The sequence below is a fragment of the Ornithinimicrobium cryptoxanthini genome (assembly GCF_023923205.1).
Taxonomy (GTDB): Bacteria; Actinomycetota; Actinomycetes; order Actinomycetales; family Dermatophilaceae; genus Ornithinicoccus; species Ornithinicoccus cryptoxanthini.
The window spans coordinates 229,202-285,319 of sequence record NZ_CP099490.1; the positions used below are offsets into that span (position 1 = coordinate 229,202).

At 67.3% G+C, this 56,118-nt stretch carries 58 protein-coding genes and 4 tRNA genes (2 of these 62 only partly in view); 38 read left to right on the top strand and 24 right to left on the bottom strand.

Annotated elements, in window-relative coordinates:
* Window positions 1-1,144, bottom strand: the 5' portion of a protein-coding gene (locus NF557_RS01045) for an NRAMP family divalent metal transporter (RefSeq protein ID WP_370584128.1). Its footprint begins 92 nt before the window's first position; only the first 1,144 of its 1,236 coding nucleotides appear in the window; the start codon lies at window positions 1,142-1,144; the stop codon falls past the left edge of the window.
* A 118-nt stretch (window positions 1,145-1,262) separates the two neighbouring features.
* Here NF557_RS01045 and NF557_RS01050 point away from each other — a divergent pair, with 118 nt between their 5' ends.
* Both NF557_RS01050 and NF557_RS01055 read left to right on the top strand, forming a co-directional pair.
* The gene (locus tag NF557_RS01050; RefSeq protein ID WP_252621255.1) at window positions 1,263-1,916 is read left to right on the top strand and encodes a GntR family transcriptional regulator; all 654 of its coding nucleotides are present in this window, start codon (window positions 1,263-1,265) and stop codon (window positions 1,914-1,916) included.
* 104 nt (window positions 1,917-2,020) lie between these two features.
* Complete coding sequence (locus NF557_RS01055) at window positions 2,021-2,800, top strand: putative hydro-lyase (RefSeq protein ID WP_252621256.1); 780 nt, start codon at window positions 2,021-2,023, stop codon at window positions 2,798-2,800.
* A 70-nt stretch (window positions 2,801-2,870) separates the two neighbouring features.
* Here NF557_RS01055 and NF557_RS01060 read toward each other — a convergent pair whose 3' ends face one another.
* Window positions 2,871-3,092 (bottom strand): hypothetical protein, encoded by a 222-nt coding sequence (locus NF557_RS01060; RefSeq protein ID WP_252621257.1) that lies wholly within the window; start codon window positions 3,090-3,092, stop codon window positions 2,871-2,873.
* On the opposite strand from NF557_RS01060, the gene NF557_RS01065 reads away from it, so the two are divergent.
* From NF557_RS01065 to NF557_RS01085, 5 genes are all read left to right on the top strand, one after another.
* On the top strand, window positions 3,071-3,307 hold the full coding sequence (locus tag NF557_RS01065) for a LuxR C-terminal-related transcriptional regulator (RefSeq protein ID WP_252621258.1): 237 nt from the start codon (window positions 3,071-3,073) through the stop codon (window positions 3,305-3,307). The genes NF557_RS01060 and NF557_RS01065 overlap by 22 nt on opposite strands.
* 111 nt (window positions 3,308-3,418) lie before the next feature.
* Entirely contained in the window at window positions 3,419-3,805 is a 387-nt protein-coding gene (locus NF557_RS01070; protein WP_252621259.1) for a PPOX class F420-dependent oxidoreductase, read from the top strand.
* 137 nt (window positions 3,806-3,942) lie between these two features.
* Window positions 3,943-4,350 carry a universal stress protein gene (locus NF557_RS01075; RefSeq protein WP_252621260.1) on the top strand — a complete coding sequence of 136 codons (408 nt, stop codon included), beginning with the start codon at window positions 3,943-3,945 and terminating at the stop codon, window positions 4,348-4,350.
* Between the two features lie 100 nt (window positions 4,351-4,450).
* Window positions 4,451-4,900 carry a pyridoxamine 5'-phosphate oxidase family protein gene (locus NF557_RS01080; RefSeq protein WP_252621261.1) on the top strand — a complete coding sequence of 150 codons (450 nt, stop codon included), beginning with the start codon at window positions 4,451-4,453 and terminating at the stop codon, window positions 4,898-4,900.
* An 81-nt stretch (window positions 4,901-4,981) separates the two neighbouring features.
* Window positions 4,982-6,130, top strand: coding sequence for an acyl-CoA dehydrogenase family protein (locus NF557_RS01085; RefSeq protein ID WP_252621262.1), 1,149 nt, complete (start codon window positions 4,982-4,984; stop codon window positions 6,128-6,130).
* 59 nt (window positions 6,131-6,189) lie between these two features.
* On the opposite strand, the gene NF557_RS01090 is transcribed toward NF557_RS01085, so the two are convergent.
* Window positions 6,190-6,621 carry a universal stress protein gene (locus NF557_RS01090; protein ID WP_252621263.1) on the bottom strand — a complete coding sequence of 144 codons (432 nt, stop codon included), beginning with the start codon at window positions 6,619-6,621 and terminating at the stop codon, window positions 6,190-6,192.
* Window positions 6,622-6,781: 160 nt separating this feature from the next.
* On the opposite strand from NF557_RS01090, the gene NF557_RS01095 reads away from it, so the two are divergent.
* Window positions 6,782-8,134: an aspartate aminotransferase family protein gene (locus tag NF557_RS01095; RefSeq protein WP_256855727.1), complete on the top strand. Its 1,353-nt coding sequence runs from the start codon at window positions 6,782-6,784 to the stop codon at window positions 8,132-8,134.
* Window positions 8,135-8,146: 12 nt separating this feature from the next.
* Window positions 8,147-8,521 (top strand): divalent-cation tolerance protein CutA, encoded by a 375-nt coding sequence (gene cutA, locus NF557_RS01100; RefSeq protein ID WP_252621264.1) that lies wholly within the window; start codon window positions 8,147-8,149, stop codon window positions 8,519-8,521.
* Here the strand turns inward: cutA and NF557_RS01105 are convergent.
* Window positions 8,496-9,029: a hypothetical protein gene (locus tag NF557_RS01105; RefSeq protein ID WP_252621265.1), complete on the bottom strand. Its 534-nt coding sequence runs from the start codon at window positions 9,027-9,029 to the stop codon at window positions 8,496-8,498. The genes cutA and NF557_RS01105 overlap by 26 nt on opposite strands.
* Before the next feature lie 381 nt (window positions 9,030-9,410).
* A tRNA-Gly gene (locus NF557_RS01110) sits at window positions 9,411-9,484 on the bottom strand.
* Window positions 9,485-9,552: 68 nt separating this feature from the next.
* On the opposite strand from NF557_RS01110, the gene dcd reads away from it, so the two are divergent.
* The 6 genes from dcd (at window position 9,553) to NF557_RS01140 (ending at window position 15,177) form a co-directional block, all read left to right on the top strand.
* The gene (gene dcd / locus NF557_RS01115) at window positions 9,553-10,128 is read left to right on the top strand and encodes a dCTP deaminase (RefSeq protein ID WP_252621266.1); all 576 of its coding nucleotides are present in this window, start codon (window positions 9,553-9,555) and stop codon (window positions 10,126-10,128) included.
* Between the two features lie 124 nt (window positions 10,129-10,252).
* Entirely contained in the window at window positions 10,253-11,800 is a 1,548-nt protein-coding gene (locus NF557_RS01120; RefSeq protein ID WP_252621267.1) for a cell wall-binding repeat-containing protein, read from the top strand.
* A gap of 35 nt (window positions 11,801-11,835) precedes the next feature.
* On the top strand, window positions 11,836-12,945 hold the full coding sequence (locus NF557_RS01125) for an ABC transporter ATP-binding protein (protein ID WP_252621268.1): 1,110 nt from the start codon (window positions 11,836-11,838) through the stop codon (window positions 12,943-12,945).
* Entirely contained in the window at window positions 12,942-13,583 is a 642-nt protein-coding gene (locus tag NF557_RS01130; RefSeq protein ID WP_252621269.1) for an ABC transporter permease, read from the top strand. Before NF557_RS01125 ends, NF557_RS01130 begins: the two co-directional genes overlap by 4 nt.
* Window positions 13,580-14,275 carry an ABC transporter permease gene (locus NF557_RS01135; protein ID WP_252621270.1) on the top strand — a complete coding sequence of 232 codons (696 nt, stop codon included), beginning with the start codon at window positions 13,580-13,582 and terminating at the stop codon, window positions 14,273-14,275. The genes NF557_RS01130 and NF557_RS01135 overlap by 4 nt, the downstream gene beginning before the upstream one ends.
* Window positions 14,275-15,177 (top strand): ABC transporter substrate-binding protein, encoded by a 903-nt coding sequence (locus tag NF557_RS01140; protein ID WP_252621271.1) that lies wholly within the window; start codon window positions 14,275-14,277, stop codon window positions 15,175-15,177. The genes NF557_RS01135 and NF557_RS01140 overlap by 1 nt, the downstream gene beginning before the upstream one ends.
* A 40-nt stretch (window positions 15,178-15,217) precedes the next feature.
* Here the strand turns inward: NF557_RS01140 and NF557_RS01145 are convergent, their stop codons facing one another.
* From NF557_RS01145 to NF557_RS01175, 7 genes are all read right to left on the bottom strand, one after another.
* Window positions 15,218-17,542 (bottom strand): (Fe-S)-binding protein, encoded by a 2,325-nt coding sequence (locus NF557_RS01145; protein ID WP_252621272.1) that lies wholly within the window; start codon window positions 17,540-17,542, stop codon window positions 15,218-15,220.
* A 9-nt stretch (window positions 17,543-17,551) separates the two neighbouring features.
* A complete protein-coding gene (locus NF557_RS01150) occupies window positions 17,552-18,847 on the bottom strand; it encodes a DUF2254 domain-containing protein (protein WP_252621273.1) in 1,296 nt (431 codons plus the stop codon).
* Between the two features lie 155 nt (window positions 18,848-19,002).
* Complete coding sequence (gene epsC / locus NF557_RS01155; RefSeq protein WP_252621274.1) at window positions 19,003-19,602, bottom strand: serine O-acetyltransferase EpsC; 600 nt, start codon at window positions 19,600-19,602, stop codon at window positions 19,003-19,005.
* Window positions 19,602-20,531 (bottom strand): cysteine synthase A, encoded by a 930-nt coding sequence (gene cysK / locus NF557_RS01160; RefSeq protein WP_252621275.1) that lies wholly within the window; start codon window positions 20,529-20,531, stop codon window positions 19,602-19,604. Before cysK ends, epsC begins: the two co-directional genes overlap by 1 nt.
* A gap of 174 nt (window positions 20,532-20,705) precedes the next feature.
* A complete protein-coding gene (locus NF557_RS01165) occupies window positions 20,706-21,053 on the bottom strand; it encodes a YtxH domain-containing protein (RefSeq protein ID WP_252621276.1) in 348 nt (115 codons plus the stop codon).
* An 81-nt stretch (window positions 21,054-21,134) separates the two neighbouring features.
* Window positions 21,135-22,337, bottom strand: a complete 1,203-nt coding sequence (locus tag NF557_RS01170; RefSeq protein ID WP_252621277.1) for a MalY/PatB family protein — start codon at window positions 22,335-22,337, stop codon at window positions 21,135-21,137.
* Between the two features lie 26 nt (window positions 22,338-22,363).
* A tRNA-Ser gene (locus NF557_RS01175) sits at window positions 22,364-22,449 on the bottom strand.
* A 324-nt stretch (window positions 22,450-22,773) separates the two neighbouring features.
* Here NF557_RS01175 and NF557_RS01180 point away from each other — a divergent pair.
* Complete coding sequence (locus tag NF557_RS01180) at window positions 22,774-22,977, top strand: cold-shock protein (protein WP_252621278.1); 204 nt, start codon at window positions 22,774-22,776, stop codon at window positions 22,975-22,977.
* A gap of 467 nt (window positions 22,978-23,444) precedes the next feature.
* Entirely contained in the window at window positions 23,445-23,597 is a 153-nt protein-coding gene (locus NF557_RS01185) for a hypothetical protein (RefSeq protein ID WP_252621279.1), read from the top strand.
* 166 nt (window positions 23,598-23,763) lie between these two features.
* Here the strand turns inward: NF557_RS01185 and NF557_RS01190 are convergent, their stop codons facing one another.
* Window positions 23,764-25,440 carry an LCP family protein gene (locus NF557_RS01190; RefSeq protein ID WP_252621280.1) on the bottom strand — a complete coding sequence of 559 codons (1,677 nt, stop codon included), beginning with the start codon at window positions 25,438-25,440 and terminating at the stop codon, window positions 23,764-23,766.
* A 192-nt stretch (window positions 25,441-25,632) separates the two neighbouring features.
* Between NF557_RS01190 and NF557_RS01195 the strand changes: the two genes are divergently transcribed.
* Window positions 25,633-25,723 (top strand) — tRNA-Ser (locus tag NF557_RS01195).
* 113 nt (window positions 25,724-25,836) lie between these two features.
* On the opposite strand, the gene NF557_RS01200 is transcribed toward NF557_RS01195, so the two are convergent.
* The 3 genes from NF557_RS01200 to NF557_RS01210 are packed head-to-tail and all read right to left on the bottom strand — an operon-like array spanning window position 25,837 to window position 29,076.
* Window positions 25,837-26,064, bottom strand: coding sequence for a hypothetical protein (locus NF557_RS01200; RefSeq protein ID WP_252621281.1), 228 nt, complete (start codon window positions 26,062-26,064; stop codon window positions 25,837-25,839).
* Window positions 26,064-27,239, bottom strand: a complete 1,176-nt coding sequence (locus NF557_RS01205) for a glycosyltransferase (RefSeq protein WP_252621282.1) — start codon at window positions 27,237-27,239, stop codon at window positions 26,064-26,066. The genes NF557_RS01200 and NF557_RS01205 overlap by 1 nt, the downstream gene beginning before the upstream one ends.
* A 4-nt stretch (window positions 27,240-27,243) precedes the next feature.
* Entirely contained in the window at window positions 27,244-29,076 is a 1,833-nt protein-coding gene (locus NF557_RS01210) for a phosphoenolpyruvate carboxykinase (GTP) (RefSeq protein WP_252621283.1), read from the bottom strand.
* Window positions 29,077-29,251: 175 nt separating this feature from the next.
* Here NF557_RS01210 and NF557_RS01215 point away from each other — a divergent pair.
* The 9 genes from NF557_RS01215 (at window position 29,252) to NF557_RS17750 (ending at window position 35,397) form a co-directional block, all read left to right on the top strand.
* Window positions 29,252-29,324: transfer RNA gene (locus NF557_RS01215), tRNA-Arg, on the top strand.
* A 100-nt stretch (window positions 29,325-29,424) separates the two neighbouring features.
* On the top strand, window positions 29,425-29,652 hold the full coding sequence (locus tag NF557_RS01220) for a type II toxin-antitoxin system VapB family antitoxin (RefSeq protein WP_252621284.1): 228 nt from the start codon (window positions 29,425-29,427) through the stop codon (window positions 29,650-29,652).
* On the top strand, window positions 29,645-30,085 hold the full coding sequence (locus tag NF557_RS01225; RefSeq protein ID WP_252621285.1) for a TA system VapC family ribonuclease toxin: 441 nt from the start codon (window positions 29,645-29,647) through the stop codon (window positions 30,083-30,085). The genes NF557_RS01220 and NF557_RS01225 overlap by 8 nt, the downstream gene beginning before the upstream one ends.
* Window positions 30,086-30,121: 36 nt before the next feature.
* A complete protein-coding gene (locus tag NF557_RS01230) occupies window positions 30,122-30,709 on the top strand; it encodes a hypothetical protein (RefSeq protein WP_252621286.1) in 588 nt (195 codons plus the stop codon).
* 41 nt (window positions 30,710-30,750) lie between these two features.
* Complete coding sequence (locus NF557_RS01235) at window positions 30,751-31,623, top strand: nucleotidyltransferase family protein (RefSeq protein ID WP_252621287.1); 873 nt, start codon at window positions 30,751-30,753, stop codon at window positions 31,621-31,623.
* Window positions 31,620-31,913, top strand: a complete 294-nt coding sequence (locus NF557_RS01240) for a PqqD family protein (RefSeq protein ID WP_252621288.1) — start codon at window positions 31,620-31,622, stop codon at window positions 31,911-31,913. Before NF557_RS01235 ends, NF557_RS01240 begins: the two co-directional genes overlap by 4 nt.
* 79 nt (window positions 31,914-31,992) lie before the next feature.
* Window positions 31,993-33,531, top strand: coding sequence for a tyrosine-protein kinase domain-containing protein (locus NF557_RS01245; RefSeq protein ID WP_252621289.1), 1,539 nt, complete (start codon window positions 31,993-31,995; stop codon window positions 33,529-33,531).
* Between the two features lie 96 nt (window positions 33,532-33,627).
* Complete coding sequence (locus NF557_RS01250; RefSeq protein WP_252621290.1) at window positions 33,628-34,698, top strand: O-antigen ligase family protein; 1,071 nt, start codon at window positions 33,628-33,630, stop codon at window positions 34,696-34,698.
* A gap of 426 nt (window positions 34,699-35,124) precedes the next feature.
* The gene (locus NF557_RS17750; protein ID WP_370584428.1) at window positions 35,125-35,397 is read left to right on the top strand and encodes a polysaccharide pyruvyl transferase family protein; all 273 of its coding nucleotides are present in this window, start codon (window positions 35,125-35,127) and stop codon (window positions 35,395-35,397) included.
* Window positions 35,398-35,621: 224 nt separating this feature from the next.
* Here the strand turns inward: NF557_RS17750 and NF557_RS01255 are convergent, their stop codons facing one another.
* Both NF557_RS01255 and NF557_RS01260 read right to left on the bottom strand, forming a co-directional pair.
* On the bottom strand, window positions 35,622-36,500 hold the full coding sequence (locus NF557_RS01255; protein ID WP_252621291.1) for a glycosyltransferase family 32 protein: 879 nt from the start codon (window positions 36,498-36,500) through the stop codon (window positions 35,622-35,624).
* Window positions 36,501-36,783: 283 nt separating this feature from the next.
* The gene (locus NF557_RS01260) at window positions 36,784-37,599 is read right to left on the bottom strand and encodes a glycosyltransferase (RefSeq protein WP_252621292.1); all 816 of its coding nucleotides are present in this window, start codon (window positions 37,597-37,599) and stop codon (window positions 36,784-36,786) included.
* Window positions 37,600-38,029: 430 nt separating this feature from the next.
* On the opposite strand from NF557_RS01260, the gene NF557_RS01265 reads away from it, so the two are divergent.
* From NF557_RS01265 to NF557_RS01275, 3 genes are all read left to right on the top strand, one after another.
* On the top strand, window positions 38,030-38,905 hold the full coding sequence (locus tag NF557_RS01265) for a glycosyltransferase family 2 protein (RefSeq protein WP_252621293.1): 876 nt from the start codon (window positions 38,030-38,032) through the stop codon (window positions 38,903-38,905).
* A 204-nt stretch (window positions 38,906-39,109) separates the two neighbouring features.
* Window positions 39,110-40,831: an ABC transporter ATP-binding protein gene (locus NF557_RS01270; RefSeq protein ID WP_252621294.1), complete on the top strand. Its 1,722-nt coding sequence runs from the start codon at window positions 39,110-39,112 to the stop codon at window positions 40,829-40,831.
* A 92-nt stretch (window positions 40,832-40,923) separates the two neighbouring features.
* Entirely contained in the window at window positions 40,924-41,958 is a 1,035-nt protein-coding gene (locus tag NF557_RS01275) for a glycosyltransferase family 4 protein (RefSeq protein WP_252621295.1), read from the top strand.
* On the opposite strand, the gene NF557_RS01280 is transcribed toward NF557_RS01275, so the two are convergent.
* Window positions 41,946-43,109 carry a glycosyltransferase gene (locus NF557_RS01280; RefSeq protein ID WP_252621296.1) on the bottom strand — a complete coding sequence of 388 codons (1,164 nt, stop codon included), beginning with the start codon at window positions 43,107-43,109 and terminating at the stop codon, window positions 41,946-41,948. The two genes, NF557_RS01275 and NF557_RS01280, sit on opposite strands and share 13 nt — an antisense overlap.
* Complete coding sequence (locus NF557_RS01285; RefSeq protein WP_252621297.1) at window positions 43,106-43,960, bottom strand: glycosyltransferase family 2 protein; 855 nt, start codon at window positions 43,958-43,960, stop codon at window positions 43,106-43,108. Before NF557_RS01285 ends, NF557_RS01280 begins: the two co-directional genes overlap by 4 nt.
* Before the next feature lie 95 nt (window positions 43,961-44,055).
* Between NF557_RS01285 and NF557_RS01290 the strand changes: the two genes are divergently transcribed.
* The 8 genes from NF557_RS01290 (at window position 44,056) to NF557_RS01325 (ending at window position 53,046) form a co-directional block, all read left to right on the top strand.
* A complete protein-coding gene (locus NF557_RS01290) occupies window positions 44,056-44,964 on the top strand; it encodes a glycosyltransferase family 2 protein (protein WP_252621298.1) in 909 nt (302 codons plus the stop codon).
* Window positions 44,957-45,964 carry a CgeB family protein gene (locus tag NF557_RS01295; protein ID WP_252621299.1) on the top strand — a complete coding sequence of 336 codons (1,008 nt, stop codon included), beginning with the start codon at window positions 44,957-44,959 and terminating at the stop codon, window positions 45,962-45,964. Before NF557_RS01290 ends, NF557_RS01295 begins: the two co-directional genes overlap by 8 nt.
* Window positions 45,965-46,065: 101 nt before the next feature.
* A complete protein-coding gene (locus NF557_RS01300) occupies window positions 46,066-46,974 on the top strand; it encodes an RNA-binding protein (RefSeq protein WP_252621300.1) in 909 nt (302 codons plus the stop codon).
* Window positions 46,971-47,663, top strand: coding sequence for an acylneuraminate cytidylyltransferase family protein (locus tag NF557_RS01305; protein ID WP_252621301.1), 693 nt, complete (start codon window positions 46,971-46,973; stop codon window positions 47,661-47,663). Before NF557_RS01300 ends, NF557_RS01305 begins: the two co-directional genes overlap by 4 nt.
* A complete protein-coding gene (locus NF557_RS01310) occupies window positions 47,660-49,903 on the top strand; it encodes an N-acetylneuraminate synthase family protein (RefSeq protein ID WP_252621302.1) in 2,244 nt (747 codons plus the stop codon). Before NF557_RS01305 ends, NF557_RS01310 begins: the two co-directional genes overlap by 4 nt.
* A gap of 29 nt (window positions 49,904-49,932) precedes the next feature.
* Entirely contained in the window at window positions 49,933-50,967 is a 1,035-nt protein-coding gene (locus NF557_RS01315; RefSeq protein WP_252621303.1) for a glycosyltransferase family 4 protein, read from the top strand.
* A complete protein-coding gene (locus NF557_RS01320; protein WP_252621304.1) occupies window positions 50,964-52,034 on the top strand; it encodes a glycosyltransferase family 4 protein in 1,071 nt (356 codons plus the stop codon). The genes NF557_RS01315 and NF557_RS01320 overlap by 4 nt, the downstream gene beginning before the upstream one ends.
* On the top strand, window positions 52,024-53,046 hold the full coding sequence (locus NF557_RS01325; protein ID WP_252621305.1) for a glycosyltransferase family 2 protein: 1,023 nt from the start codon (window positions 52,024-52,026) through the stop codon (window positions 53,044-53,046). The genes NF557_RS01320 and NF557_RS01325 overlap by 11 nt, the downstream gene beginning before the upstream one ends.
* 144 nt (window positions 53,047-53,190) lie before the next feature.
* On the opposite strand, the gene NF557_RS01330 is transcribed toward NF557_RS01325, so the two are convergent.
* The 4 genes from NF557_RS01330 to def all read right to left on the bottom strand — a co-directional run.
* Entirely contained in the window at window positions 53,191-54,063 is an 873-nt protein-coding gene (locus NF557_RS01330; RefSeq protein WP_252621306.1) for a class I SAM-dependent methyltransferase, read from the bottom strand.
* Between the two features lie 86 nt (window positions 54,064-54,149).
* Window positions 54,150-55,082, bottom strand: a complete 933-nt coding sequence (locus tag NF557_RS01335) for a glycosyltransferase family 2 protein (RefSeq protein WP_252621307.1) — start codon at window positions 55,080-55,082, stop codon at window positions 54,150-54,152.
* Between the two features lie 47 nt (window positions 55,083-55,129).
* Window positions 55,130-55,762 (bottom strand): TIGR03085 family metal-binding protein, encoded by a 633-nt coding sequence (locus NF557_RS01340; RefSeq protein ID WP_252621308.1) that lies wholly within the window; start codon window positions 55,760-55,762, stop codon window positions 55,130-55,132.
* Between the two features lie 3 nt (window positions 55,763-55,765).
* Window positions 55,766-56,118, bottom strand: partial view of a peptide deformylase gene (gene def, locus NF557_RS01345; protein ID WP_252621309.1) — the 3' portion only. Its footprint extends 217 nt past the window's final position; 353 of the gene's 570 nt are visible here — the last part of the coding sequence; the start codon falls outside the window, past its right edge; its stop codon occupies window positions 55,766-55,768.

Here is a 56,118-nt window from a genome sequence, read left to right on the forward strand (position 1 = left end):
ACTTGGGGTAGTCGTAGCCGTTGAGCAGGTCGCGTCGCCGCCAGGCTACCCACATGATGACGCCGATGCCGACGGGGAGCAGGATGCCGTTGAAGGCGCCGGCGAAGACCAGCAGCGTCTGCGGAGCGGTGCCGATCAGCAGATAGAGCACGAGGGACAGCAGGATGAACCCGGCGACCAGGAAGCCGGTCAGCCGAGGGGTCGTCTTCTTGCTCGAGGTCAAGAACGTGACTGTGGTGTAGGAGCAGCCGATGACGCTGGTGAGCGCTGCGGCGGCGAAGACCACGCCGAACAGCCGGTAGCCGAAGTTGCCGGCCGCGGCCTCGAAGGCCGAGGCCGCCAGGTTGTCCGGGTCCAGGGCGGTGCCCGCGTGGACGACGCCCAGGATCGCCAGGAACAGGATCACGCGCATCACGCCGGTGACCAGGATGCCGAGGACGGCGCTGTTGGTCAGCTCCCGGACCCGGCTCGGCCCGCTGACGCCGGCGTCGAGCAGGCGGTGCGCGCCGGCATAGATGATGTAGCCGCCGATCGTGCCACCGATCAGCGTGGTGATCGCGAGCGCGCTGAACTCGTCAGGGATCACGGAGTTCTTCAGGGCGGCGCCGACGGGCGGGCCGGAGGTGACCGCCACATACAGCGTCAGCAGGATCATCAGGGCGCCGAGGAGGACCACGACCCGGTCCATCGCGAGGCCGGCCTTCTTGGACAGGAAGATGCCGAGTGCGAGGAGCGCCAGGACGACCGCGCCGACCTTGGGGTCGATGTCGAGCATGATGTTCATGCCCAGGCCCGCGCCAGAGACGTTGCCGATGTTGAAGACCAGGCCGCCCACGAGCAGCAGTCCGGCCATGAAGTAGCCCAGTCCGGGCAGGCTCGCGTTGCCGAGCTCCTGAGCCCGCAGGCCGGAGACACCGATGACGCGCCAGACGTTCGTCTGGACCGCGATGTCGACCAGGATCGAGACGACGATCGCGAAGGCGAAGGCGGCGCCCAGCTGGACTGTGAAAGTCGCGGTCTGGGTGATGAAGCCGGGCCCGATGGAAGAGGTGGCCATCAGGAAGATCGCGCCCAGGAGGGTTCCCCTGCTGGTCGCAGTGGGCTTGGGGGCCTGCGTCGTTGTTGCTGAGAGTCGCTCCGCCATGTCTATCTCTCCAGTGCAGGGGGTCCTCCGGTGGGCCCGTAGGAGTACGAAGGTACAGATTGTTGAACAATCTGTCTAGAGTGTTGAACAATTCTTTACTTGGGGTCACAATGGGCGCATGGGTCAAGGGTCGGCTGCTCGGACGGTCAGCGTCCAGCTCAACGAGTGGATCACCGAGGGCAGGCTGCTGCCCGGGGCCAAGGTGTCCGACAGTGCGGTGGCCGCCGAGCTGGAGGTCTCCCGCAACACGGTGCGCGAGGCCTTCCGTCTTCTCGCCCACGACGGCCTGCTGGTGCACGAGTTCAACCGCGGTGTCTTCGTGCCGCTTGTGACCAGCGCCGATGTCCGCGACGTCTACTGGCTGCGCGGCGTCATCGAGCCTGGCGTGGTCCGGTCGCTGACCCCTCCCGACATCCACCGCCTCGGTCCACTCCAGGCTGCCGTCGATGAGGCACGCCAGGCCGGGCGCCGGCGCGACTGGCCCGCCGCCGGCACGGCGAATATGCACTTCCACCGCTCGCTCGTCGCGCTCTCCGGCAGTCCGCGGCTCGACGTCATGATGCGACGTCTCATGGCCGAGCTCCGGCTGCTCTTCGCGGTCATCGACAACCCGCGCTACCTCTACCAGCCGTTCGTCAAGCGCAACCATGAGCTCCTGACGCTGATGAGCAAGGGACGCTTCGAGGAGGGCGCCGAGTTCTTGGAGGACTACCTCGCGGACTCCGAGGGCGCGATCCTCGTCGCCTTCCAGGAGAAGGAGCGGTCGGCCTGACCCACCCCGGGCTGTGCAGGAGCCATCCGCATGCACATTCGAGCGGACGTTTCCACAGTTCGCACACTTGGAAGGACTCGGAGCCGGGAGACCAGGAGGCACAGATGAACGGGACGGACACGCCGGCCGGTGCGCGCGCGGCATACCGCAGCGGTGCCGTCATGCCGACGAGTGGCCACGCGAGCGGCTTCACCCAGGCCAACCTGGTGATTCTGCCCCGAGACTGGGCGTGGGACATGCTGCTCTTCGGTCAGCGTAACCCGCAGCCGGTGCCGCTGCTGGACGTGACCGAGCCGGGCTCGCCGCACACCGAGCTGGCGCCCGGTGCTGATCTGCGCACCGACCTGCCGCTCTATCGCGTATGGCGTGACGGCCAGCTGGCGGAGGAGCTCCGGGACATCTCGGGGCTGTGGCGCGAGGACCTCGTCTCCTTCCTGATCGGCTGCTCGTTCAGCTTCGAGCGCGCTCTGCTCGACGCAGGCGTCCCGGTGCGCAATATCGAGCAGGGACGCAACGTGGCGATGTTCCGGACCAACAGGGCGTGCCGCCCGGCCGGTCGGCTCTCCGGTGAGCTCGTGGTCTCGATGCGGCCCGTGCCTGCCGCCATGGTGCCGACCGCAGTGCAGGTGACCGGCCGGATGCCTCAGGTGCACGGTGCGCCCGTGCACGTGGGGGACCCCGCTGGCCTGGGGATCGCCGACCTGGGGACGCCGGACTTCGGCGAGCCGATCGAGTTCGAGGACGGCGACGTCCCCGTCTTCTGGGCCTGCGGCGTGACCCCGCAAGCGGCACTGATGGCCTCGCGGCCGCCGTTCGCGATCACGCACGCCCCCGGGCACATGTTCGTGACCGACGTGCCGGACGCGGTCTATCGCCAACCCTGAGCCCGGCATGTGAGGGCGTGCGCCTCCTGCGGGTGTTTGGGAGGCTCGGTGCGAGATGCTGGCCCTGGACTCACGTGGCTGTCGCGGCACGGACACCCAGCCAGACCACGACCCCGCCACCGAGCGGCAGCGTCGCGGCCACCGGGAGCAGCGCCCCTCGGGTTATCTGCTCAAGGACATCAAGGGCAACGGACTCGTCGAGGCGATCCGGGCCGTGGCCTCGGGGAAGAACCTGCTCGACCCGGCGCGGGTTCGCCGGGTGCGGGACTCGTGGTCCCGGCAGGAGGCGCACGACCCCAAGCTGGGGCTGCTCACCCCGCAGGAGCGGCGGATCCTGGACCATATCGCCGAGGGTCAGACGAAAGGCAGATCGGGGAGGCACTGGGGCTGGCCGAGAAGACAGTCAAGAACTACGTCACCGCCATCCTGGCCAAGCTGGGTCTGGAGCGCCGCACGCGGGCCGCGCTCTATGTGGCGACCCGGCGCGATCGGGACCCGCAGCACTAGCCGGCTGGCGACATACAGCCTGCCTGCGTCGTGATCTGGCGCGGTCCGCTAGGGCGACACGGGCCGACACATTCCGGTTGCGCCCAATCGCATCTGGGAGACGATGGTGGGGTGACTGTGATCCCAGACAAGCACCGCCGCCTGTTCGAGGCTCCCAACTTCGGCAGCCTCGGCACGATCCGCCCGGACGACACGGTCCAGGTCTCCCCGATGTGGTTCGAGCTCGACGGCGACACGCTGCGGTTCACCCACACGACCAAGCGCGCGAAGTATCGCAATCTGCGGCACAACCCCTCGATGTCCCTCGCAGTCATGGACCCCGACGCCCCGATCCACTATGCCGAGGCCCGCGGTCGGCTGATCGAGGTCATCCCGGACCCGACCGGCTCGTTCTATGACCACCTGCACCGGCGCTATGGCGGCGACGGCATGATCCCTCCCGACGCTCCCGACCGCGTCATCCTGGTGATGTCGATCGAGAAGGTCACCGGCCAGTAGTCCCACCTCTGCCGCCTGGCGAGCACATTCTGCTGACCAGGATGAGAGAGCTCTGACCCCCCTGGGACGATGGTCACGTGCGCTTCCGGCCCGGACACGGCAGGCTGGGACCAAGGACCAGGAGTGAGGAGCTCGGCATGGCGAAAAACCTGATTGTCGTGGGCATGGACGGGTCGGACCGGGCTCACGACGCGCTGCGCTTCGCCGTCGAGGAGGCGCACCGGCGTGACTGCCCCATCGAGGTGATCACGACCTGGCGCGCGGACAGCCAGGATGACACCCGTGAGAAGGCCGAGCAGATCCAGGAGCACGTGCGGACCCGGATCCTCGCCGGCCAGGACGACCTGCCCACGATCGCGTTCGAGGTCGTGCAGGGCCGACCCGAGGAGGTCCTGGTCAGCGCCTCGGCCCGGGCGGACATCCTGGTGCTCGGTGCCCACGGCGTGCAGTCGATCCGACGCGCCGCGCTCGGCTCCATCAGCGAGTATGTCGCCCGCCTGGCCTCCTGCCCCGTCGTCGTGATCCCGGTGGGCGCCTACCAGTGACGTCGACGGTCCCGGCGCTCGTCGGGCCAGACCCCGGGTCCGTGGGTGACGGGCCACACAGACCCTTGCCCCCGCGTGCCGAAGGGGGAAGGCTAGGAGCATGAGCACCCACCCAGGAACAGAGCAGCTGGACAGCGCTGCATGCCTTGCCCTGTTGCGCGAGGTGTCCTTCGGACGGCTCGCCGTCATCGTCGACGACCGGCCCGACATCTTCCCGGTCAACCACGCGGTGCACCACGGGTCCGTCGTCTTCCGGACCGCCAAGGGGACCAAGCTCGCCCACGCGGTCGGTCAGCCGGTGGCCTTCGAGGTCGATGGCTATGACGAGGCCACCAACCAGGCATGGAGCGTCGTGGTGTCCGGCACCGCCCACGAGGTGCAGCAGCTGCACGACATCCTGGAGGCGCTCGAGCTGCCGGTCTTCCCCTGGGAGGACGGCGCGAAGCCGCACTTCGTGCGGATCGAACCGGACTCGATCACCGGTCGCCGGTTCACCGTGCACAGCGGTGCGCAGGTGCCGACCGGAGGGCCGGAGCAGGCCCAGGGCTGAGGCATGTGGCGGTCGGTGGCCGGCTCCGACATGATGTAGTGATGTAGTGACCCGTCAGTAACCAGCCGCCAGGAGGCCGTCGTGCGCCGCGCCATCTTCACCGAGGACCATGACGCGTTCCGCGACTCCGTCCGCCAGTTCATCGACCGCACGGCCCGACCGCGCGCGGAGGAGATGATTCGGGAGCACTCGATTCCGCGAGAGGTCTGGCTCGAGGCAGGGCGGCAGGGACTGCTCGGTCTCTCCATCCCTGAGGAGTATGGCGGGAGCTCGGCTCAGGACTACCGGTTCAACGCGGTGCTGGCTGAGGAGCAGTCCCGGCTGAGTGCCGCGTTCTCCTCCTGCATGGGAATCCACTCCGACGTGTGCCCGCCCTATCTGGTGGCGCACGGGACCGAGGAGCAGAAGCAGCGCTGGTTGCCCGGCATCGCGACCGGGGAGCTGATCATCGCGATCGCCATGACCGAACCGTCGGGTGGCTCCGACCTGGCCGCGCTGAAGACGACCGCCGTGCGCGACGGCGAGGACTGGGTCATCAACGGGTCCAAGACGTTCATCACCAACGGGCACTCCTGCGACCTGGTCATCGTCGCGGCACGCACCGACCCAACCGCCGGCGCCAAGGGCATCACGCTGTTCGTCCTCGAGGCAGGGACCCAGGGCTTCACCAAGGGGGAACCGCTGGACAAGGTGGGTCAGGACGAGGCCGACACGTGTGAGCTGTTCTTCACCGACGTGCGGGTCTCTGACGAGCACCGCCTCGGCTCGGAGGGCCGCGGCTTCATCCTGATGATGGAGCACCTGACCCAGGAGCGGGTCGGGGCAGCGGTGTCCAACGTCGCCCACGCGGCGCAGATCCTCAGCGAGACCCTCGACTACGTCAAGGAGCGCAAGGCCTTCGGTCAGGCGATCGGCGCCTTCCAGCACAACAAGTTCCTGCTCGCCGAACTGGTCACCAAGATCGATGTCACCCAGGCCTTCGTCGACCAGTGCGTGCTGGCGCACGGCGAGGGTGACCTGACGCCGGTCGACGCCGCGAAAGCCAAGTGGTGGTCCGCGCACGTGCAGGGCGAGGTGCTCGATGCCTGCGTCCAGCTCTATGGAGGCTATGGCTTCATGAACGAATACCGCGTGGCCCGCGCCTGGCGCGATGCCCGCGTCACCCGCATCTGGGCCGGCTCCAACGAGATCATGAAAGAGATCATCGGCCGGGACCTCGGCCTGGGCTGAGCGACGAGGCCGAGGTCCACCGGGGCGGCGGGAGTGGCGCGAGCAGCGCCCGTCAGGGCTCAGGCGTCAGCAGGCGGGATAATGACCACCGGGCACGTCGCGTGGTGCGCGACGTTCTGGCTCACCGAGCCGAGCAGCAGCCTGCGGAACGGGCCGAGGCCCCGGGCGCTCACCACGAGCATGGTCGCGCCCGCTGCGTGCTCGACCAGGGCACGGGGAGCGCTCGCGTCCTCGAGAGCGTGGGTCTGCACCGGGACGGCGTCGATGCCGTCGGCCAGTTCCTTGACCAGCGCCTCAGCGGCACGCCTGGGCCCCTGGATGAGCTCCTCGGCTTGTGCAGCGCTGCTGATGCCCTCATAGGCCATCTGGGGCGCATAGACATTCACCAGCTCGAGGGTGCCGTCCCGCAGGGCGGCCTCTTTCAGGCCCCACGCCAGGGCTGCCTTCGAGCCCTGTGAGCCGTCAACTCCAACGACGATCCGTTCCATCATCTTCTCCTCTCGGCGTGCCCACCGAGCGAGCGGCCCGGGAGCCTTGCCTTAATACTACGCAGTGTAGTGGGTGGTCGGCCGGACTGGTCAAGCACCCCGTGCCGGGTGCGGAGGGGGGACACCTCTGGTCGACGGTCGGAACGAGCGGCATACTCGAGGTATGTCGTCACACACCCACACCGAACCCCAGGCCGAAGCCCAGACCACCGCCGAGCCGGGTCGGGCTGCGCAGATCAAGGAGATGAGCCGCAAGCACGTCTTCACGTCGTGGTCGGCCCAGGGTGGCCTCGACCAGCTGCCGCTGGCCGGCGGTGAGGGTGCGTACTTCTGGGACTTCGAGGGCAACCGCTACCTGGACCTGACCTCTCAGCTGGTGAACGTCAACATCGGCTACCAGCATCCCAAGCTGGTCGCGGCGATCCAGCAGGCCGCAGGGGAGATGGCCACGATCGCCCCCAGCTTCGACAGCCAGTGGCGTGCCGATGCGGCCCGGATGGTCTCCGAACGCGCACCGGAGGGCATGTCCAAGGTCTTCTTCACCAACTCCGGTGCCGAGGCCGTGGAGAATGCGATCCGGCTGGCGCGGCTGCACACGGGCCGGCACAAGATGCTCGCGGCCTACCGCAGCTATCACGGGGCCACGCACGGCGCGATCTCGTTGACTGGCGAGGGGAGGCGGCTCGGCTCAGAGCCGGGACTCCCCGGAGTCGTGCACTTCTGGGGGCCGTATCTCTATCGCTCGGCGTTCCACGCCACGACCGAGCAGGAGGAGAGCGAGCGGGCGCTGGAGCACCTGCGTCAGACAGTGCAGTTCGAGGGGCCGGACCGCATCGCGGCGATCATCCTGGAGTCGGTCGTGGGGTCCAACGGCATCCTGGTGCCGCCACCGGGCTACCTGGAGGGGGTCCGGGCGCTGTGCGACGAGCACGGCATCATGCTGATCGCCGACGAGGTGATGGCCGGCTTCGCCCGCGCAGGGCAGTGGTTCGCGATCCAGAACTGGGACGTTAAGCCCGACCTGATCACCTTCGCCAAGGGCGTCAACTCCGGCTATGTGCCCCTCGGTGGCGTCGTGCTCTCGGACGAGATCTCCGCCACGTTTGACGAGCGGCCCTACCCCGGCGGGCTGACCTACTCCGGGCACCCGCTGGCCTGCGCCTCCGCCGTTGCCTCGATGCAGATCATGGAGGAGGAGGGCATCCTCGAGCACGTCCGGGAGCTCGACCGCACGGTCTTCGGTCCTGGGCTGCGTGCCCTGGCCCAGCACGAGGTCGTGGGCGACGTCCGTGGGCTCGGTGCGTTCTGGGCGCTGGAGCTGGTGGCGGACAAGCAGACGCGGGAGCCGCTGGACGCCACGAGGATGGCCGCCATCGGGCGCGCCTGCAAGGCGGAGGGGGTCTGGCCCCTCACCATGGCTAACCGGGTGCACGTCGTGCCCCCGTGCGTGATCACCGAGGACGATGCCCGCAGGGCGATCGACGTCCTCGGGCGCGCACTCGACTCCGCTCTGTAGGAGGCCCCCCTGATGAGCGACCGGAACCCCCTGCTCGAGGAAGTGGGCACGAGCCCACTCGTCGAGATCCGGGTGAGCGCTCCCGATGCCGAGGCCGCGCACGCGATGGCCAAGGAGATCGTCGGTGCCAATCTGGCTGCCTGCGTGCAGTGCCTGGGACCGATGACTTCGGTCTATTCGTGGAAGGGCGAGGTGCACCAGGCCACCGAGTGGTTGTTGCTCATCAAGACCACGGCCGACATGTTCCAGAGCGTGTCGGATCTGGTCATGAAGCGGCACCGCTATGCCGTTCCCGAGATCGTGGCGGTGCCGGTCAGCCACGCTCTCAGCTCCTACAGCGCCTGGGTGCGCGACTCTGTGCTCAGTCCGAGCGAGAGGGGTCGTTGAACGGCCAGCGCGGTCTGCCGTTCTCGTCGAGCGACGACGGCTTGCCGTAGCGGGTGCCCGGCGGTGGGACGAACCCTTCGGCGCTCCACCGCGGCGGGACTCCGGAGCCACGCTTGCCCATCAGCTCGTGGTACTGAAACCACATGGGTCCACCAAGACTCTCCCTGACCTCGCGGTGGGCGGGGAAGCGGCCGCCGCCCCGCGTGCGGGCAGCGACATCTGTCGGGTCCCACCACGCTCCCGGTCCGCCGGATGCCACGGGCAGAACGGCCAGCTCAAAGCCGGTTCCCTCCAAGAGGGCAGCGACGGTGTTGAGTCGAAAGCCGCCCGCGTCCACCTCGGCCCGTGCCAACATGTCCCGGCTGAGACTCCGCGTGGCGGCGTAGGCGCGTTGGCTCTCGTGGCGTCGCCGTCGGTCGGCCCGCAGCGCCAGCCCCACCTGCTCCCGGACGGACGGCGTATCTGGTCGCTCGTGCCCTCGGCCCTCCTGCGCTGAACTCTTCTCCATCTCGCAATCGTGGCGACTCTGGGGCGCTCGGGCACGGGGCATCACAGATCTGTGGAGCTGCCTCGGCTGCTGGATCGGTTGTGGAGGAAGGGCCAAGGCAGGAGCCGCTGCTCCGGGACGTGACATCGCTGGGTCCTGGCGCACCAGCTGACCCTTTGGTGGGTGGTCGCGGACCAGCTGGTCCATTGGTGTGTGGTCGCGCACCAGCTGGTCCATTGGTGTGTGGTCGCGCACCAGGCGACCCATTGGTGCTCCGGAGCCGACCGATGTCACGTGTCCTCACAACCGGGGGTGTCGCGCCGAGCTGGCAGCCTCGATGTTCTGGGTTTGGTGCGTGGTGACGCCGGCGGGACAGGCATCTGAACCGGTGGAGCAGGAGCGTGGAGCGGGCGACGAGAATCGAACTCGCGTATTCAGCTTGGGAAGCTGATGTTCTGCCATTGAACTACGCCCGCAGGGTTGCCCCGAGAGTGTAACCGACGGCCCGCGTGGCGATCCAACCCGGGACGGATACCCTGTCTGCGTGCTGCTCTCCGACCGCGACATCCTCGCCCAGATCGATGCCGGACGCGTCCGGCTGGACCCGTGGGACCCCACGATGGTCCAGCCGTCGAGCGTCGACGTGCGCATGGACCGCTACTTCCGGTTGTTCGACAACCACAAGTACGCCGTCATCGACCCGGCCCAGGATCAGCCGGACCTCACCCGTCTGGTCGAGGTGGAGGACGGCGAGTCGTTTGTGCTGCACCCCGGCGAGTTCGTCCTCGGCTCGACCTTTGAGGAGGTCTCGCTGCCGAACGACGTGGCCGCACGCGTGGAGGGCAAGTCCTCCCTGGGCCGCCTCGGGCTGCTGACCCACGCCACGGCCGGATTCGTCGACCCCGGCTTCACCGGGCACGTCACCCTCGAGCTGTCCAACGTCGCGACGCTGCCGATCGTGCTCCACCCCGGCATGAAGATCGGTCAGCTCTGCTTCTTCCAGCTCTCCAGCGAGAGCGAGCACCCCTACGGCTCGGACGCACGCGCGTCGCACTACCAGGGACAGCGTGGCCCCACCGCCAGCCGGTCCTTCCAGAACTTCCACCGGTCGCAGGTCTGACGTGCGGCTTGGGGGAGCCACCGCTCGTCGATCGGCAGGAGCGCGCCCACGCACGCTCACGGCACTGCTCGCGGCGGTCACCACACTGAGCCTGATCACGGTCCCCGCCACGGCGGACGCCCCCATGCCTGGGGATCCCCACGAAGCCGCCGTGGTCGGGAGCTCGCAGGCTGCCCCCCACGCCGAGCCGGTCGCCCCCGTGCCGACGGCGCGGCTGCACGGCGCCTCGCGCTTCGAGACGGCGGTGGCCATCTCGAAGTCTGCGTTCCCCTTCGGCGCCGACGCGGTCTATCTGGCCCGCAGCGATGTCTTCGCCGACGCCATCGCCGCGGGATCGTTGACCGATGGCCCCGTCCTCCTCGTCCCCCCGTGCGGCGCCATCCCGCAGCCGGTCCTCCACGAGATCGCGCGCGTCGACCCCGTCGAGGTCGTCGCCCTGGGCGGGACCTCGTCCGTGTGTGGGCAGACCCTCGACACCGCCGCTGCCGGCCGCACCGCGACCCGGCTCGGCGGCGTAGACCGCTATGACACCGCCGCCCTGATCGCGGACCGCGCCTTCCCGGGCGGGGCCTCCACTGTCTATCTCGCTGAGCAGCGTGAGTCGGCGGACGCGGTCGCTGGCGGTGTGCTCACGGATGGTCCGATCCTGCTGGTGGCCAACGGCTCCGACGTCGTCCCATCCCCGACCCTCGCCGCGATCGATGCCCTTGACCCCACCTCTGTCGTCGCGCTCGGCGGCTCGTCCTCCGTGACCGCCGGCGCGCTGAGCGCCGCCGCCGGCGCACGGCATACGGACCGCGTCGCGGGCTCGGACCGGTTCGCGACCTCGGCGGCCATCGCCGACCGGGCCTTCCCCGACAGCAGCAGTCGCACCTATCTGGCCAGCGGCACCGCCATTGCCGATGCCGTCGTCGGCGGCAGCCTCACCCGCGGTCCGATCCTGCTCGTGAGGAACCGGTGCGCGGTGGTGACCGAGCCGGTCTGGCGCCGGCTGAGCACCGAGCCGCCCGAGATGGTCGTCGCGCTGGGCGGCAGCAACTCCGTCTGCGCCGAGCAGCTGGAGACCGCGGCCCGGCTGTCAGTCTTCAGCGGCATGGAGACCGGCGACACCGACCGGCTCTATGACCTGCTGACAAAGGCGCAGGCAGTCTCGCCGCTGCGCTACGTCCCCGCCGACCTGGTCTCCTGGCGCGGCACGGCCCACCAGGTCCGCCCCGAGGTCGCCGTGATGCTCGACGCGCTCTTCGACGACGCGACCGCTGCTGGACGCCCCGGCCTCTATGTCAAGAGCGCCTACCGCTCCTACGCGGAGCAGCAGGAGACCTACGACTACTGGGTGCGCACGGTCGGCAGGGCACGGGCCGACATGATCTCGGCCAGGCCAGGGCACAGCGAGCACCAGCTCGGCCTGGCCGTAGACCTGGGCGGGCCGAGCTGCAGCGGGTGGGCGTGCTTCGGCGACACCCCGGAGGGCAGGTGGGTGGCGGCGCACGCGCACGAGTACGGCTTCATCATCCGCTATCCCGAGGGCGGCACCGGCGTCACCGGCTATGAGTTCGAGCCGTGGCACCTGCGCTATGTCGGGCCACGGGCGGCCTGGCTGATGCACGTGCGCGACCAGATCTACTGGGACACCTACCAGCCCGTCGCCGTCGCGGACGGGACTTTCTGAGCGCGGTGAGGGGTCTTCGCCGTTAGGGTCGAGGGATGATCCAGCTCGAGGGCGTGACCAAGGAGTATGCCGGGGGCACGATGGCCGTGGACCACCTCACCCTGGAGGCTCCCAGCGGAGAGATCACCGTCCTGGTCGGTCCGTCCGGGTGTGGCAAGACGACCTCGCTGCGGATGATCAACCGGATGATCGAGCCGACCAGCGGGCGGATCCTGATCGACGGGCAGGACACGGCCAGGGTGCCGGCCGCCCGGCTGCGGCGCGACATCGGCTATGTCATCCAGCACGCCGGACTGTTCCCGCACCGCACGGTGCTGCACAACGTGATGACCGTGCCGCGGCTCAACGGGTGGGGCAAAGCCCGCGCCGAGTCGCGGGCGCACGAGGTGCTCGAGCTGGTCGGGCTGCCGGGGGACCTGGCCCAGCGCTATCCCGCGCAGCTGTCCGGGGGGCAGCAGCAGCGCGTGGGGGTGGCGCGGGCCCTGGCCTCAGACCCGTCGGTGATGCTGATGGACGAGCCGTTCAGCGCCGTGGACCCGATCGCCCGCGAGGGACTGCAGGACGACATCCTCGCGCTGCAGGCAGAGCTGGGGACAACCATCGTCCTGGTCACCCACGACATCGACGAGGCGATCAAGCTGGGGCACCGGGTGGCGGTGCTGCGCCAGGGTGGTCTGCTCGCCCAGTTCAGCAGCCCCGCCGACCTGCTGGCACACCCCGCGGACGACTTCGTGGCCGACTTCGTGGGGAAGGACCGCGGCTACCGCGCGCTCAGCTTCCAGACGGCGCCCGTGCCCGTGCACCCCGAGGAGACGGTGGCGATGGGGCAGCCACTGGGTGCACGCGAGGAGGAGTGGCTGCTGGCGGTCGATGAGCAGATGCGTCCGCAGGGCTGGGTGCGCCCCGCGGAGGTCGGAGGAGCCCCGGTCGCGCGAGAGCACCTGCACCGGGCCGGAACGGTGGCCCACGTCGACGGCCCGCTGCGGACGCTGCTCGACGCAGCGCTCTCCTCCCCGAGCGGACGCGGCGTGACGGTCCGCGAGGGCGCCCTCGCGGGCACGGTGCGCGCCGAGGAGGTGCTGACCGCGATCCAGCGTGCTCCGCGCCCGAGCGGTGCGACGATCCAGGCCGCGGAGCCGCGGTGAAGGTGCTCGGCACCGACCTGGCTGAGGTGGTGGACCTCGCGCTGCAGCACGCTTATCTGGCCGGTGTCCCGCTGCTGCTGGGACTCCTGGTCTCCCTCCCCCTGGGGTGGCTCGCGCTGCGGCGGCGCTGGCTCTATCCGCCGCTGATCGCGGGCACCGGGTTGCTCTACACGATCCCGTCGCTGGCCCTGTTCGTGCTGCTGCCCGGCATCCTCGGCACCAGGATCCTGGACCCGGTCAACGTGATCGTGGCCATGACGCTCTACACGATCGCGCTGCTCACCCGCACCGTGGCCGACGGCCTCGGGTCGGTGCCGGACCATGTGCGCCAGGCGGCGACCGCGATGGGCTATGGACGGCTGCGGCGCTTCTTCGGCGTCGAGCTGCCCCTGGCGGTGCCGGTCGTCTCCGCCGGGCTGCGGGTGGCCGCGGTCAGCAATGTCTCGATGGTCTCCGTCGCCGCGCTGATCGGGGTCTCGCAGCTGGGCCTGCTCTTCACCGACGGCTTCTCCCGCGGTGCGATGGGACCGATCCTGGTGGGCATCCTGGCCTGCGTGCTCCTCGCCATACTGTTTGACCTGCTGATCCTGGCGGGGACCCGGGCGCTCACGCCGTGGCTGCGGGCGGTGCGCGGATGATCCAGACGATCTGGGCCTGGCTCAGCGAGCCCACGAACTGGTCCGGGCCGGGGGGCATCACCGCGCAGACCCTGGAGCACCTGCGGCTGTCGTTCATCGCGCTCGTGGTCGCCGCGCTGATCGCAGTGCCGATCGGGCTCTATGTCGGCCACACCGGTCGCGGCAAGGTGGTGCTCGTCAACGTGGTCTCCGCGTTCCGCGCCATCCCCTCACTCGGCGTGCTGCTGCTGGCAGCGCTGCTCCTGCTGCCTCGGCTGCGCGGCGAGCTGGCCTTCGAGCTGCCGAGCCTGATCGTCCTGGTGCTGCTCGGGGTCCCGCCGATCCTGGCCGGGGTCTATGCCGGCATCGGCCAGGTCGACCCGGCTGCCCGCGACGCCGCGCGCGGCATGGGAATGACCGGGTGGCAGCGGCTGTGGCGCGTCGAGGTGCCCATCGCGCTGCCGCTGATCTTCTCCGGTCTGCGGTCCTCGATGCTGCAGATCATCGCGACGGCAACGATCGCGGCAGTCGTGGGGCTGGGCGGTCTAGGCCGGTTCCTGATCGATGGTCAGGCCAACCGGGCGTATGACGAGATGGCCGGCGGCGCGCTCCTGGTCGCGCTCCTGGCGCTGGTTGTGGATATGTTGTTGGGGTTGTTGCAACGAGCGGTGGTCTCGCCCGGCCTCGCCGATGACGAACGGAAGGTCTCTTGATGAACCGTCGCCAGACGACTCTTGCCGCCCTGCTCGCCAGCAGTCTGGCGCTCACTGCCTGCGGTGGAGGCGACCCCCTCGAGGACGGTGCCCCCGCGACCGGAGGTGGCGAGGGTGAGGCCCTGATCATCGGCTCGGCGAACTTCCCCGAGAACGTGTTGCTCGCGGAGATCTATGCCGCTGCGCTCGGCGACGCCGGGGTGGAGGTCACGACGCGACTCAACATCGGCAACCGGGAGGCCTACATGGCCGGCCTGGAGGACGGCTCGATCCAGCTGATCCCGGAATACACCGGCAACCTGACTCTCTATCTGGACGAGACGGCCGAGGCCACCGAGAGCGACGCGGTCTATGCCGAGCTGCAGGAGGCCCTGCCGGACAACCTGACCGTGCTCGACATGGCCGAGGCACAGGACAAGGACGCCGTGGTCGTCACCGCAGACACGGCCGAGGAGTTTGACCTGGTCAGCATCAGCGACCTGCAGCCGCACGCACCCAACATGGTGCTCGGCGGTCCGGCCGAGTGGCGTGACCGGTTCACGGGCGTGCCCGGGCTGCTGGAGGTCTATGGGCTGGAGTTCTCCTCGTTCAAGCCGCTGGACGCCGGCTCGACGCTGACCGTCGAGGCGCTGAAGAACGGGCAGATCGATGCCGGCAACATCTTCACCACCGACCCGGCCATCGCGCAGAACGACTTCGTGGTGCTGGAGGACCCCGAGAGCCTCTTTGCCGCGCAGAACGTCGTCCCGCTGATTGCGACCGATGCGCTCACCTCGCAGATCGAGGAGGCCCTCAACGTGGTCTCCGCGGGCCTGACCACCGAGAACCTCACCGAGATGATGGTGCAGGTCCAGGACACCGACCCCGCCCAGGTGGCCCGGGAGTTCGTCGACGGCCTCTGACGGCGGCCGCACCGCCCGGCATCACCGACGCCGGCGCTCCTCAGGCGCTGGGTGCGGGCTCCGGGTCGGGCTGGGGCTCAGGAGCCGCCTCGGCCTCCTCGTCACCCTGCCCGCGGCGCACAGCCGCCAGCAGCATCTGAGCGACGTCGACGACCTCGACCTCCTCGCGAGCACCCTCGGACTGCTTCTGAGTCAGCCCGTCAGAGAGCATCACCCGGCAGAAGGGGCAGCCGATCGCGATCCGGTCGGCCCCCGTAGCCAGGGCCTCCTCGGTCCGGTTCACGTTGATCCGCGTGCCGAGCTTCTCCTCCATCCACATGCGGGCGCCGCCGGCGCCGCAGCAGAAGGACTTCTCCTTCGTGCGCGGCATCTCACGCATCTCCACCCCGGGCAGGGCGCCGAGCAGCTCGCGGGGCGGGGAGTAGACGCCGTTGTGCCGGCCCAGGTAGCACGGGTCGTGATAGGTCACGGTCTCGGCCGTTGAGGCCACACCGGAGGTGTCGGCCTGGTCGGGCTTGGCGACCGGGGTCAGCTTCTTCTCGCGGACCAGACGGTTGAGCAGCTGGGTGTGGTGGACCACCTCATACTTGCCGCCGAGCTGGGGGTACTCGTTCTTGATCGTGTTGAAGCAGTGTGCGCAGGTGACGACGATCTTGGTGGCGTTGACCTCGTTGAGCACCTCGACGTTCTGCTGCGCCAGCATCTGGAAGAGGAACTCGTTGCCTGCCCGGCGCGCCGGGTCACCGGTGCAGGTCTCGCCGTCGCCCAGCACCGCAAAGCTGACGTCCGCGGTGTTGAGCAGCTCGGCCACGGCGCGGGTGGTCTTCTTGGCGCGGTCCTCGTAGGCGCCTGCGCAGCCCACCCAGAACAGATAGTCCACCTCGTCCAGGTCCTCGACGTCGGCGCCGGCCATCTTGACCTCGAACGGCAGGTCCTTGGCCCAGTCCATCCGTGCGCGGGCGGACATGCCCCAGGGGTTCTGCTTGTTCTCCAGGTTCTTGAACAGGCCGCTGAGCTCGCTCGGGAAGGCCGACTCGATCAGGGTCTGGTAGCGCCGCATGTCCACGATGTGGTCGACGTGCTCGATGTCGACGGGGCACTGCTCGACGCAGGCGCCGCAGGTGGTGCAGGCCCACAGCACGTCAGGGTCGACCACGGCACCGCCGGTGGGGATGGTCGGGTCGCCCTCGGTGGCACCCACCAGCTCGCGCTGGGCCTCGGCGACGGCCGACAGCATGATGCCCCCGGTGGTCGCGCCGGAGGTCTGGTCGACCGGCTCGCCGCCGTCACCAGCGGCCGCGCGGGCCTCCTCGCTGGCCATCAGCCAGGGAGCCTTAGCGTGGTGGTGGTTGCGCAGGTTGACCATCAGCATCTTGGGCGACAGGGGTTTGTCGGTGTGCCAGGCAGGGCACTGCTCCTGACAACGGCCGCACTCGGTGCACGTGCTGAAGTCCAGCAGGCCCTTCCAGGTGAAGTCCTCGACCTTGCCGACGCCCAGGGCCGCGTCCTCGTCGAGCTCCTCGATGTTCTCGAAGTCGACCGGCTTGCCGCCGACGGCGATCGGGGCCAGCTCACCCAGCGAGGTGCGCCCCTCGGCGTGGCGCTTGAACCAGATGTTGAAGAAGGCCAGGAAGCGGTGCCAGGCCACGCCCATGGTGGGCGTGAGCGCAACAGTGATCATCCAGCCCATCGAGATCAAGATCTTGATCAGGGCGACCACCACGATGGTGTTTTCCAGCGCACCGACCGACAGGCCGTCAAAGAAGCTGCCCACCCAGCTGGTGGTGGGGAAGTGCACCAGGTCGGCCCAGTCGGCGCCGGTCGCCTTGCCGAGCGCGGACTCCAGACCACGCAGGACCACGATGCAGATGCCGACGCCGAGGATCACGAACTCGACGACATACGCCTCCCAGAACGTCGAGCCCCAGAAGCGGCTGCTGCGGTCGAGCGTGCGCGGATGGCTGCGTTGGCGGATCACGATCAGGGCGATGATGCCGATGATGGTGAACCAGCCGAACAGCTCCGCCAGCCAGATGTAGGGCGGCCAGTGACCGATCAGTGGCAGCGCGAAGTGCGGGTCGAACAGCTGCCCGTATGCCGTGGCGAGGGTGGTCGTGAGCAGCAGGAACCCGAGCATCACGCCCCAGTGGGCCACCGCGACGACAGGTTTGCGCGCCATCCTGGTGTGCCCGAGGAACTCCCGGACCAGCGTGAGCGTGCGCGCCCCCGGCGCGTCGGTGCGGGCCTCCGGCTGACCGAGGCGGAACTTCGCGACGAAGCCCACGATCGTGCGGACGAAGAGGCTGACCGCGACGAGCGTCACGCCCAACCCGACGATGAGAGCGATGATCTGCAGGGGCGACATAGGGCGATCCTATTCGGTGGCGTTGTCGGCGCTGGCGGCACCGGCCGCCACGCCGAGTCCCTGGGCGTCGGCACGACGCGCCAGCGTGACGTCCCGCTCGTGCGGGTAGGCCTCAGCCACGCTGTCGTCGAGCTGGGACAGCTGCTCCAGGAGAGGCCCGTGGCGATCGCGAGGCGCGTAGTCCAGCAGGTCCTCCAGCGCGGCCCTCATGCGGCGCGCGACCTGGGGAGATCCGGCGCCGAAGAGCCGCAGCTCCTCGAAGCTGAGGCGGACGTAGGCCTGCCAGTCCATGGAGGGGATGACGACCCGCTCCTGCCCGTTCTCGTCACACGTGATGTCCGCTCGCAGCTCGCGGCGGGAGAGCTGTCGCAGCACGTCCTGCACCCGGTCCAGGACCTGCACGACCGTGGTCGGGTCGGCGTTGGGGCTGTCGGCCATGGCTTTCAGCCCCATGTCCACCAGCATCCGCAGGCCGTAGGCCACGTCCTCCTCCTGGCTGCGCTCCAGGGAGAGGACCAGGGCGCCGCGGAGACGGTCGAGGTCGACGTCGACGTCGTGGATCGTGCTCCCAGTGAGACGCGCGAGCTTGCCGTCGGCGGGGACGAACTGGCCGATGGCCGGGATGATGTCGATGCGGCAGTCCGCCTCGGTGGCGACCGCGACCAGCTCCTCGCGCCCGATCAGGCTCAGCACGCCAGACGTGCGTGCGGTGACCAGGTGCGGGTCCAGGGCCTGGTCGTCCTCGAGCCGGCCCGGGTAGACCTTGTCCATCAGGCTCCGCGTGTCCCCGCCGACGAGCTCGATCAGCGAGGACACCCGGAGCTGGCGGCCGATGTGGTGGATATAGACGACGAGCACCACGATGTTGACGATCACGAGGAGGAACGTGACGGCGATCGAGATCCCCGGGACAACCGGGGACTCCTCGCTCACCTGCACCTGCCGCATCGTGAGCATCGCCTGCACGAAGGTCGCCACGAACAGGCCGATCGCGTGCTGACTGGGGCGATCCTGCAGGAAGGTCTGCACGATGCGGGGGGAGAACTGTCCCATCGCCAGCTGCACGACGACCATGGTGATCGACAGGACGGTTGCCACCAGGCTGATCATGGAGGCCGCCACCGCACCGAGGATCCCCAGCGCCGCGTCCGGGCCACCGATGACGTCGATCGGGACCAGCTGGAAGTTTGTCCTGCTGTCCAGCGTGGTGGTGATGGCGTTCAGGATCAGGCCCCCGACGGCATACACCAGTGGGATGAACCACAGGCCGCTGCGGAGGTTGCTGAGGATCTTTGACAGCTGCATGTGGGCTGCCTCCTAAAATGAGGTAGCAGCCACGACTGCAGGATGTCCGTCTGTGCCGGTCACTCCTGCACCGTAATGGGAGATGGCGCAGAACGCGCCCCGGACGAGACAGTCCCTGAGGGAGACAGTCCCTGAGGGAGTCAGATCCTGAGGTGTCAGATCCAGAGCGCGGGGTCGGCGAACATCGCGTCGGTCGGGTCCGGCTTGACGCCCGCACGGGTGCTGGCCGGGACCCCGACCGCCGTCGCTCCGTCGGGCACGTCCTTGACCACGACCGCGTTGGCTCCGACCTGGGCCTCGGCGCCGATCGTGATCGGTCCGAGCACCCGCGCTCCCGCGCCGAGCACCGCACCGTCCTCGATCGTCGGGTGCCGCTTGACCCGGGCGTTGGTGCGACCGCCGAGGGTGACGGCGTGATACATCATCACGTCGTCACCGATCTCGGCGGTCTCGCCGATCACGACGCCCATGCCGTGGTCGATGAAGAGCCGGCGCCCGATCTGCGCGCCGGGGTGGATCTCGATGCCGGTCGCCGCGCGAGAGGCCTGCGAGAGCAACCGCGCCGACAGCCGGCTGCCGCGGGTCCACAGCGCGTGCGAGACCCGGTGGGCCCAGACGGCGTGCAGGCCGGGGGAGGCCAGCGCCATCTCGAGTCGGCTGTCCGTGGCCGGATCGCGGTCGATCGCCGCGTCGACGTCCTCGATCATCCGGGCCCGGACAGCGTCGACGCGACCCAGCAGGTCGCGCAGGGGCATCAGTCAGTCAGTCCCTCAAAGAGGACCGTTGACAGGTAGCGCTCGCCGTATGACGGGATGATCACGACGATCGTCTTGCCGTCGTTCTCGGGGCGCTTCGCCAGCTCCAGGGCGGCCCACACGTTGGAGCCGGAGGAGATCCCAGAGAGAATCCCCTCCTCGGTCGCGAGCGCGCGGGAGACGCGGATCGAGTCCTCCAGGGTTGCGTCCAGGACCTCGTCGTAGATCTCGGTGTCCAGGATCTCCGGGACGAAGTTGGCGCCCAGGCCCTGGAGCTTGTGGGGTCCCGGCTGCCCGCCGTTGAGGATCGGGCTGTCGGCGGGCTCGACCGCCACGATGCCGATGTCCGGCCTCTGCTCGCGCAGATAGCGGCCCGCGCCGGTGATGGTGCCACCCGTGCCGACCCCGGCGACGAAGATGTCGACGACACCCTCGGCGTCGGCCCAGATCTCCGGCCCGGTGGTCTCGTAGTGGACCTGGGTGTTGGCCGGGTTGGCAAACTGGCGGGCCCGCACGGCGCCCCGCTCCTCGGCGATCTCCTCGGCCTTGGCGACGGCGCCCTTCATGCCCTCGGCGCCGGGGGTCAGCACCAGCTCGGCGCCATAGGCGCGCAGGAGGGCCCGACGCTCCTTGCTCATCGTGTCCGGCATGGCCAGGACCACCTTGTAGCCGCGGGCCGCGCCGACCATGGCCAGCGCGATGCCGGTGTTGCCAGAGGTGCCCTCGACGATCGTGCCGCCCGGCTTGAGCTCGCCGGACTCGACGGCCGCGTCGATGATGGCGGCGCCGATGCGGTCCTTGACCGAGTTGGCGGGGTTGCCGGACTCGAGCTTGACCAGGACGGTCGCCCCGAGCCCCTCGGTGAGCCTGTTCAGTCGGACCAGCGGGGTGTTGCCGATGGCCTGGGTGATGTCGTCCTTCACGGGCACGGGGTTCGCCTTTCGTCGAGTGGCGTCCGGCGCGCGGGGCCGGACAGGGCTACACAGAGTTATACGGTGCCCAAGGGCACGTTATTCCATGCTCCGTCGCGCGCCGAACCACGACAGCAGAGGGCGCGCAGAGCGGGTCGTCCCGCGCCTGCGCGCCCTCCGTCGTCAGCGAGCTCAGGGGAGCTTGTCAGCTCCCGGGCCGAGCTCGTCCTCGTCGATCGAGGCCGTGCCGGTCTCGGAGTCCCAGCTGCCGGCCTCGTTCTCGTAGTTGCCGGACAGATCCGTCTGCTCGTGGCCGGTGACCTTGGCCTTGGCCTGACCGGCGATGTCCTTGGCGGACCCGGCGACGGTCGCGGCGGCCTTGGGGGCCTGGGCCTTGACGTCCTCCACGGTCGACTGGACCTTGGGGTTGCTCCAGACCTTCTCAGCCTGCTTGCTGAGCTGGTCGTAGCGCTCGCGGCCCGCCTTGGCCCCGAGGATATAACCGATCCCAGCCCCGACGATGAACAACAACTTGCGCATGATGAGCTCCTTCCAGTGGTCACGCTTTCACCAGCGACACTACAGAGATCGGCTGTGGCGCACCATCTGAGCGGCAGGGCGTCAGGTCGGCGTGACTGCTCGCTCCATCCGCTCGAGCGCCTCGGTCAGGATCGCCTGGGACGTCGCAAAGTTGAGTCGCACGTGGCCGTTGCCGCCGCTGCCGAAGGCGGTGCCGGCGCTGAGGCCGACCCTGGCCCGCTCGGCGAACATCGCTGCCGGCCCGACGCTCATCGTGACCAGCCCCGGAGTCATCTGCGGGTCGTCCACCCCCAGAGCGCGACAGTCCAGCCACGCGAGATAGGTCGCGTCCGGCACCCGGTAGCCGACGGTGGGCAGGTGCTCGGCCAGCAGGTCCGCCAGCAGCCGCCGGTTGCTGTCGAGGCCCGCGATCAGGGCATCGAGCCACATGCCGCCGTCGCGATAGGCGGCGACGTGCGCGATCCCCGCGATGTGACTGGCGCCGTGACCGACCTCCTCGGGCAGCCGGGCCAGGTCGGCGGCCGCCTCCGGGCCGGCGATCGCCAGGGCGCTCTTCAGGCCCGCGAGGTTCCACCCCTTCGAGGCCGACATCAGGGTGAGCGCCCGCTCTCCACCGCGGACACTGAGATAGGGCACGAACGCCTGCCCGGGATAGACCAGTGGTGCGTGGATCTCGTCGACCACGACCCTGACGGCATACTCCTCGGCCAGCGCGGCCACGGCCTCGAGCTCGGCTGCCGTATGCAGGGTGCCGGTCGGGTTGTGCGGACTGCACAGGAGGTATGCCGCGCGCTTGCCCCCACTGGTGGCTGCGGCAAAGGCGCGGGACAGGTGGTCGAGGTCGATGCGGTGCTCGGCGGTCAGCGGGGACTCGACGATCGTGCGGTCCATGCTGCGCACGAAGGAGTAGAACGGGGGATAGACCGGGGAGTTGATGACCACGTTGTCGCCCGGCTCGGTCAGCAGGCGGAGCAGCTCGGTGACGCCGATCATCACGTCCGGGAGGATCGCGGTGTGCTCCACATCGAGGTGCCAGCCCCACCGGTCGACGGCGAACGACGCGAGCGCCTCGGCATAGTCCCGCCCGGTGGCGACATAGCCGCAGTCGCTGCGCGCGACGGCGTCGGAGACGGCGCGGACGATGGGCTCGGCCAGGACCGAGTCCTGCTCGGCGACCCAGAGCGGGAGGACGTCCGACGGGAAGGCGCGCCACTTGGCGCTGGTGCGCTGCGCACGAAGCTCGCGCTCAGTGAGCTGTTCCAAGGGGTTGGTCACGGCGGCCATGACGTCAGGCTATCCCTCAGCAGTTGTGGCGGAGGGTGTGGGATTTGAACCCACGGACGTTTCCGTCGGGCGCTTTCAAGGCGCCTGCACTCGGCCGCTATGCGAACCCTCCAGAGCCCGGCTGGGACCGGACCGCGTCCCATCTTCCCAGAAGTTGGCAGCGGACTCAGCCCGGGTCGGTCGAGGGTGTGCCGACCTGCACAGACGCCTGCGGTCGCGCGCCTCACGTCGCGGCTCAGGGAGCAGCATTTCGGCCTGGATGCTGCTAACGTTGACCCTGTTGCAGTTGCAGTTCCTCGCAGGACGAACATGAGTCAAGCCCATGGGCACGACGGATGGTCAGCAGGTCGGGCATGGTCCCGGTAGTGGGGGGTTTCACCTGGACCGGCCCCCACGAGGTGTGGGGGTTGTTCGATCAGTAGAGAGAGAATGTCGCATGGCACAGGGAACTGTGAAGTGGTTCAACGCCGAAAAGGGCTTCGGCTTCATCGCTCAGGATGGCGGTGGCCCGGACGTGTTCGTCCACTACTCCGCCATTGAGACCAACGGCTACAAGTCCCTCGAAGAGGCCCAGCGGGTCGAGTTCGAGGTCACCCAGAGCCCCAAGGGCCCGCAGGCCGAGGCCGTCCGCGCAGTCTGAGACTGTCCGGCCGCTGAACCTCAGCGCCAACGCCTGAAACAAGGCCCCCGCATCCGGTTGGACGCGGGGGCCTTGTCATGTCCCGTCATACTCTGGCCATGACCTCACAACCCGACGGTTCGCCGACCCGAGCCGAGTGCCCCCACTGTCACTCGAGCGTCACGCTGAACAACGGTCTCTTCCCGCCACATACCAACATCATGGGCAACCGTTGCCTCGGCCCCTCTGGACGGCAAGCCTCAGCCCCCGCACCGAGAGTCTCCAGCCCCCACATCTCTGCGGCAGAATCGCCGCCCAGGAGCGCGGCATCGGTCACGTCCGGACTCCCTCAGTGGATCAGGAGCAGCGCCAACCTTCCGGCGACGGGTCCGATTGCCTGGGGCCTTGCGCTTTCGCTGTTCGGAACCCTCCTGCTATATATCGGGTTCGACATTTACACCACGGCCGCTTTCGAGTACGCGACCGGCATGGTTGCAGACGAGCCGGGAGCACCGGTGCTCGCCCTCCTCGGCGGACTCTTGTGGGCCGGCGGCGTGATCACGCTCTGCGTGGGTGTGACCCGTCTCGTCGCCAAGGCCGACGTGGCGTATGCCGCCCGAGCCCACAATGGTTCCCAGTAGGCGGCTGCTCAGATCCCGCAAGACGGCGCTCTAGGTCCATTGCGTGGGATCTGGTCCCCCTGGTGGAACGAATCCCACGCAAAGGGCACGCGCCGCCGGGGGTTGAGGTCCATTGCGTGGGATCAGGTCCCTCTGGTGGAACGAATCCCACGCAGTGAGGGCGGGATCAGCAGACGGCGCCGATCTCGGCGAGCTCGTCGGTCTCCTCGGTCGTGGTCTCGGGGGCGTCAGTGCTCACGCCCGGCGCTTCGGTCGTGGGTGTCTCGGCGGAGGGAGCGGCGGTGGTCGGCGTCTCCTCGCCACCGGCCTCGAGCGTCGGCTCGGGCTGCGGACGCAGGGCCAGCCAGACCTCACGGCGGATCGCGGTGAAGTCCGGGTCAGCGGTGTTGGTGTTCTTGGACGTGAACGGCAGGCTCTTCATCGTGCCGCCCTGCACCCGCTCGGTCAGCTCGGCCCATGCCGGCAGCTCGGACGGGTCGATGTCGGCCGTCAGGTTGTCGCCGGCCACGGCCACGATCGCCGGATAGCGCTGGAGCAGCGTGAGCGGGTTGACCTGGTCGACCAGGGCCGCCACGACGCAACGCTGACGGCGCATTCGCGAGAAGTCGTCGGTGGTCACGCGAGAGCGGGAGTACCACAGCGCCTCGTAACCATCGAGGTGCTGCGGGCCGAGCTCGAACCAGCCGCTCTCGGTGCCCTCGATCAGGTGCGAGTGTCCCTCGGCGTCGGTCCAGGTCTTGCCGCCGATCGGCAGCCGCTCCTGCACGTCGATGTCGACCCCACCCATCGCGTCGACCAGCGCCTCGAAGCCCGCGAGGTCGATGATGACGGTGTAGTGGATCGGCTGACCGATGATGGTCGAGAGCACCTGACGCGTGGCGGTCTGGCCCGGGTTGGGGTCACCGGCGAACCAGCCGGGGTTCTCTTCGTGCAGGTCGACCGCCGCGGTCCAGATGCCGTTCATCAGGCACTCGCTGCCACAGTCATAGGCCGGGCCGTAGGCCTTGTAGAGCGGGCTGTTGGTGGGGATCGGGACGTTCTGCAGATTCCGGGGGATGCCGAACAGCACCATGTCGCCAGTGACCGTGTCGATGCTGGCGATCATCATCGAGTCGGTGCGCACCCCGTCCCGGTTGTCGCCGGCGTCCGAGCCCAGCAGCAGCACATTGACCCGCGGCACGTTCGCCCAGGGGTCCGGGTGCTCCAGGTCGGGGCCCACCGAGGGGCTGCTCGGACTGTCGCGGCGGTCGGCAGCGCCGGTGAAGATGTCGTCGACGGCGTCGGTGTGCGCGTCGATATAGCGCAGCCCCACCGCTGTCGGTGCGGCGATGACCAGGCACATCAGGCCGGTGAAGAGAGTGAGGCCGCCCCGCTGCCCAGGCGACATCCGCCGCGGTCGCGCGGTGAGCGCGGTCAGCACGATGGAGGCGATCCAGATCACGCCGCCGACGATCATGACGATCCCCAGCGTCCTGAGCAGGTCCGGTCGGGCCGCCAGGTCCAGCGCGGACCGGAAGGCCCCGTTGCGGAAAGGGTAGTAGAGCGCTGCCAGGCCAGAGCCGAGCGCCAGGATCAGCAACGGCACGCCGATGAGCCGACGCCGGGTCAGCACCAGCCCGGCGCCCGGGAGCACGGTGCCGAGGGCGGTCAGCCCATAGGCCCGACCCACGCCCTTGTTGGTCTGGGCGGCCAGGCGCTCCGCGCGCGTCGGGTGGACCGTCGCCGAGCGACCGTCGTCCTCCGAGTCGTCCCACTGGTTGCGGGCAGGCTCGCGCCGACTCGGTTGAGGACCGGGCCGGCGACGGCGTCGGGCCGCGCCGTCCCCCTGGTTGTCGTTGCTCATGCGTCCCTTCCACAGGATGTGGCCATTGTGTAGCAGACGCAGTGACATCGCCAAGATGTGGTGGCGCTGGACTGCGGATCACCAGACGTGCCCGCCCCCCCGACGGGTCGTGCTGGTGGGTCATAGTTTGGCGAAGCCGCCCCGCCGCAGGTAACCTGACAGCCGTTCCGCGGCAGGTTTCTCCCGGGGACTGGAGGCGTCGCCTAGTCTGGTCTATGGCGCCCGCCTGCTAAGCGGGTTTGGGGCTACAACCCCATCGAGGGTTCAAATCCCTCCGCCTCCGCCGCAGCGCGTCACACTCGACGCGCCCCAGCAGATGAGCAGGACCCTCGGGCAACCGGGGGTCTTTCTCGTGTCCAGGTGGCGCTGCGCTGGTGCCGTTGTCACCGGCTCGGCTCACACCGGCTTCCCGCCGCTGGGATCGACGTCCTCGGGCTCACCGGCCTCGTCGGAGGCGTCGGTGTCTTCCTTCTCCTCCTGCGCTTCCCCGGCCTCGCCGTGGAGCACGCGCTCCTCCATGTCATCGACCAGCTCGGCGAGGTCGCTGCCCGGTGGGGTCGGCTGTTCCGCGAGCAGCGCCGGCTCAGCGCCGGTCTCAGGGGTCCGGGACTCCGCGTTTGTCATCAGGGTGCCTCCTTGTGAGTTGATGAATCGTCCCAACGATTCCTGAATGCCACCTGCAGGTCCGCAGGGAGCAGATCGGCCACGGCCCCGCGCAGCAGGGCACGGAACCGTGGCTCGGCAAAGGTGTGGACGTGCGCACGGATCAGGTCGGCGTCCCACCCCCGATCGCGCGCCGCACCCACAGCCGCCCGTATGTCGCCAGGCACCGCCGCGTCGAAGAAGAGTCCGGTCTGGCCCTCGCGCACGGTGTCGAGGTAGCCACCGGCACGCAGCGCCAGCACCGGCTTGCCGAAGGCGCCGGCCTCCAACGGGGTCAACCCGAAGTCCTCCCGGGAGGGGGCGATCAGGGCTGTTGCGCCGGCATACGCCCACCGCATCTGGGCGTCACTGAGGTCCTGGACGAACCGCACGTTGGGGGTGGCGACCGCGGCCAGCTCCTCACGCAGCGGTCCAGCGCCGACGACGAGCAAGCGATCCTGGGGCAGCTGGGCAAACGCGGCGACGACCTGGTCGACGTTCTTGTAGGGCAGCAACCTCGACACGACCAGGTGGTAGCCGTCGGGAGCCCAGTCCACGATGCCGGGGATCTCGTCGCGATCGCCCTCGGGAGAGACGCCGTGCGGGGGTGGCAGGACGTCGGCGTCGATGCCATAGACGTCGGCGATGCGCTGGCGGATCACGGTCGAGTTGGCGAGGTAGCGGTCGGCCTGCGAGGCCGCCCGGTGGTCCCACCGTTCCAGCGGCGCACGCAGGGCCTTGACGGCCGCTGACTTGAGGCGGGCGCGGGGCCCCGTGCCGACATACTCGTCCGTCAGATAGAGCCAGCGGGCGGGGGAGTGGCAGTAGACGAGCTTGGGGCCGCGGGTCTGGAAGCCGTGCGCCCAACCGCTGGAGGAGACGACCACGACGTCCTCCTCGATCTCCACGCGGGAGGACGCACCGGCCAGCAGGGGCAGCGCCAGGCGATGGCGTCGGCGCAGGAACGGCACCTTGTTGAGCGGGGTGACCACGATGTCGAGGTCGGCGAACTCGGGATAGGTGCCCTCTGGGTGGTAGAGCGTGGTGTAGATGCGCGCCCCGGGGAAGGCGCGCGCCATCGCCAGGACCACCCGCTCGGCGCCGCCGCGCTGAGTCAGGTAGTCGTGCGCGATCGCGATGGACGGCCCCGAGTCCACGCGATCAACTCAGTCGTTGCGTGAGCGTGTCGAGCTCGTCGGCCAGCTGCTGCGGCAGGGAGTCACCGAACTTGTCGAACCACTCCTGGATCAGCGGCAGCTCCTCGCGCCACTCGGCAGGGTCGACCGCGATGGCTGCGGCCAGCTCGTCGGCAGTCAGGTCGAGGTCGCTGGTGTCCAGGTCCTCCGCGCGCGGGGTGAGCCCGATCGGGGTCTCCTCGGCGCCGGCACTGCCCTCGAGGCGTTCGACGATCCACTTCAGGACACGCGTGTTCTCGCCGAAGCCGGGCCAGAGGAACGCGCCGTCGTCGGACTTGCGGAACCAGTTGACCAGATAGACCTTGGGCAGTTTGGACTCGTCGTGCTGTTTGCCGATGTCGAGCCAGTGGCCGAGGTAGTCGCCGGCGTTGTAGCCGATGAACGGCAGCATCGCCATCGGGTCGCGGCGCACGACGCCAACCTGGCCGGTGGCAGCCGCGGTGGTCTCAGAGGAGAGGGTGGCGCCGATGAAGGTGCCGTGCTGCCAGTCGCGGGCCTCGGTGACCAGCGGCACCGTGTCCTTGCGCCGTCCACCGAAGAGGATGGCCGAGATCGGGACGCCGTTGGGCTCGTAGTATTCCGGCGCCAGCGTGGGCAGCTGCTCGATCGGGGTGCAGAAGCGGCTGTTGGGGTGGGCGGCCTTGGTGCCGTCCTCGCCGTCTGCCGGGGTCCAGTCGTTGCCGTGCCAGTCGGTCAGCTGCTCAGGCGTCTGCTCGGTCATGGCCTCCCACCACACGTCGCCGTCGTCGGTGCGGGCGACGTTGGTGAAGATGGAGTTGCCGCGCTCGATGGTGTGCATCGCGTTGGGGTTGGTGCCGTAGCCGGTGCCCGGCGCGACGCCGAACAGACCGAACTCGGGGTTGACGGCATACAACCGGCCGTCCTCACCGAAGCGCATCCAGGCGATGTCGTCGCCGACCGTCTCGGCCTTCCATCCGGGCAGGGTCGTGTCGAGCATCGCCATGTTGGTCTTGCCGCAGGCGGACGGGAACGCGGCGGCGATGTAGTGGACGGCGCCCTCGGGGCTGGTCAGCTTGAGGATCAGCATGTGCTCGGCCATCCACCCGCCGTCGCGGGCCATGACCGAGGCGATGCGCAGCGCATAGCACTTCTTGCCGAGCAGGGCGTTGCCGCCGTAGCCGGAGCCGTAGGACCAGATGGCCCGCTCCTCGGGGAAGTGGACGATGTATTTGGTCTCGTTGCACGGCCATGCAACATCACTAACGTCGTCTCCGTTGGCATTGCGAAGGGGCGCGCCGACCGAGTGCAGCCCCTTGACGTAGTCGGCCTGCAGCTCCTCCATCGTGGCCAGCACCGGGTCGCCCACGCGGGCCATGATGCGCATCGAGGCCACGACATACGCACTGTCGGTGATCTCGACGCCAAACATGGGCTCGTCGGCGTCAAGGTGACCCATGACGAAGGGGATCACATACATCGTGCGACCAGCCATGGAGCCGGCGAAGAGGTCGTTGAGGATGCCCTTCATCTCGGCCGGGTCCATCCAGTTGTTGGTGTGGCCGGAGTCCTTCTCGTCCTGCGAGCAGATGTAGGTGCGGCCCTCGACCCGGGCGACGTCCTCGGGGTCGGAGGCGGCGTAGAACGAGTTGGGCTTCTTGTCCTCGGCGAGCGGCACGAAGGTGCCGCCCTCAACCAGCAGGGCGTTGATCTCGCGGCTCTCCTCGTCGCTGCCGGTCACCCACACGACCTCGTCGGGCGTGGTGTGGGCAGCGACCTGGGAGACCCAGTCCGCAAGCTCGGTATGACGGGTGCTCCCGCGCGTGCTGATCGTCGTCATTGCTTCGCTCCTGTGCTCGTTGGCTACGCTGCCAGACCTGGCTCCCAACCTAACGCGGCAGTGTGTCGGCGTCACAGTCGGAGTGGAGGCCAAGGCGGGTGAGGTGGGTCACGCCGATTTCGTGCGTGGGCAAGGACTCCGGTAGTCTCATCCCTCGTTGCCGTTCGGCAACCGTGCGCCCGTAGCTCAACGGATAGAGCATCTGACTACGGATCAGAAGGTTAGGGGTTCGAATCCCTTCGGGCGCGCTCTGTGTTGAGACAGACCAAGCGAGACGCCTCCGGGATGCCGGGGCGTTTCGTGGTTTGTGGCTGAGGCGGCAACGCATCGTGATGCTATGATGTTGTGATGCGGACCACGCTCGAGATCGACGACCAGGTCATGGCCGCAGCACGCTCACTGGCCCGCAGTCGGGGGACGTCTGTCGGCGCTGCGGTCTCCGAACTCGCGCGTCGGGGGCTCATGCAGTCGGCAGGTGCGCGAGTCGATGCTCACTACAGTCCGTTCCCCGTCATGGTCGGCGATGAGGGGGTCCTCGTGACGGATGAGCTCATCGCCGAACTGCGCGATGACTGAGCCTCCGGTCACCCTGTTCGACGTCAACGCTCTCGTCGCCGTCGCGCTCACGACGCACCAGCACCACCACGCCGCGCACCGACACCTGCGCGCCCTTGACGGCACGTGGGCGACTGCCTCCCTCACCGAGGCCGGCCTATTCCGGTTGCTGCTCAACCCTCTCGTCACTGGTTCACAGCGGCTGGCCGCTGACGTGGGCGCGGTCCTCCAGGGCATGCGGGGTGATCCGCGGTGGACCTTCCTGGAGGACGCGACCTCGCTGGCCGATCCCATCGTTGACACCACGGTCTTGATGGGTCACCGACAGGTCACCGACGTGCATCTGGTCAACCTGGCGGCGCGGCACGGGGGCGTGCTCGCAACCTTCGACGCGGGCATCAGGTCATGGCTCGCCCCGGAGGATCGTCACCACATCGTCGTGATCCCCGCGTGAGCCACCCTTGCCGCGCCAGGTCCTAGGCTCACGGGCATGACGACCGCGACGGCTGTGGGGCGGCAGCCGTCTCACCGCCGCAAGCGCGGGCTCGTGGGTGCCGCAGTGCTCAGCGTCGCTGCCCTCACCATCTGGCTCGTCGTGGGCTGGGACCACATCGTCACGCCCGACGTGGACGACGTCGGGCCGGTCGATGCGGTCTTTGTGATCGGTCCGGCCGAGACCCGGATGCCGCACGCAATGGACCTCATGGGTGAGGCGGAGGCGTCGCTGCTGCTGTCGACGACGTCGGTCGATCCCGAGACGGGTCAGCCCTACCCGCGCGACTATTGCGGACTGGAGCGGGCGGCATACCGCATCGAGTGCGTGATCCCGGAGCCCTACAGCACCACGGGCGAGGCCCGTCTGCTGGGTGAGCGAGCTGAGGCGCAAGGATGGTCCCGGGTGGCGGTCATCACCAGCACGCCCCACGCCGCGCGCACCCGGCTGCTGATGGAGCGGTGCACGGACGCCGAGGTGCTGATCTGGACGGTGGATGACGACTGGGACCTGGGCGGCTGGGCACGGGAGTTCGCCTATCAGTCGGCCGCGTGGGTGAAGACCCAGGTGGTGAGGGGCTGCTGACCGGCGCGGATGTTGACACGGCCCCGGTTAGGGTTCTGCACATGCAGGATCCCGCGGCTGCCGCCGTTCCCGTCGACGTCCGCGTGCGGTTCGCCCACGCCAGCGTGCAGACGGTGGCGGGCGACTGTGGGGCCGACCTGATCCACATCAAGGGGCCGTCGGTCGACCCAGAGACCAACCCTGGCCGTCGCTCCGGCACCGACGCCGACGTGCTGGTCCGTCCGCAGCACGTGCCGGCTCTCGTCGAGGGTCTGGCCGAGGCCGGCTGGGTCAGGTGGGCCAACTTCGACGAGGGCTCCCGCTTCGAGCACGCCGCATCTTTCCACCACCAGCAGTTCGGCATGCTCGACGTGCACCAGAACTTCCCCGGCCTGCACAACGCCCCCCGGGAAAACTTCGAGGAGCTGTGGAGAGGCCGCCGCTGGGTGGAGATCGGGGGGGTGGACTGCGCCGTCCCCGATCGACTGTCGGAGCGTCTCATCCTGCTGCTGCACGCGGCCCGCACCAGCCCCGGTCACGTCGACGTCACGAACCACTGGGACCGTCTCGACCAGGACGAGCGGGACCGGCTGGATCAGCTCGCCGAGTCGCTCGGGGCGACGGTGGGGCTGGCCCTCGCGACGGGGCGTGCGGATGCGGTTGCCGGGCACCGCGAGGTGGCGCTGTGGAAGGAGTATGGCGAGGGCGAGCGTCTCGAGGAGTGGCTCGCCCGGTGGCGGGCGGCACCGTCAGCACGTGCCCGGCTTGCCCTGCTGGCGCGTGCTCCCCGCGTCAACCGGTTCGCGCTCGCGGAGCGGCTGGGACGCCAGCCCACCCCGGCCGAGGTCCGCCGGGAGTGGTGGCACCGGACCCACCTCGGACTCACCAGCGTCGGTCAGCGGCTGCCCGGGCCGCTGCGACGGGGGCCGCGTTGACGACTCGCTACCAGCGACCGGACCATCTCGGACTCATCGAGATGGACGGAGAGGCCGACACCTGGCCGTCGGCCTACCTCGCAATCCTGCCCGCGGGCCCGATCCACACGCTCGACCCGACGGGCTACCTGATCTGGTGCACGGCCGTCGATGTCGGGGAGGAGACCGAGGTGATCGCGGAGGTCTGTGTCATCACCGGCGAGACCGCAGGCCACATCGGAGCCGATGTCACCGCCTTCCTCGGCGAACTGGTCCGCATGGGTCTGCTCAAGGCGGGGCCGGAGTCCTGAGCTGTCAAGCCGAAGGTCACTGAACTGCTGAACGACGCGTTACCATACCGAGGTATAAGCCCGCAGGTGGGAGAGTGCCTTGACGTTTCAAGAATTTGCCTATGCGATGCGCCAGCGCTGGCGCATCGTTGCGGCGATGGTGATCCTCGGGCTGGCGGTCATGACCGTGATCACCATCCAGACGCCCAGAGTCTATGAGTCCTACACGCGGATCTACTTGCTGGCCACGGGCGTAGACGACCGGGGCAACCTCTACAGCATGCCGCAGACCGAGAAGGAGACGCTGGTCCAGGTCGCTGCCTCTCCGGTCATCCTTGACGCGACCCGCGAGGCACTGGGATATGAGGGTTCGGTCCCGGTGAGCATCGGTGCCACTGCCTCTGGCGAGACGTCGCTGCTCGACTTCCGGGCCAGCAGCGACTCCCCCGAGCGCGCCGCTGAGATCGCCACGACCGCACCTCAGGTGCTGGCAGGGGTCGCCCGCAACTACGCACCGAGCCTGGCGATGAGTGGCAATGAGGTCGAGGCCCAGGTCGTCGCTCCGGCGACCCGGAGTGCCCTGCCGATCACCCCTGACGTGCGCAACAATCTGATCACCGGCGTGCTTGGGGGCCTCCTCGTGGGCATCGGGCTGGCACTACTGCGGCATACCTTGGACAACCGCATCCGGGGCAGCCGCGAGTTGGCCATGCTGTCCGATCGTCCGCTCCTCGCGATGATCCCCATCACGAGCAACAACGACGACCCGGGGCACGACCTCTACATGGAGGCCGACCCGTTCGGCCCCCAGGCCGAGGCAGCCCGGCAGCTTCGCACCAACATCCACTTTGTGGACGTGACTGCGGGCAAGCACTCGTTCATGATCACCTCTTCCCTTCCCGGCGAGGGCAAGACGACGACAGCCGTCAACCTCGGCCTAGCCATCGCCGACTCCGGGTTGAAGGTTCTGTTGATTGACGCCGACTTGCGGCACCCGAACGTTGCCAACGCTCTCGGCATTGAAGGTGCGGTTGGCCTCACCACGCTTCTGGTCGGCGCGGCCAAGCCAGAGGATGTCATCCAGCAATGGGCCGGCACGAGCCTGCACGTCCTGGCAGCCGGTGAGGCTCCGCCCAACCCCAGCGAGCTCCTGGGCTCTCGGGCGATGAAGGAACTGTTTGAGCAGCTCTCCGAAGAGTTCGACTTCATCCTCGTCGACTCGCCACCCGTGCTCCCGGTGACCGACCCGCTGGTCATCAGCCAGTTGACCGGAGGGGTGGTCATGGTGGTGGCCGCCACCGAGACCCGTCGCCGGCACCTCGCCGAGGCGCTCCGGGTCCTGAAGACCGCAAGCATCGAGGTGGGTGGCTTCGTGGTGACTAAGGCCGAGTCCACACCGAAGTCCTACGGTTATTACTACGGCTCTAACCGTGAGCAGGGTCAGGGCGAACCGACCACACGCAGGGAGCACAGCCGGCGCCAGGACCGCGGTCGGCGCAAGCGCACCGCAATGGCAAACCAGCGGGCACCACGAGCCAGGGAGGCGGCTGAGTCGCGCGAGCAGCGGGAGAGCGTTCGCGACGCCGCCCGCTCACCGATTGAGCACGTCAGCTCGCGGCACTCCTACTCCGACGACTGAGGCAGCGGTTTGTCGCGCACAATCAGCGTCCGTGGGAGGCCAGCCGCGCTGGCATTCGCCCCTGAAGATCTCCGGACACAGTCGACCTACATCGGTATGTTCGTCGCTGGCATGGCGCTACCCCTGGACGGAATCACTGTCCTGGGTTATCCGATCAGCACCGGTGCCGCTCTGCTCGTCTTTCTTGTCACAATCCTCAACAACCCGATTGCGACGCACCGCCTGGTCCCGGCTTGGATCATGGCGGCCGCCCTCGCCGTGCCGCTGTGGTTAGCGGTGTCTGCCTGGCAGAACGAGCAATGGACGTTCAGCCGGTTGGGGACGGCCGCTGCATGGGCAGGACTCATCTTCGTCGTCGGGACGGGGCGGGCGCATGCGCCATCACTGGCTCGAGGGGCTCTGACCGGCCTCATCGTGGCGGTCGTCACCTTCTACGCGGGGCTGAGCCCGAACACGTATGACTGGCGACTCACCGGCTGGATCTCGGATCCCAACGGTGTCGCGATGACGGTCCTCGCCCTCGGAGTGCCATCGACGGTTTGGGCGACACGACGTCCGTGGGTCCAACTCGTCCTCATGGTGTTCTTGTCTGGGATGGTTCTCGCCACACTGTCGCGCACCGGCATCTTCGCACTTTTCCTTGCCTTCGCGTGGGTGCTCGTCCTTCGCAAGCAGAACCTCATCGGGGCCGTGCTCGCCGCGTGGCTGGCGGCGTATGTGTTTGAGAACGCACCCGACAGGATCAAGTACTGGGGCCCCTTCGACGATCGTGGTGGCAGCGACGCCCTGCGTGAGCGCGTCCTCGCGGCCGAGAAGGAACTGGTCGCGACGCATCAGTGGATCGGGCATGGCCCGGGGACGGCCACGGTGGAGGTGGCAGACGGCGTGCGCCTGTTCTTCCACTCCAGCTACTTGTCGGCGAGAGTGGAGGGCGGTTGGATCCTGCTCGGTCTCATCCTGGTGGTGGTTGTCGCGGCCTTCCTTCTCCTTGCCCGCACGACCCAGTCGGGGAACACGGGCTGGCTGCAAGCCTCCATCATCGGACTGCTCGTGACCGCTACGAACATCGGTGAGGCACTGCTCACGCCAGCCGCAGCACTCGCGGTTGGTCTCGCCATCAGTTGGTGGGCGAAACGGAGCGCTAACGAAGAGGAGCGGTCGGTGTGAGGGGAAAGATGGTGAAACGAGCGACGACGTTGAGTGAGTCGACTGGCAAGATATACGACCAAGCCAGCGCTGTACCCGCAGAGCCCCGCTCCCTTCAGTTTCTGGTGGTACCTCGATTCCAACTTCGGGGACAAGTTTGACGCCGATGTTGCTCCCGCACTACGGCATAGCCCCGATCCTGCGCGGTCCAAGCCTCGCACGCTTGTTCGGCGTAGGCTCCCTCATCAACGGACTGCCGCCCGACTATGACGGTGATCTGGGGAACTGGTTCATTCGGGTACGAAGACCGCAACGATCTCAACTCAGCGCGCGTCGTCGCGCTTCGAGGGCCCCACACCCGAGACCTCCTTTGTCAGCCGGGTGATGTCTCTCTCTTGGTGATCTGGGACTCCTGGCGAGCCGTGTCATGCGTCCACGGTCCAAGAGGTGGCGGCTCGGGGTCGTGCCCCACAAGACGCATGCGCGTCACGAGCGATTACCTCTTGGCGGGCTAGGTTCGGCAGCGGAGTGACCTTCAACGACGTCACAAGGCGGCCAGAGGCTGTCATTGCGCAGATCAGTCGCTGCGAGGAGATTATGTCTACGTCGCTTCACGGCGTGGTCATTGCTGCCTCCTATGGCATTCCAGCAGCTTGGGGCTCCCTGTCAGCCATTGAGGGGCGGCGACTTCAAATTCATCGATCACGATGCAGCGGTTGAGGCGGCCCCTCGCAGGATTGAGCCAGACATTGCCAATTCGCTAGACAGGCTGATTCAGGCCACTCTTTCTTGGACTCAGGCATCGTCCGAGAACTCATCCAGGGAATCGAGAGGGCAACCGAGAAGAGTGCGATCAGAAATGACAGAAAGCCTCTTCAATCCGCTGCTGCTCTGGCAGCGTCAAGTGCGAGGTGATCCCACGCTGCCGATGGCCAGGCCGCGTCCTACTGGTAGTCGGTGAAGTCCAGGAGCATTCCGTTCTCGACTCGCACGTGCTCGAGATACTTGAGTTGCAACGGGTGGTACACCTTGCCCAGCAGGTCTGTCCACGACACTGGATAGCCGACCACGTCACCGCGGACGCCGCCCGGGTGGTCCGCCGCCTGAGGGCCGACATAGTCAAGCAGGCGATCGACCTGGCGCAACCACTCCCCGGTGAACGGTGTGTGCGGACGACAGATCATCGCGCCGCACCCAACCAGGCGCGGGTGGTGCATAGCCAGGTCGAGTCCGAGGCGACCCGGTAGCCGTGCCACCGATGCTGCGGTGAGTTCGCGGTAGGACATCAGCCAGGCACCTTCGTCGAAGTCCATCCTGGAGAAGAACGGAGCCCACGTCATTCGGGGCGCCTTGATGTCCGACCAACCTCCGCCATAGTGATGAAGAAGGTAGGCCCGCAAGTAGTCAGAGCGATGCACGAGGGAGAGGTGCGCGTAGGCGTGGTGGATCGGATGGCCTTCCACCACCCACTCGGAGAGATTGTCCGGTGTCACCAACTCGACCGGGACACCGAGTGTCTCTCTCATCTGCGCAAGATTCGTAGCCCTAGCGAAGGTCAGGTCGTTCTCGCCCGTCCAAGCGGCGAACACTCGGCGTGGCGCTGCTGACGGCTCGAGTCGGTCAGGTGCCTCCCAGGCGAGGAATGACCTCCGGTAGCGGGATGGGTCAAACTTGTAGGGACGAAGTGCTGAGTAGGGGGTTGCCGCTGCCGTAGCAGCGGCGAACTTCGCGGCTTTGGCCGCTCGTTGCGTCCGTTTCGTCACCACGAACGCCTGGTGCTTCCCCTGCTTCGCCAGGTTTCTGGCCTGGTCCCCGAGTCCCATGCCTGGCACCTTACAGAACCACCCTGTCCGCGCCCAGGGCTGCCTCTCGTGTCCAACGATGTTCACGAGTTGTCGCGTGCTCACGAGATGGACGACCGTGTTGCCACGCGCATAGGGCTACCTGAAGGTGTGTGTCGGCAACGCTTGAAGATGAGGCCGATGGAACGCGCGAAAGCGAGGCCATGGTCACGCCAGCAACCTCTACACCCTCATCTGTGAAGAGGCACTTTCTCATCTGTGAAGAGCTGGCTAAAGGTGTCGCACGCCTCTGGTCTGGGCAGCATTAGATGCAGTAGCGATCCCAGAGGTCTTCGAACAGGCTTCCCGGGTGATGGCCGTTCTTGTTGAAGCCCGCATCTCGGCGCGATAATTCGTTCCACAGGTGGATGCCGTAGGCCCCGTGGATCACTTTCTCGATTTCGACCGTGAGCGGTTCGTATGATTTCCGCCATTCGACATCGCGGATGGAATAGAAGACGTGCTCCGGCAAGGCCTCACGTGTCCGTCCGAGGTGCTCTGCGGCCTGCGTGAAGCCGCTCGGACCAAGTTCACCCCATTGAACATTCGCCCGCTTGTTCCCTTCCAGCAGACGGCGTTTGAGTTTCTCGCGAACCCGCACAAGGGTGTCGTACGGGACGATCCGGTTGGGTGAGATACATAAATCTGCCATCCACCGCGCGAGAGGGTCGCCGGCCGGTAGCCCGAGGACTGCAATGTTGATCCTGAGGCGGCTCTCCCAGCCGAAAACGGACGCTGAGTCAAATCGAAAGGGCTGAAGACATACCATATCGGTGTCTACCCATATGCCGCCGTGCTTGTGGAGCACTTCGTAGCGGAACCAGTCCGCGAACCCGGCGATCGAACCACGGCCTGCATAGGAACTGCGGCCGCCGTAATAGAAGATCTCGCCCTCGGGAATCGTCGAACTGGCGTCGGTGACGGTGACGTCTGGAGGGACTCCGTGTGGCTCGTCGTAGCAGTGTAGGTGGACCTTGTGGCCCTGCGCGACGAACGAACTGAGAGAGAGTTGCTCAACTCGGGTCAGTGCTGGACCGTGCCAGAAGGAATGGATTACCGGGAGTTTAGCAAGGGTGGGCACTCCGGAAGTCTAGTATGTGTCGCTTGCCATCGTGATGGGCCACCGGATTCGGCGCCGTTGGCATCTCTCGAATCCAACGGGACCGCGATTCCCGCTCGTCTAGCCCAGCCCGAGTCATGCCGCTCGTGGGTAGGGTCGTCGGTGGCGTTCGTTCGCAGGGTCCGGGGCGACGGCCGGCCGTGCAGATCGCCGAACGCCAGCGCGGACGTGACAAGCCCGACATCGGACCGGCTAGTCCCGGCTAGTCCCGACCAGCCAGTCTCACACTCACAGTTCCACTCAGTGCCGTCGTGGTGGCGCCTTGAGATGAAGCGAGGCAGCAACCCCACCCAAACAAGGCGAAGCACGATTACGTCGAGCGACGTGCGCTGGGACCCGGGTGGCGTTACCATGCAACCCGGACGAGCGCTGCTGGGACTACGGTGGCGTGGTGAACGTCACCATAGTCATCCCCTGCTACAACGAAAGCGCCGGAAACCTGCGTGAGGCAGTGGCCTCCGCCGAGGCGCAAGGGCCCGGGGTCGAGGTGGTCGTCGTAGACGACGGCTCCACTGACTCCGCCACAGTTACTGCGCTCGACTCGTTGGGTGTCCCAGTTGTCCGCACCGCAAACTTCGGCTTGCCCAGCGCCCGCAACACGGGTATCCGATCCGGGACGGGACGGTACATCTTTCCGCTCGACTCCGACGACAGGATCGACCCAGGTCACGTCCAAGCACTCGTTAGGCACCTTGACGAGCACCCAGACACCACGATCGCATGCACTACCTGGCAGGAGTTCGGCAATCGCGCTCACCGCATCGTGCCACCCCAGGAGACCACCGGAGTCGAAATGGCAGAACGCTGCACCATCCTTGCCGCCAGCATGTTCCGACGCTCTGACTGGCTGCAGCTCGGGGGCTACCATGATGGCGCTCGGGATGCCTTCGAGGACTGGGAGTGGTGGGTTCGACTCCTGCTCGCCCGCGGTGGCGTTGCGCGTTTGGTTGCCGGGCCGGTGCTGCGCTACCGGATCCGGAGCACATCGATGAACGTCGACAAGCACAGCGGCACCGCTGCCCTAACGCGCACCCGGCAACTTATGCTGGCCGGGAACCCCGACCAGATCGACGTGCTGGCGCGCGCCTTTCTTGTGCACGACTACGATGTCGCGTACTTCCTCGGACAGCAACAGTCTCCGATCGCAACAGAGGCCACCGAGCAGGCACGCTACTGGGCAGGTCGTTACGGCAGGATCGAGGGAGTAAGGGGCGGCCTCGGACGTTTGGCTCACCGGGTGCTCCGGCGGCTACCCCACAACGGCTGAGGTCCGTCACCGGGCGTGCGAAACTTTGAGTGTTGTCGTAACCAACTCTGACCAGACATGAGATGTGAGGTCGCCGTGCCCTCGAACGCTCCCCACAGGGAGTCCGAGCTGCGCACAGACGTGCGGATGCTCCGTGTCCTCTTCAGGCTGGTGCCATGGCGCATGCGGCATCGGGTGCTGCTTGTCGCGGTAGCGTCGGCGCTGGTGTCTGTCCTGGACATTGTTGCAGTGGCGACGATGCTGCCACTGACACAGATGCTCACGAGTTCCGGCGAGCTTCCTTCCTCGGTGGAGGACTACCTCGTGCCCGTGGTTGGCACCAGCGACCGACAGAGCCTCCTCCTGATCCTCGCGCTCATCGTGGGGGGCGCGTTCGTCGTCAAGAACGTGCTGACCATTGTGTTGCGTTGGTGGAGCATCGGAGTGACTCAGGAGGCATCATCTGCGGCGCAGAGTGCGATGTTGCGGCGATATGTCGGCAGTTCCTACGTGTCTCACCGACGTCGGTCCAAGGCCACAGTCCTCCAGGTGGTTAGTTCGGCCGTTCCTGCTTCGTTCGGCTCCGTCCTGTTGGCTTACATCAGCATCCTCGTGGACGGTCTCACCATCCTGATGCTCTTCGCGACCCTGATTGTGCTGGCCCCACTTCCTTCACTCATCGCTGTGGTCATCTTCGGCGGAACAGCCCTGCTCATCGCTCGGGTGCTGAAGCCGTGGGCCATCCGGGTGGCGCTCCGCAGCCTCGATCTCAACACCAGGTCATGGGCGTTCATCAACCCTGCGATCGAGGGCTTTCGCGAGACCCGCATCTTCCGCAAGGAGGAACTCTTTGCACGAAGGTTCGAGGAGAACCGTGCCGAGATCGCTGGGCTCAACCGCAGTGCGACGATCCTTGGAGAGCTGCCGAAGTACCTGCTTGAGATCGTGATGATCGTCGGCATCTTCCTGGTGGCCATGATGCTCTTCGCTATGCACCCAGAGGGTGTTGCCTTCGGGTACCTGGCGGTTTTTGCCGCTGCTGCCATGCGGATCATCCCCGCGCTGAATCGGTTGGTGGCCACCTACAACAGTGTCCGGAACGGACGAGTGTCGCTCAGGTTGGTCGTGAAGGAGGTAGCTGCACTCGACGCCGACACTGAGAGCCGGCGCGGAGCCCGCGAGGAGATGGTCGCGATTCCTGCTGAGGACGACATCGTGGTGCGTGACCTCATTTTCCGATTCCCGGACTCAACCGTTGACGTCCTCCATGACGTGGACGTCACCATTCCTCGCGGCAGCACCATTGCCCTCGTCGGGTCCTCGGGTGCTGGCAAGACCACCTTCGCAGACATCCTCACGGGGCTCTTTGAGCCCACCTCAGGCTCGGTGACGGTCGGTGGTGTGGACATCACAGACCACCCGCGATCCTGGCTCGCCGAGGTCGCGGTGGTGTCCCAGCGGGTGTACGTCTGGGAGGCGACCCTGCGCGACCTAATTACCTTCGGCGATCCAGTTGACTCTGTCGACCAGGATCACCTGGGTGATGTCGTCCGTCGCGCTCGCCTCCAGAACGTCGTGGCGAGTCTGCCGGACGGCCTCGACACTGTGATCGGCGAGTCTGGCTCGCGTCTCTCGGGTGGTCAGATTCAACGTGTAGGAATCGCCCGCGCTCTCTATGCGAACCCATCGGTCCTGATCCTCGACGAGGCAACCAGCGCGCTCGACAATGAGACGGAACACGAGATCACCGCGACGATTCGCGAGCTGCACGGCGAGATCACAGTCATCGTGATTGCTCACCGACTCTCGACGGTGCAGCACGCCGACGAGATCCTCTTCTTCTCGGCCGGCACGTTGAAGGCCCGCGGCACCATGGCTGAACTGCGAGACTCCAATCCGGAATTCGCCCGCCTGGTCGAGTTGGGCTCGCTCCAGGTCGATTCGTGACTCAGAGCCCGAGGCACTCCCTTGGACCGGTCGCATTCGTCACGCCCTGGTCGTTGGACAACACGGGATCCTGGTCAGGCATGATCCGGCCCATGTTTGCTGCGTTGTCCGATGCGATAGAGGTCGTCCCGATGTCGACTGCGGATGCTGGCGACGCGGTGGTCGACCGTCTGGCCATGCGTGTGCTCGACGGCCGTGGCGGGCGGCGGGTGCTGGCAGGTCACTTGGCCGCCAGCTCGCGACGCCGCGGCCGCCTCCTGGCGAAGCGCTTGCGGCGGACCGGTGCACGTGCCGTGGTGGGGGTCGCTGCATCGCAGGACCTCGCGCACCTCGGGGGTCAGTGGTCCGTTACTCACGTGAGCGACGCGACTTTCCACCTCGTCCAGGACTTCTATCCGATCTACTCCTCACTCCAGCCGTGGGCCGCTCGCCAGGGTGGGCTCGTGGAGCGCCGCGCTATCACTCGGGCTCAGTCGGTCGTCACAGCGACGGAGTGGGCCCGGGCATCCGTGATCGACGACTACGGCAAGCCCCCTGGAAGAGTGCACACGATCCCGTTCGGGCCGGGGTGCGACTTAGCTGGTGCTGCACGTCCTGCCGGTGATGCTGGCGCTCCGCTGCGCGTGCTCATGGTGTCGAGTGACTGGGAGCGCAAGGGTGGGCCGCGGGTTCTCGAGGTTGCGTCGCTCCTACGTGACCAGGGCGTTCTGATCGAACTCACGGTCGTCGGCGACCACCCAGTGCTGCCGCCTTGGGTGCGCGGCGTTGGACGGGTCCCCCACGACGATATGCCTGGGTACTACGCCACGCACGACGTCCTGCTGGAACTGGCGTTGGCTAACGCTGCGGGGGTGACACTGACCGATGCCGCTCATGCGGCGCTTCCGGTGGTAGCGACCCACACCGGCGGCACCGCGACGATCGTGCTCGATGAGAAGACTGGCCTCCTTGTGTCGCCGAGAGAGGACGCCGTCATCCGCGAGGCGGTGAGGGCTCTTCGGCGTCTCGACACCGACCGTTCCCTTCTGGCGGCTATCTCCGTGAGTGCGCGGGATCACGCCCGGACGCGCTTGAGTTGGGATGGTTGGGCGGCGGATGTCGTTGCACTGGTGGGTCAGGTGCCGTAGAGAGCTGCGACCTTGGCGGCAAAAGCCTCGGGCCCGTATCGGCGGACCACTGATCTCTGTGCCTCGTCGGCCACATCCTGTGCGTCCGCGCTGTGCTCCAGGGCCGAGACGATGCGTTTGACGAACCCCGGCACGTCATCCTCGATACCCCAGAAGAGGGAACGGGGCTCGATTCCTTCGGCCCCGATGCTGGTGGTCACCACGGGCACGCCTGCGAGAAGCGCCTCGATCGTCTTGAACTTGACACCCGCCCCCTCGTGCAGGGGGACAGCAGCGACGGTCGCGTCTGCCAGGACACCGTCAAGGTCGGGCACGAAACCGGTGATCCGCACTCCGGGGCACGCAGCGATGGCCTCCTCGAGCTCTTGGTTGGCACCCGCGCCAATGAGGTCCAACTGGGCAGTCGGCACCTGTGCTCGAACCCGTGGCCACACCTCCTGTCCGAGCCAGAGCGCAGCGGCGTGGTTCTCTGGGCGGATTAGGAACGCCACGAACACGACCCTTGGCACGCTCGGGGGGCGGTGCGTCGGTGTCTCCCCGACCGCGAGCGGAGGGTCGACGACTGTGATGGGGGCGCCGGAGGGCAGGAGGTCCGCGTCCTTCACGCTGAAAACCACGACACGGTCGAGCGCCTTCATCGCCCGACGTTCCGCACGCCGGGCGACGTGAGTCGCAATAGACCACTTCAGCCCCACGAGTCCTCTGCTGTTCCGAGCGAGCCGACCGAACCTCTGGGACTGGACATCGTGGAAGGTCCCGACCAATGTGACCGTCGGAGCCAGTCGGCGGATGCGACGCGCGAGCCGAATAGAGTCCTGCCACTGGAGATCGACAACATCTGCCTTACGCACCATGCCCTGGACGACGGGGTCATGCCGAAGAGCGGCCCGAAGTGACCACGGAGGTTGTCCTGGGTCGACTCTGCGTGCCGCCGCCTCGGCTCGTGCGGCTCGGTCGCTCACAGGGGCGGTGATGAGCGTATGTCGTGGATGACCAGGTAGGCCTGAGGCTCGGAGGACCGACGGAAGCGGGGGCGCGACGACCTGTGTCCGGTCTGCTCCAAGCGTCGTGAGGAGCACCTTCAGGTACTTTCCGCCAGCGTGCTCGATGTCGCGGTGGGGGAGCGCCGAAGTGAAGGTGACGATCCTCATCCCGGCGCCCGCACCCGGAACTTCACATTGCCCGCCAGCCGACCTGCGACCCACGCGCTGTGCATCAGCCAGGGCCTGCGAAGGTCGGAGCGCGAGACCAACTTCCGGGCGTTGAGTAGGTGCATCGCGATCTTGCGTGCTTCCATCTTGGCGCTCACGCGCGGGATGTCCTCAGCCTGATGCTTGCTGTACAGCTGGGCAAAGGACCTGCCGAAGTAGAAGCGCTGTCTTGTGAGTGTTCTAAGGTCAGCGCGTTGCCGATAGAAGACAACCGCAGTCGGTGCGAATCCGACGGACGCGCCCGCGGCTCTCGCGCGCCAGCAGAAGTCGACCTCCTCGTGGCCCGACTCGAACGATTCGTCAAAGCCACCGACTTTCAGCCACACGCTTCGGCGGTATCCCATGTTTCCACCCAGGGCGTAGGTGCGTCCCATACAGACCGGTGGGCCCTCAGCGGTTGGAGACGTGAGAACCGCAGCAACTGTGGGGTCGTTGACTCGTTCAAACGAGATCGCACCCCCAATGACGTCATGTTGATCAAGGCTCCGGACGATGTCAGCCACCCACGACTCGTTCACTAGGTCATCCGCATCACAGTGCAGGATCAGCTCGTGGTCCGTCGCCCTGACCCCCTCGTTGCGCGCGTGGTGCACGCCAGGCCGACTGGGTGCGGACACGACGGTGGCACCCAAGGCCCGGGCGACCTGCGCGGTGTCGTCAGTGGAGCGGTTGTCCACCACGACCACGTCGAAGGGTGGGGCGCCGACCTGAGTAGCTAGAGCCTCCAGCTGCTGGGGCAGAGTGCTGGCAGCGTTGTGTGCCGGGATGATCACGGCAACGCGCTGGGGCATGGTGGCGGCCTTTCGAGGGAGGGCAGGTCGAGGCTATCTGACCAGGCAGCAACTACCCTGAGGTCGTCCACTCTCGATCGAAGGAAACTAGCCGCATGGGCAGCGTCGGTCTCTCAGTCGTCATCCCCCACTTCGGAGATCCTGCTCCGACGCTGGCGACCGCTCGGGCAGTGCTGGCGCAAGCGGGGGCGGTGCCCAACGGTGTCCAGGTCATCGTGAGCGACGACGCATCGCCCACACCGTTTCCGGAGGTCGAGGGCGTCGAAGTCGTCCGGAGGAAGGAGAACGGCGGCTTCGGGGCGAACGTAAACTCCGGGGCTGCTATCGCACAGCACGAACTCCTCCTCATCCTCAACAGTGATGTCGAAATCGGCCCTGCCTTCGTCGTGGACCTACTGGCTGCTGCAGAGCCGTGGATGCCCGCGGTGGTCTCTCCCTGGGTGGTCGGTGAGACGGGTGCCTACCAGTGGGTGGGGCGCCACTTCCCGACGGTGGGGCACCAGGCGGTCGAGTGGCTGACACCGCTCGCCCGCTGGCGGCACCTGCGTCCCGTCCATGAGGCGGTCGGCCACGATACCTCGGCGGAGCAGGGCACCGACACGGTCGTCGAATGGGTGATGGGTGCGTGCATGTTGCTTCCGGAGGCGGACTTCCGGGCGGTCGGGGGATTCGACGAGAACTACTTCATGAACTCCGAAGAGGTCGACCTGCAGCGTCGGCTGAGGGAGCGTGGACTGCCTTCGATCGTCCTCGGCGGAGTGACGCTGACGCATGCTGGCCACGGCTCGTCAGACCCGCTTCGTCGACGACGCTGGTTGGTCGACTCCCGAGCGCGGTATGCCGAAAAATGGGGGTCGCCGGCCCGCCTGAGATTGACGCTGAGCGCAGCGACCGGGGCCAACTTGGCGGTCAACGCCGCCCGGAGCCTCGTGGGCCGCAATGTCGAAGCAAAGTCCGTAGCGCGTCAGGAGTGGGATCTCATCTGGGGCAGGCGACGTGGGTGAACGCGTCCTGGTCGTCGGCCCCGCCTTCCACGGCTACTCCGAGTCGCTCGCCACAGCGCTTCGCGTCCTCGACCATGAGGTCGCGACGCACCCGTACGACCTCTATGCCACTGTGGGCGACAAACTACGCAACAAGGTGCGTTATGAGTTGCCAGAGAGGCTCGGGCGTCCCGAGGGGGACCGTCGACGTCGTCAGGATCTGACCGTACGCGCGATTGCCGCCCTCCGGGCCGCCAGGCCCGACGCGGTCGTTGTCATCCGCGGAGACCTCCTGGGCGCCGATTTCTGGCAGACGGCCGAGGCGCTGAAGGCGCGGACCGTGCTCTGGCTGTATGACGAATTGCGCCGGATGGAGCACGACCCCGAGACCCTGCGACGCGTCGACACTCTGATCACCTACTCTCCGCTGGATGCAGAGTCGCTCCGCGCCTCCGGTGTTGAGACTCATTGCATCGCCAACGCCTTCGACGACACCTACGAGATCCGTCCGGAGCCGGTGGAGTCGTTCCTATTCGTTGGGGCTCGCTATCCCAACCGGCAGCGAGCTGTGGAACGCCTCGTGGCAGCGGACGTGCCGGTGCTCGCAGTGGGCCGCGACTGGTCGCATCACCTTTTCGACCGGTTGCGCACGTGGCAACTCGCCCGTCCGGATGTGCCGGCGCGGCGCGACGTCTCCCGTAGTGAGGCCTACAACCTCATGGCGGGGGCACTGGGCTCGCTCAACATCCACACGGACCAGGACGGCTTCACGATGCGCACCTTTGAGACGGGTGGCGCGGGAGGGCTGCAACTGATCGACCGACCCGACGTGAGCGAGTTCTATGACCCCGGCACTGAGGTGGCGGTCTTCACCTCCGAGGAGGAGATGGTCGAACTCGCCCGCCGGGCCGTCGCCGACCGTTCGTGGGCTCGGAAGATCGGGGAGGCCGCACGACGCCGCACGCTAGCCGAGCACACCTTCGTGCGTCGTGCCCGCAAGCTGGAGCAGGTATGGGGCTGAACCACCCCCGAGATCTGGAAGCCTGGCAGCGGTGGCAGGCGTCGCATTCGCGACTTCGGCAGGTCAAACACGTGATCCGGACGAGCGACCCTCCATCGTTCGTGATCGAGACCCCCGAGGGTGCGGACGTCCTGATCGCGCACGACAGCTGGTCGCCGACCAGCGGCCACGCACTGACCGCACCCGCGAGCCACCTGGACGCCGCACGAGTCGCCCACCTGCATCCGCCGGGCCGTGGCCTCACCGACGCCGTGCCGGTAGAACTCACTGCAACTGACGTAGGAGTGCCCGACTCGTTGCGCGGTGTCCGAGTGGTGGTGGCGCTAGGGCACTTCTTGGGTGCGGGGCGGCTGGCTCACGGGTGGGCACTGGCGCTCGGCGTGCCATTCGTGACGGTGCAGCACGGACTCCTCGCCCCCTCGATGGCCCCGCTGGCCGTCGACACTGTGCTGCTCGCATGGACCGCAGAAGACGCCGACTTCTGGTGCTCCGGACGGAACGACGTCGCGACGCACGTCGTGGGTTCACAGCTGCTCTGGAGCGCGGCGCAGCAACCCGGGACAGTTGCTGACGAGCGGCCGGTCTTCCTCGGCCAGCTCCATGGAGCCGAGCTGCCGCGCCGGGGCTTTGCCCGCGCCAGCCAGCAGTTCTGCCGGGCGACGGGCGCGACCTACCGCCCCCACCCTGCGGAGAAGGACAAGTTGTCGACGCTCCAGCACAGGCTGTGGGAACGCCGAGGGATGGAGATCGACCGAGACGGCGGCTCGCTTTCCGAGATCGACCGTCCCGTGGCCAGTGTCTTCTCCACCGGAGTGCTTGAGGCGGCTGCACGTGGGCTCCCAGCGTGGGTCCACTACGATCGACCTCCAGAGTGGCTCTCGCAGTTTTGGGAGCGCTATGGCATGTCCCGGTGGGGCCGGGACCCCCACCCCACCCAGCCCCGCGGCATACCGGAGGGCGAACCCGCCCGCCGGGTCGCCGCCCTGATAGAAGAGATGGCGAAGCCGTGACCACCCTGTGCCTCATCCCCGCCCGCGGCGGGTCCAAGGGCATCCCTGGCAAGAACCTGCGCGAGGTGGCCGGCAAGCCGCTCATCGTGTGGACGATCGAGCAGGCGCTGGAGGCGGAGAGCAACCTCGACGTAGTCGTCTCGACCGACTCCGAGGAGATCGCCGAGATTGCCCGTCAGCAGGGTGCAGACGTGCCGTTCCTGCGACCGTGCGAGTTCGCCACCGACACCGCGACGTCGGAGTCCGTCGTCGAGCACGCCATCGCCTTCCGCACGGAGCAGGGCCGCCGTCCCGACCAGGTGATGCTGCTGCAGGCCACTTCACCCGTCCGCATGCGCGGCACGCTCGACCGAGCGATGGTCGAGTTCACCGACAAGGGCGTCGACACCCTCGTCGGCGTGGTCCCCCGGACACCCTTCTATTGGGAGGACGGCCCTGAACCGCGGGCGCAGTATGACGTGATGGCCCGCCCGCGGCGGCAGGACCTCACCCGGTCGACCTACCGCTACTTCGAGAACGGCTCGCTCTATGTCACGCGGACCGAGATCTATGAGACCCAGCACAACCGCATCGGCGGCCGGGTCGCCCTCTTCATCCTCGACGAGGCAGAGGGCATCGACATCGACACCCTGCACGACCTCGCCGTCGCCGAGGAACGACTCCGCGAACTGAAGGAGAGCTTCTCGTGATCATCGAGCGCCACCTCACCCCTTTTGTCGTCTATGCCGAGGACCCGGTCCTGGCGGCGCTGGAGAAGATCACCGCCAACAAGACCGGAATCGTCTTCGTCGTCTCCGAGCACGGGCACCTGCGGGGGTCGCTCTCCGACGGGGACTTCCGCCGCTGGCTCACCTCGACACCCAAGGCCGACCTGACGGTCTCGGCGGCCACGGTTGCGAACCCCTCGCCCGTCACGGTCTCGATCGACCAGGCGGTGCGCGCCACTGACCTGTTCCGGCCAGGCGTGGACATCATCCCGCTGGTGGACGACAAGGGTCACGTGGTGGCCGTGGCCCTCAACCGCGCTGCGGAGTTCCGGATCGGGCGACGGGCCGTTGGCCCGGAGAGCCCGGCGCTGCTGATCGCAGAGATCGGCAACAACCACAACGGCTCCGTCGAGACGGCCAAGCGCCTGGTCGACGAGGCCGTGGTCGCTGGTGCCGACGTGGTGAAGTTCCAGCACCGTGACATGGATTCCCTCTATCGGCAGTCGGGTGAGGACGCCCACGCCGGCGAGGACCTCGGCGCGCAGTACACGCTCGACCTGCTGCGCAAGTTCAACCTCTCCACCGAGCAGCTCTTCGAGATCTTCGACCACTGTCGGGACCGCGGCATCGAGGTCATGTGCACCCCGTGGGACCGCAAGAGTGTCGATGACCTGATGCAGTGGGGTGTGCCTGCCCTGAAGGTGGCCTCCGCAGACCTCACCAACCACGACCTCTTGACCTACATGGGCCAGCAGGGCGTCCCGCTCATCGTGTCCACGGGCATGTCCACCGAGACCGAGATCCGCGAGAGCGTCGAGGTCATCCGCAGCACGGGGGCACCGTTCGCGGTGCTGCACTGCCAGTCGACCTACCCAGCACCGTTCAAGGACGTCAACCTGCGCTACATGCGGCGACTCGCCGAAATCGCCCAGGCACCGGTCGGCTACTCCGGTCACGAGCGCGGCTACCACATTCCCCTCGCCGCGATCGCCCTCGGTGCCAAAGTCATCGAGAAGCACTTCACCATCGACCGGTTCATGGAGGGCAACGACCACAAGGTCAGCCTGCTGCCTGGGGAGTTCGCCGAGATGGTGCAGCGCACCCGTGAGCTCGAAGAGGCGCTCGGCTCGGACGGCCCCCGTGCGGTCTCGACCGGCGAGAGCATGAACCGGGCCAACCTGGCCAAGTCCCTGGTCGCAGCGCGGCCGGTCACGCAGGGAGAGTTGCTCGCCGAGCAGGACATCACCATCAAGAGCCCCGGCCGGGGGTTGCAGCCCAACTCCCGTGCCGAGCTTGTGGGACGGGTCGCCAAGCGGGACATGGCCGAGGGCGACTTCTTCTTCCCCAGCGACCTGACCGACGAGGCGCTCCACGGTCGGCAGTACTCCTTCAACCGGCCCTGGGGCGTGCCGGTCCGCTATCACGACGTCGAGCCGCTCACCCGGGACTGCACGCCCGACTTCCTCGAGTTCCACTACTCCTACAAGGACCTCGAGATCGACGCCGACGCGGTCTTCACCGAGTCGCTCCCGATGGGCTACACCTGCCACGTGCCCGACCTGTTTTCCGGCGACTTCATCCTCGACCTAGCCTCGTTCGACGACGGCATCTGGAAGCGGTCGATCGACGAGCTCCAGCGCTGCATCGAGGCCACGACGTCACTGCGGAAGTGGTTTGACCAGCCGACCGAGCCGGTGCTCGTCTGCACGATGGGCGGCTTCACCCCGGACCGGCACCTCCCGGCCGCTGAGCGTCCCCGGCTCTATGCACGGATCGCCGAGGCCTTGGAGCGGGTCGACACCAACGGGGTGATCCTCACCGCCCAGACACTGCCCCCCTTCCCGTGGCTGATGGGCGGCCAGCAGTTCCACAACCTGTTCATGGACCCCCGGGACACGGTCGACTTCGTCGAGCAGTATGGCACTCGCCTCTGCCTCGACATCTCCCACAGCAAGCTGTCGGCGAACTTCATCGGTATGCCGTTCAGCGAGGCCGTCGAACTCCTCGCTCCCCGCTCCGATCACCTGCACATCGTCGACGCCACGGGCGTCGACGGCGAGGGTGTCCAGATCGGCGAGGGCGAGGTCGACTGGCCACTGCTGGCGCGGCAACTGGACGAGCTGGCCCCTGGTGTCATGTTCATCCCGGAGATCTGGATGGGCCACGTCAACAACGGCGAGGGCTTCTGGCTCGCCCTGGAGCGACTTGAGCAGTGGTTCTAAGCACCCCTGCCCCTATCGCCCTCTGGGTGGTGCCCGTCGCTGACTTCGGCGGCGTCGCCCGGCACGTCAGCGACGTCGTGCGCCACGGCATCCCAGGCTGGCGGGTGGTCACTATGTGTCCGCCGGGGCCGCTGGCCGACCGCCTCCGCGAGCTCGGTGGTGCGGTGGTGCAGGTTGACGTGGGTCCCGCGTCGGGCGTGGTCTCGTCGTTGCGAACCCTGCGCCGGATGATCGATCGACTCCGACCGACTGTGGTCCACTCGCACCTGGCCTACGCCGACCTGGTCTGTGCCGTGGGCGCCCCCCGCGGCACCAGGCTCGTCAGCACCGAGCACGGGATCTCCGGAGACCCTTCGGTCTATCACGCGGGCGTCGTCCAGCAGCGGGGTCGTGCAGCCGCACACGCAACGCGGCTGCGACGGTTGTCCACCCTGGTCGCAGTGTCCGAGTCCACCGCCCAAGTAGTGCGCGAGCGGTGGTCGCCGCCGGCCTCCTTGCCCATCCACGTCGTTCCCAACGGCGTCGACCCCGTGGCAGACCCACCCCCAGCGGATCCCGGGCTGCGCATCGGGTCCCTGTCCCGCCTCGCGCCCGAGAAGAACCTGCAGCTGCTCTTGGACGCGTTTGACGTGCTGAGCCAGACTCGACCTGAGGCGACGCTGGCTATTGCCGGCGGCGGGCCGGAGGAGGCTGCGCTGCGCCGCCATGCTGACGCCCTCGGGCTGGGATCCACAGTGTCGTTCGAGGGCCACGTCGACGCCGAGGACTTCCTGCGCCGCATCGATGTCGTGGCGCAGTTGTCTGCCTGGGAGAACCACTCCTACACCCTGCTGGACGCCGTGAACTACGGTCGCGGAGTGGTCGCCACGAGCGTCGGTGGCAATCCGGAGATCGTGGGGCAGGCGAGCCTGGTCGGAGCGGGGTCGTCACCTGGTGTGATCGCAGCCCGGCTGGAGAGTCAGGGCCTCGACCCCGCCGCCCGGCCGGTCCGTGGACCAGGCTGGCAGACGGTCGGAGGCATGTGCGATGACCTGGCCACCATTTATGCCCAGGTCGCGCCATGACTTCCCGCACGCTGTCCATCCTCGCCAACAACGGTGACATCGGGGGCGGTGAGGTCATGCTCCTGGCCTTGGCCACGGCAGCTCGCGACGCCGGCTACGGCGTGACTGTCGTCGCACCACAGTCGCCAGGGGGGTGCGCTGACGCGGCGGAAGAGCGCGGGTTCAACGTGACGCGCATCCCGGGTGGAGGTCGCAAGGCATACATGCGGGGTCTGCGCCGCTGGGCCAGGCATAGCCCAGAACTGCTGTGGTGCAACGGGCTTGTCCCGGCAACCGCGACGGCCCTCCTCCGTGGCAGCAAGCGTGTCGTCCACCTGCACCGACTGCCCGAGGGTCCGCAGCGCCTCCTGACCCGAGTCGCACTCATCGGCGCGGTCGAGACGGTGGTTCCCAGCGCGTTCATGGCGAGTGAGATCCAGGATGCCACCGTTCTTCCGAACTGGACCGATGAGATCTCACTGGTTGAGGACCGTGCGCCATCCGAAGTGTTCCGGATCGGATTCCTCGGCCGGCTGGCCCCCGAGAAGGGCATCACGGTGCTCCTTGAGAGCCTATCCGTGCTGAGGGATCGGGATTCAAGAGTGGAGGCGCTCATTGCCGGGGAGTCCCGGTTCACCTCTGCTACCGAGGCCGAGGAGATCCAAGGGGCGCTCGCCCGGGCAGGAGAGCACGTCGTCCTGGGCGGTTGGATGGACAGAGACTCGGTGCTGTCACAGATCGACGTACTAGCGGTGCCATCGGTCGGACCGGAGTCCTTTGGCCTCATCGCCGCAGAAGCCATGGCGGCAGGGGTTCCCGTCGTGGTCTCCGATGCTGGTGCGCTTCCCGAGGTTGTCGGGGAGGGACATCCCTTCGTGGCCCGCCGGAACGACAGCGGGGACCTGGCGCGGGTCATCACGAAGTTGCTCGAAGACCCGAGCGCCGCCATCGCAGCCACCCAGGCGGCGCGGGAGCGGTGGGAGCGAGAGTTCTCACCGGTTGCCGGTAGTGCCCGGTTCGTAGGATTGCTCAAGCGCCTCATCGACGAGGCCACTGACTCCAGAGTGCGAGGTAGTCGTGGAGTCTGAGCCGATTGCCAGCGTCGTCGTGCCTACCTACCGTGGTGAGCATCGCTTACCCACCTTGCTAGAAGCCCTGGCTAACCAGGACGTTAAGGAGTCGTTCGAGGTTGTCGTGGTCGTCGACGGCGAGGTCGATAGCTCGCAGTCGGTGCTCCGCGCCTACTCCGATCGTCTGAACATCGTCGAGATCCTTCGGCCAGAGTCGGGAGGCGTGGTGGCGGCGTTGAACGACGGGTTCGCAGCAGCCAAGGGGCGCGTGCTGATCAGGTGCGACGACGACCTCACGCCTGGTCCCGACTTCGTGCGTCGTCACGTTGCGTGGCACGACCCCGGATCGCTCAGGGCAGTGATCGGTCCAACGCGCGATGTCTTCACCGACTCGACCTACGCCAGGGCCTACGGTCGGCCGGCGAACGAACGGGCGCTCGCAGGGGTATACGCACGTCCAGCCAACCATCGCTGGATCCACTGGGCGGCGAACAACTCGCTCCTGGCGACCACGCTGGCTCGCACTGGCCCATACAACCCAGCCTTCGCCTTCGGTGAGGACTTTGAGATGGGGTGGCGACTCAATGAACACGGGGTGGAGTTCGTGATCGATCCCCATCTGGAGGTTGAGCACCGCGGTCCGGCTCCGAGCGCCACCGTGCGGGTGCCCAGAGCCTTCGTCTCCGGTGCGAGTCATGCCTACTTCGCGCAGCACCACCCGTCCTTCCGCCAGCCACTGCAGGTGACCAGCGTCTGGGGACGAGCGACCTCTGCGACAGCGCGGGTTATTAGGACTCGCACCGCCTTCACGCGGCTGGGGGCGCTGATCGACCGCGCGCTCCCGCTCTTTCCAACCCCAGCCGCCAGCAAACTGGTGGCTTTTGCGGTCGAATCGGCTGGTCGGGCTGGTGCCCGCAGCATCGATGACGTCCCGCTGTCGGCGCACCAGGACGCCTACGCTCTACAGCGTAAGGAAGAGGTCAGGGCACACCGTCCGACTAGGTGGGGACGCGGTTCCACGCTTCCCTAGACCGCCCCAGTGGGAGTATTGCAGGATCGTCCTGTTCACCAGGGGCAGTTCCAGATGTCGACGTACGGAACGGCGAGGTGGCTTGTCCGCCGGTTCCACGCTTCCCTAGACCGCCCCAGTGGGAGTATTGCAGGATCGTCCTGTTCACCAGGGGCAGTTCCAGATGTCGACGTACGGAACGGCGAGGTGGCTTGTCCGCTGCGTCCGCAACCAGTGAGACAGGCTCTGCAGACCGGCCCTCGTCGGTTCGCCTGCGGGCAGGTGCACCATCTCTCGGCCGAGGTTGTCGAAAACGCGTGTGGCGTGCCCTGTGCCAGACAGCAGCTCGGTCAGAAGAGCGACATCGTCTTGATCGACAATGGCGCTCGCCGGGTCCCACTCGAGCCAGAGGCTGTCGCACCGGCCAATGATCGTGTCCCAGTGTTGGACCGCGATGGCGAAGTCGAAGCCGTCCGTGTCGCTCTTCCACACAACTCGGCCGAATTGCTCAGAGTCTGCGAGCAAGTCAGTCGGGGAAATCCATGCATCGACCGCGGAGCCTCCCCCGCCGGAATCAGAGAATCCACCCGTCGTAGCGCTGGACTGATAGTAGCTAAACTCCCCAACCGGGCCGACGAAGCCGTCCACGGTCCGGCAGCGGTCGCCGAACGACACCGTGTTGCGACGGAGAAATGGGACGAACTTTGGATTCCCCTCAACCGCGACCACGGAGATGTTGTCGGCGCTCGTGAGTGCTGTCACGGCCGTGTCACCCACGTTTGCCCCAAGGTCAATGACGAGCAACTCCTCCACGTCCGAGGCCAGTGTGCGGAGGAGGTCTTGTGCGTAGGTGTCGTACGTTGGATCCCGCCGTTGATAGAAAGGCAGGTCGTGACCGGGAGGCAGAGCGACCTGGACTCCGCCGATGGTGTACGTCTGCTCTCGGTTGAAGACCTCACGAACGCGTCGCCGAACCGGATTGGTTCCATAGCCGGCTAGTCGTCGGATGTAGCGACGCTTTGCCACACTCAGGACCATGAGTCGAACCTATCCTCACGTGGCGCTCATGTCCTAGGAAGATCTCGAGCGTCGAGGCCCCTAGCTCTCCCTGTGCTGCTGATGGGTCAGTAGCTCGGTCGCTGAGCGACTCCGTAGTGCGGAGGGACGTCCCTGAAGCCGTAGACCCAGTATCCCGTTGCGCGGCCTGCAGCAGTGACAGCGGCACGGACCACTCGTGCGCGGGGGACCCCGCGAGGTCGCAGTAGCCGACCCGGCAAGAGCACAACTTCTTTTACAGAATGGGCGGTGAGGTCTGCAAACTTCGGAGGATTTCCATGCGTGGACTTAGGGTAACGGAGCGCAATTGCCATACGCGCTATGCCCGTTTGAAAGGTCTTCCTGACCGCCCCGCTTCGTGGGGTCAAATTATAGTCGACGATCGCGTCCGGGAAATATGATATCGGGAATCCAGCCTCCTGCATCCTCCAAGAAATGTCAACGTCGTCGCAGCCATATGACGGCAGGGACTCATCGAAGCCACCCACGGACACCACATCCTCGCGGACCATCGCCATGTTGCACCCTCCGGCGTGCGGCAGGTAGCCCGTTTCGGTCAGCCCATCGGGGAACGTGTGGTGTGCAGGTGTGCCGTCTGGCCGACTGGCCAGCACGTGTCCTCCAGCAACGCCATGGGCTAGGCCGCTAAACGCTCGCACCCACTCAGGGCGGACAGTGTCATCGGCATCGCAGAAGGCGATGACACGTCCTCGGGCTTTCTGGATCCCCCGATTGCGTGCGTACGGGATCCCGGCCTTGTCATGAGCCGAGACAAGCGAAGTTGCGATTGGTAGTGCCTTGATTTCGTCTTGCCATTCACCGACGATCTTTGCTGTTGCATCAGTCGAGCCATTGTCCACGACGACGACCTCAAATGGCGCAGCTGAGTCTTGGATGGATAGGGCGTCGAGCTGGCGACGGATCGTCGCCGCGCCGTTTCTGACGATAAGAACTACCGAAACCTCCGGCACGATCGGCTCATCCTCAACCTGACGCACCACGGGCTTCTCCTCTATCGATGGCTAGGTACGGACCCGATACGACTCTGTCACAGTGCCTCACGCACGGCCGCGACGGCAGCCTCCGGCCCGGTGATCTCCACGTCGGCCACGCGCAGCCGCCCCGACAGCGCCAGCACTAGCTCACCTGGCGCCCCGGTCAGCACCGCAGTGCCGGCCTCGGTCGGCCCCTTGACCGCCTTGCGTCCATGCCCGGGTGCGACGAGCACGACGCCGGCGTCCAGCTTGCGCACGATCAGCTTCGCCGACTTGGTCAGCTGACTCCATAGCGCGCGCTCGAGTTCGGGGGACACGTCGCGCTGTGCGCCCACCTGGCCTTCGCCACGCAACACGTCCTCGTGGTGCACGAAGAACTCGGTGAGGTTGACGGCGTTGTCGACGACCGGCATACGGGTCGGCGACCAGACCGGCGGTCCGGACCGGACCAGATGCACCAGCTCCCCCCAGGGCCGGGTGGCATATTGCGACATCGCCTCGTCAAGGCGGTCGGACAGGGCCGGGATCACGGTGCCCGCGGCCAGGTCGGGGCGGCTGTCCCGGATGACCAGATGGGCGGCCAGCTCAGCGGTGGACCAGGGCTCACACAGGGTGGGTGCGGACGGGCCGACGCGGTCGAAGGTGTCGCAGAGCGCCTGGCGCTCCAAAGCGGCGAGATGTGTCATGGCTCAGACGTCCTCTGCTTTTTGCGTGCTCGGGTCCCACTTCGTGATGCCGTGCTCGGCCCATCCGCGGTCTTTCGCAGCCTCTCGCGCCTCGCGCTTGAGCGGACCGATCAGGCGGTCGACATAGAGCAGGCCGTCCAGGTGGTCGGTCTCGTGCTGCAGGCACCGTGCGAGCAGACCGTCGCCCTCGACGACGATCTCGTTGCCGTCGACGTCAATCCCCGTCACCCGCGCCCGCGGGTGGCGCGCGAGGGGGAAGTACTCACCCGGCACCGACAGACAGCCCTCACCGTCCTCTTCCTCATCCAGCGGGGCAGGCGCTCCGAGCCGCTCAAGCACCGGGTTGATGACGACGC

Coding starts and splice junctions, on each gene's coding strand:
- NF557_RS01050 (WP_252621255.1), top strand. CDS start 1,263: ATGGGTCAAGGGTCGGCTGCTCGGACGGTCAGCGTCCAGCTCAACGAG.
- NF557_RS01055 (WP_252621256.1), top strand. CDS start 2,021: ATGAACGGGACGGACACGCCGGCCGGTGCGCGCGCGGCATACCGCAGC.
- NF557_RS01075 (WP_252621260.1), top strand. CDS start 3,943: ATGGCGAAAAACCTGATTGTCGTGGGCATGGACGGGTCGGACCGGGCT.
- NF557_RS01080 (WP_252621261.1), top strand. CDS start 4,451: ATGAGCACCCACCCAGGAACAGAGCAGCTGGACAGCGCTGCATGCCTT.
- NF557_RS01090 (WP_252621263.1), bottom strand. CDS start 6,621: ATGATGGAACGGATCGTCGTTGGAGTTGACGGCTCACAGGGCTCGAAG.
- NF557_RS01095 (WP_256855727.1), top strand. CDS start 6,782: ATGTCGTCACACACCCACACCGAACCCCAGGCCGAAGCCCAGACCACC.
- cutA (WP_252621264.1), top strand. CDS start 8,147: ATGAGCGACCGGAACCCCCTGCTCGAGGAAGTGGGCACGAGCCCACTC.
- NF557_RS01105 (WP_252621265.1), bottom strand. CDS start 9,029: ATGGAGAAGAGTTCAGCGCAGGAGGGCCGAGGGCACGAGCGACCAGAT.
- NF557_RS01120 (WP_252621267.1), top strand. CDS start 10,253: ATGCCTGGGGATCCCCACGAAGCCGCCGTGGTCGGGAGCTCGCAGGCT.
- NF557_RS01125 (WP_252621268.1), top strand. CDS start 11,836: ATGATCCAGCTCGAGGGCGTGACCAAGGAGTATGCCGGGGGCACGATG.
- NF557_RS01135 (WP_252621270.1), top strand. CDS start 13,580: ATGATCCAGACGATCTGGGCCTGGCTCAGCGAGCCCACGAACTGGTCC.
- NF557_RS01140 (WP_252621271.1), top strand. CDS start 14,275: ATGAACCGTCGCCAGACGACTCTTGCCGCCCTGCTCGCCAGCAGTCTG.
- NF557_RS01145 (WP_252621272.1), bottom strand. CDS start 17,542: ATGTCGCCCCTGCAGATCATCGCTCTCATCGTCGGGTTGGGCGTGACG.
- NF557_RS01150 (WP_252621273.1), bottom strand. CDS start 18,847: ATGCAGCTGTCAAAGATCCTCAGCAACCTCCGCAGCGGCCTGTGGTTC.
- epsC (WP_252621274.1), bottom strand. CDS start 19,602: ATGCCCCTGCGCGACCTGCTGGGTCGCGTCGACGCTGTCCGGGCCCGG.
- NF557_RS01165 (WP_252621276.1), bottom strand. CDS start 21,053: ATGCGCAAGTTGTTGTTCATCGTCGGGGCTGGGATCGGTTATATCCTC.
- NF557_RS01170 (WP_252621277.1), bottom strand. CDS start 22,337: ATGGCCGCCGTGACCAACCCCTTGGAACAGCTCACTGAGCGCGAGCTT.
- NF557_RS01180 (WP_252621278.1), top strand. CDS start 22,774: ATGGCACAGGGAACTGTGAAGTGGTTCAACGCCGAAAAGGGCTTCGGC.
- NF557_RS01185 (WP_252621279.1), top strand. CDS start 23,445: ATGGTTGCAGACGAGCCGGGAGCACCGGTGCTCGCCCTCCTCGGCGGA.
- NF557_RS01190 (WP_252621280.1), bottom strand. CDS start 25,440: ATGAGCAACGACAACCAGGGGGACGGCGCGGCCCGACGCCGTCGCCGG.
- NF557_RS01200 (WP_252621281.1), bottom strand. CDS start 26,064: ATGACAAACGCGGAGTCCCGGACCCCTGAGACCGGCGCTGAGCCGGCG.
- NF557_RS01210 (WP_252621283.1), bottom strand. CDS start 29,076: ATGACGACGATCAGCACGCGCGGGAGCACCCGTCATACCGAGCTTGCG.
- NF557_RS01220 (WP_252621284.1), top strand. CDS start 29,425: ATGCGGACCACGCTCGAGATCGACGACCAGGTCATGGCCGCAGCACGC.
- NF557_RS01225 (WP_252621285.1), top strand. CDS start 29,645: ATGACTGAGCCTCCGGTCACCCTGTTCGACGTCAACGCTCTCGTCGCC.
- NF557_RS01230 (WP_252621286.1), top strand. CDS start 30,122: ATGACGACCGCGACGGCTGTGGGGCGGCAGCCGTCTCACCGCCGCAAG.
- NF557_RS01235 (WP_252621287.1), top strand. CDS start 30,751: ATGCAGGATCCCGCGGCTGCCGCCGTTCCCGTCGACGTCCGCGTGCGG.
- NF557_RS01250 (WP_252621290.1), top strand. CDS start 33,628: ATGTTCGTCGCTGGCATGGCGCTACCCCTGGACGGAATCACTGTCCTG.
- NF557_RS01255 (WP_252621291.1), bottom strand. CDS start 36,500: ATGGGACTCGGGGACCAGGCCAGAAACCTGGCGAAGCAGGGGAAGCAC.
- NF557_RS01275 (WP_252621295.1), top strand. CDS start 40,924: ATGTTTGCTGCGTTGTCCGATGCGATAGAGGTCGTCCCGATGTCGACT.
- NF557_RS01280 (WP_252621296.1), bottom strand. CDS start 43,109: ATGAGGATCGTCACCTTCACTTCGGCGCTCCCCCACCGCGACATCGAG.
- NF557_RS01285 (WP_252621297.1), bottom strand. CDS start 43,960: ATGCCCCAGCGCGTTGCCGTGATCATCCCGGCACACAACGCTGCCAGC.
- NF557_RS01290 (WP_252621298.1), top strand. CDS start 44,056: ATGGGCAGCGTCGGTCTCTCAGTCGTCATCCCCCACTTCGGAGATCCT.
- NF557_RS01320 (WP_252621304.1), top strand. CDS start 50,964: ATGACTTCCCGCACGCTGTCCATCCTCGCCAACAACGGTGACATCGGG.
- NF557_RS01330 (WP_252621306.1), bottom strand. CDS start 54,063: ATGGTCCTGAGTGTGGCAAAGCGTCGCTACATCCGACGACTAGCCGGC.
- NF557_RS01340 (WP_252621308.1), bottom strand. CDS start 55,762: ATGACACATCTCGCCGCTTTGGAGCGCCAGGCGCTCTGCGACACCTTC.